This is a genomic window from Pedobacter suwonensis, from assembly GCF_044762335.1.
Taxonomy (GTDB): domain Bacteria; phylum Bacteroidota; class Bacteroidia; order Sphingobacteriales; family Sphingobacteriaceae; genus Pedobacter.
This window is the reverse complement of the sequence record NZ_JBIWEB010000001.1, coordinates 746,603-804,273: the sequence shown is the minus strand read 5'-3', so window position 1 is coordinate 804,273 and position 57,671 is coordinate 746,603. Positions and strand designations below refer to the sequence as shown.

The window sequence follows — 57,671 nt, the reverse complement described above, 5'->3', positions numbered from 1 at the left end:
TCAGAAAGTAGAAAAAGGTGATATCTTCCGCATGTGCCAAACTAAGGATGCGCCGATCCAGGATTGGGTAAAATTAGCCGTAAACAGGGCGCGTTTGTCAGAAACGCCGGCAGTTTTCTGGTTAGATGAGCAAAGAGCACACGACAGAGAGATTATCGCTAAAGTAAATACTTATTTAAAAGATCACGATACCACAGGTTTAGATATCCGCATTTTAGCTCCTATCGAAGCTACCAAATTTACTTTGGAGCGTATCCGCAAAGGTTTAGATACTATTTCGGTTACTGGTAACGTACTGCGTGATTATCTGACAGATTTATTCCCGATTTTAGAATTAGGAACGTCTGCTAAAATGTTATCTATCGTTCCGTTGATGAACGGTGGCGGTTTGTTCGAAACCGGTGCCGGTGGTTCTGCGCCAAAACATATTGAGCAGTTTATTGAGGAAGGTTATTTGCGTTGGGATTCGTTAGGTGAGTTCCTGGCGCTTCAGGCTTCTTTAGAGCATTTATCGCAAACCCAAAATAACGCAAAAGCGCAGGTTTTAGCCGATGCTTTAGATGAGGCTAATGCTAAATTTTTGGCAACTGATAAATCACCTGGTAGAAAATTAGGTACAATCGATAACCGTGGTTCACATTTCTATTTGGCATTATATTGGGCCGAAGCTCTGGCGGCACAAAGTAAAGATGCTGATTTACAAGCTAGATTTGCCCCACTGGCAAAAGCTTTGTTAGAAAATGAAGCAAAAATTAATGAAGAATTGATCGGTGCACAGGGTAAACCTCAAAACATAGGCGGTTACTATAACCCTGATGATGAATTAGCCAGCAAAGCCATGCGTCCAAGTGAAACATTAAATGCGTCTTTAGCTAGTTTATAAGCTAAGTGGTTCACTTTAATGTGCTTCTTTAATTGAGAGTTGACAACTCCTGAAATATTTAGCGTCCTGATGTAAAAAATCGGGACGCTTTTTTTATGATGTATAATTTCGAATTTTATTCATTTCGCTGGAATTTTATGATTCTTATTCATTTGGAAAGCAGTGGCAGAAGCATTTGGGTTACAGTAGTCCCGCTCCCGCTTCTGCTCCCGATGAAGGATCGGTAGCATCCCGCTTTGATCGGGTTTAGGTGGATGGGACAGCGATACTATTTACGTAGATGTAGACCGAAATGAAAATCATTTACCATCAACAGGCCAGAAATAAATGGCAAAAAAGAAAATGGAAGCGGCAATGGAGAGAAAGAAGATTAGAAATGAAATGTTACCGGCATTTTCAGTGTTATCATAAATGATTAATCCATCTGCGTTGATCTGTTGGACTTTAAAATCATCAAACACAAGATTTTTCTTTAGCAAAATATTGAGATTTTTGGAAGTTTTTAAACCGTCATTCACCGCGTCCAATTCTTTTCTACTATCGTGGATTTGTTCTAGTCTTTGCTTAACTTCAAATAATTGCTTATCGTTTTTTAGTTTAAACCTTAAAACGGCTACTTTGTTGGTATCAGCTGTGTAAGAACGGCTTCTTTGAACGATTACTGTTTCAATATCTACCATTGAATGATCGAGGACACCTTTAGTTTCTTTCAGTAATCTTTTGGAAAAAAGAACATCAGCCAAAAGATAGATGGCCAAAATTAAACTAATGAAACCTAAGATTAAAGCTTTGAGATTTTTCAATATTTTAGGGTATTCATTTTAATATTTTACCGTAAATCTAATAGAATATTCTGCCTTTAAAAAATAGAATTTTAGACGCTTTGCCTGCGTGAGGGATAGCAGCGGAAAGCCCACAGCCCGATTTTTCATCGGGCGAGGACTTGTAGTGTATAGCCCGACCTTTGCGCAGCTTGGGGCACGCTCAAATAATAACAGAATTTACGGTTAAAGAAAAACCATATCTATACCGCTTTGTTATAACAATATAAATTAAAGGAAACTTATATCATGGAAATTAACGAAAATAAAGGATCGCAGGATAAAATACATAGCACCACAGAAAATAGCGAAATCAATAAAGAAAATCTTGCTTATGATGAAACTAAGCAGAGTTACGAACTCGATGTAAAGGGAACAGATAAAGAATACGATCATCCGATGGGATATGAGACTGTTGCAGCAGGTGCTAGAGATGATGATTCTACCTATGATGAGGCTAACCCTTATGTTGGCGATGAGTATGCGCGAAATGAGGAAATTGCTGAAGATAATTTAGAGGAACTCGGCATGCACGTAGATAATGGCGAAAGTGTAAAACTTAGTCCTGAAGATGAAATTCTTGCCCGTACACCAGAAGATAACCGTGACGATTTAGATGAAGAAGGTTATCCGGTTAATGATGCTGAACAATAATTAACAGTAAACAGTTTTCAGTGGGCATCTTAAGGTTCCGGTTATCTAAAAACTGCCCACTGTAAACTGAAAATTGCCAACTGTAAACTGACCTAAGGGTTAATGTCTAAATTAAATCTCCGGCGTAATTCGTCCAGCTTAGGATTTTTGTTTACTAAATAATCATACTTCTCTCGATTACCATAAAGCCTGTTTTCTATTTTACGTTCTACCAGTTTATAGGTAACCTCTATACCAAAGTTACGGAGTTCGTTCCGTAAAAAATTTAAAAGCTCAACAGATTCCTGTTGCACAAGATGCTCCTGCGTTTTACTCTCTACCGAGATCTCGATCAGTTCGGGGTTTAGCAGTGTAGGGGCAAAATTGTTTAAAATGGTAAAAAGGTTAATTTTATCAGCAGCTTTAAGTTTTTGTGTATATATGCTCCAGATTTCCAGTAGGCGGTCATAGCTAAAAACCTCGCGGGCTTCACCGGTTGCTTTTTTTGGTCCTTTATCTTCTTCCTCCTGCGCAATGCGGTCGAAATCGTTTAAAGACGGAATTAACATGCCCGTTGCTTTAGCCTTTGGGATATTGATGCTGATGGAAGTGGTGGATGGTGGTGGAGTAGTAGTCACTCGCGGACTTTCTTTCGCTTTTTCTTCTACCGGGATACTGGGCTGTACAGCGACATTAGCAGAAGGTGCCGATACAGGAATATGCTTTTCGCTTTCAGCTGTCAGCTTGGAATTTTCTGACTGATCGGCTACGACATTAGTTTTTTTTTTATCCTGATCTGCGTCAGTTGCTGTGTTACTAGTGTTTAAAGGCTGTTGTGCTAAATTGACGACCGATCGGATATGGCACATTTTAATGAGTGCCAACTCTACCTGTAAACGCTGATTTTTAGAGTTCTTATAATTTAAATCGCAGGTATTGGCTAAATTCAATGCGGTTAACAGGAATGATAATTCGGTTTGCCTGCACTGCTCAAGATATTTTTGTTTAATATTTTCGCTAACTTCTAACAATTTAATGGTAGCGGCATCTTTACCTACTAATAAATTACGGAAGTGGCTGGCCAAACCATTGATGAAGTTGTTGCCATCAAAACCATTGTTCAGAATTTCGTCAAACAAGAGCAGGGTCTGACTCACTTCTGCTGCGGTTAAATAGGAGGTAAGCTTGAAAAAATAGTCGTAATCTAAAATGTTGAGGTTATCAATTACGGCTTTATAAGTAATGTTCTTGTTTGCATAACTTGCAATCTGATCGAACATCGAAAGCGCATCGCGCAATCCGCCATCCGCTTTTTGTGCAATAATATGTAAACCGTCACTTTCGAAAGCAATATTTTCGCGTTGGGCTATTCTTGACAGGTGATTGGCGATATCTTCTACCTGGATGCGGTTAAAATCAAAAATCTGGCAACGTGATAAAATGGTTGGCAGAATTTTATGTTTCTCGGTAGTAGCCAGGATAAAAATAGCGTAGGATGGTGGTTCTTCCAGTGTTTTCAGAAAGGCATTAAATGCACTTTGAGATAACATATGAACCTCATCAATGATATAGATCTTATATTTTCCTGCTTGTGGTGGTATTCTAACCTGCTCAATCAAACTGCGGATATCATCAACAGAGTTATTTGAAGCCGCATCTAATTCATGTACATTAAAAGAATGTCCATTCTGGAAAGATAAACAATTGTCGCATTGGCCGCAGGCTTCCATATCCGCTGTAGGATTAGTACAGTTGATGGTTTTGGCCAGGATACGTGCGCAGGTAGTTTTACCCACTCCACGCGGCCCGCAAAATAGAAATGCCTGGGCAAGCTGATTGTTTTTAATGGCATTTTTTAACGTGCCGGTAATATGCTGCTGACCAACAACGGTTTCGAAGGTGGCTGGGCGGTATTTACGGGCAGAAACGATAAAATTTTCCATCGGCACGAAAATAGGAAAAATTTAGATGTTGTGAGATTGAAAAGTTGGAATGTGGAAAAGTTGAAATATTGCAATCTGTTACAAAAGATGAAGTATCATTTGATAAGAAAATTAATCTAACTGTAAACTTTTATATATGAGAATATTAATTTTCATCAGCATCATTTTATTTTCGTTTACAGGTACTTCGATGGCGCAGGTTGATACAATAAATGCCCGAACCATAAATTACTGATAAATAATCTGAAAGAAGAAAAAAACACCTACGTGGTTTATATGACCGATTCTCTTGAAACAAAGCGCACTGTTGGAGATATTTGGGAAAGAACAAGCGCTTTTAAAAAAGAGATCAAACTGAGGTTGTAGAATTTGGATGGAATTGGCTCCATAACGATTCCTTTATCGCGCAAATAACGAATATATGCGACCGAAAAACAATGTCTCCAATTTATCATTATGCCAATTAATGCAGGAGTATTTTTGCCTACGATTTTAAAAATGGACTGATGCAGCCATCTGATACGGTTAAAAATAATGATGCCATCAAAAAAGGTCCGGTTAAATTGGATATTCCGGTCATTTCATGGGAACAGGACCTAGAAACCTATGCCTTATTACCAATTAAAAATCGGCAACCTACCATCGTTATGAAGTGATTGGTAAAGATGAACTGAAATTAAATGCAGATCTCACCACTACATGCTGGCTGTTGAAAATTAATTACAGCCAGGACAGTTATGCCATTTTCTGGCTAACCGCGAAATCAAAAGAGGTGATTAAAATGAAAGAATATTATAAAGGTAGCTATCGTATAAAAGTAAAACAATATTAGTAGTTTAATGATGTAGGTTATAAAACTGTTTATAACTGGTTTCAAATGTATTAAAGCTACCGTAAGTAATTGCGATGGCTTTCTCAGTTTCATAACCCTGTACAGTTAACCTGATGATGTTTTTTAATGCGGTGGTGCTTTTGTTTTTAACGAAATAATAAATCATGCTATAGGCTGTATTGTAATTGTCATCTATATCATGGCCATAAAATGAACCGCTATATATTTTAAGAAAGTTTTTTAATCTTTCGCTGTTTTTAGCATCTATTCCCGCCTTTATGCTTTTAATTCTGGCACTTTGTGGATAGGCGTATAAATTTCCTTCGCTGTCAAAATCGAGGGTTTCAAAAAACTCTGCCAACCCCTCATTTAACCATTTTGGCGAATTCTTAAAATTGAACTGAAAAATACTGTAACTGGCTTCGTGGAGTGCAACGGAGATGAAATCACTGATCTTATATATAAAGGCTTCGTTAACTGCGGCTATATAAAATCCGGCACTGTTTATTGGCGCTTTATATATTTTCTGTGCCAGCCGATAATCTTTACTTTTTCCATAGAGGTTTAGTTTTACTGGTACAGTAATGTTTTCTTTTGTTTCAAAAATTTCGTTGCAGAACATGCGCTCGTAAGCAATCAGTTTTTCTATTTTCCTTTGCTCATTGTCGTTTACTTTGCAATTAACCAGATTGATCTCTACATATTGGGCGTAAGTTGAGTGACTGATAGAACTTGATATTAGAAATAATAATAATTTATTCATTCTTATGTTTAAAGTTGTTAATTAGGACAGGTAAATGTAAGCTATTGATTTTTTTTAAAATGTAATTTGGGTTTCTATATTTGCCTAATCTTAAATTTAACAATGAAACGCTTTTCCTTACTATTGCAGCTTCTACTGCCAATCATTTCTTTTGCCCAATCTAATTTTAAAAGAGGGTATATTGTTAATAATAATAAAGATACTATTTCCGGATTTATAGATTATCGAGAACAAATTAATAATCCGATTTCGATGACTTTTAAAAGGACTGTTAGCGATGATGCTAATGTTTTTGGGTTAAAGGATCTTTTAGGTTTTGAGGTTGAAGGTATGGTTAGCTTTAAAAAATATGTAGTGACAATAAGTTTAAGTAAAACAAACAAAGAAGATTTATCAATCGGAATAGATACATCTAATAAAATTGATGCAGTTTTTTTAAAGGTTTTGCAAAGCGGAGAAAATATTACCCTGTTTTCTTATCAGGATAATATTAAGCTTCGATATTATGTGTTAGAAAAAGGTAATGCAACACCTGTGGAGTTAATCAGAAATTTATATTACGATCCACATAATAATTCAGTAAGCCTAGTTCAGAACAAGTACATTAACCAGATACAAGAACTGTTGAGGAGATTTAATCTTACTAGGAGTGAAAGTGAATTAAAGTATCTTAAATTTTATAACAGCGATCTGATAAAAATGGCAACTTTTATCAATAATAATAAGGAAAGGCCTAAATTTTCATCAGCCCGTTTTTTTGTAGGTACGGGTGTAAGCATTAGTCAGGCTCGGTACAAAGGAACCAACGAACTTAACAGTGCAGATGCAAGAGGTAACACTTCAATAATGCCTATGGCAAGTGTAGGCGTTGATTTATTTTTCAACCCAGCTGTTAGAAAATTGATTTTTAGAACGGAATTGTCATTTCTAACTGGGAAGTATAATTTATCTGTCACTTCTGCAGAAGCAGCCAAGGCATTGATTACACATGAATTTAATCAGTCTGTAATTAATCTTACACCACAATTGGTTTATAATTTTTACAACACAGATAAGATCAAAGTTTTTGGTGGTATTGGTTTAGGGCTTAATCTAGCTTCTTACAATAAAAATCAAAGAACCCGTTTAAACACCTTAAATGGAGAAACATTCAGTATGGCGGAAGTTAAACTAGAAAAGTTTTACTTTTCTTTTCCAATTAATGCCGGTGTAGTACTAAATAAAAGAGTTGAGTTTCGTCTTGGAGCTTCTGTGCCAGAAGCAATCAGTGATTATCTTGGATTTAAGTTAGAGATTCAAAGGTATAAATTGGGCGTGCGGTATCTTTTTGGGAAAAATTAGTATTTTATAGAATAACATTGTTGTTTCATTTAGTTGAAAAATTGAAATACAATATCTTTTATTAATTGCACTCTATGATGCTTATTTCCTAATCGTAACCTTTTGTGAAAAAGAGCCAATAGATGGCGAATATTATCATTTTAAGAAAGATGGAAAAGCAGTTCAATGTTTTGACCAGATTCAGACAACACTTATAAAATCAATTCAGATACCAGATTTGAACTAAATATGGGCTTGTAAATCCATGTAGATTGATGAGTATTGATAAAAAATCTTTTGTTTTCGTTGTTGAAGGACCTACAAGATAAAGGGTTTACCATACTGAACATACTCATTACTTAAGCAAATAGGCTGTTATTTTATAATAGCCTTCAATTCATGTCTATATTCTGAAGCGCTTTTTCCTGTAAACTCCTTAAATAATTTATTAAAATGGCTAAAGTTATTGAAGCCGCTTTCGTAAGAAATATTGGCAATGCTGGTTTGTTTTTCGGCCAAAAGTTTATAGGCATGCACCACACGGTATTCGTTTACGAAATGGGTAAATGTTTTCTTCGTAATCTTTTTAAAATAACGGCAAAATGATGGAACGGTCATGCTCGACATTTCGGCAACATGCTGTAAACTGATCTGCTCCTGAAAATGATCTTTTACAAAATTAAAAATCATATTAATACGGTCGTTATCCTGCACCTGCATTTCCATCGAAAAACCATCGGCGTTTAATATTTTATAATCTCTGGTCAGTTCGAGTGCTTTTAAAACACGCAATAAGGTTAAAAGTCGATCGAAAGGTGATTGCTCGTCCATCATTTCTATCCGGTGGCCAACAGCCAGCATGGTTTCCCTGCCAAAGGCTATCCCTGCTTTTGCTTTATCAAACAGCTCCTGTATGCCTCTGATTTCCTGCAGCCCCAAAAAAATACTGCCCAAAAAATCGGGTTTCATCTGGATGACGGTTTCGTTTTTGTTTCCGGTATTGGTGTCGGTGAAGCCGCAATGGGGCAGGTTGCTGCCAATTAAAATCAGGTCGCCTTCGGTATAATAGGAAAGGTGACTGCCGATCTGTCTTTTTCCGGCACCGCCATTAACAAACACCATTTCAATTTCAGGATGGTAATGCCAGAGATGCGCCATATTATTAGCATTCTCCACATATTTTGAATAATAAAACGAACTTCCGAAAGAAGGTTCAACAACCTCAAAGCTTGGCTTCATGTTTTGCTGGATTACGTTTCTAAAATAAATAAAAAATATGCTTTATTATAGGTTTTGTTAAAATAACAGGTAATGGAGGGTAATATAGCATAGATATTGGAAAATATGCAATCACCTATCTTTCAGCTGCCTCCGTACCTTAGTGGTGTAATATAATGATTAACTCTTTAAAAATATTGGTTATGAAAAAGTTCTTAAAAATCGGTTTAATAGCAGCGTTAATTTTTACTGCTACGGGTGTACACGCTAACGATGGTGATTTTACATTGAAGATAAAAGGTGAAAAGGAAAAATTCATCCGTTTTTCTGTAGATAAAGCAGAAAATATCAATTTATCACTAATTGATGCATACGATGAGGTTTTGTTTGAAGAAAGTATCCATGCTCCGGCGGCATCCAGCAAAATCTATGACCTGAATGAACTTCCTGATGGAAAGTATACGTTAAAGGCAGAATCGGATGTAAAGGTTGCTAAATATAATATTGTGATTAAAAATGGTGAAGCAATTGTTTCTGAGCCAAAGATATCTAACGTATTCAAACCTGTTTATACAAAAAAAGATCAGGTCATCACGCTTAATCTTGAAAACCTGGAAAACAATCCGGTAGAAGTTAGCGTGTATAACGAATACAATGATGTGGTTTATAATGAGGTGTTCAAGGATAAATCGCAACTGGTAAAAAAATTCAATATCAGCAAAACTGATTCTAAAGAATTAACCTTTGTGGTTAAATACAATGATGACAGTTTTGTGAAAACGATAGAAACGTACTAAAATCTCTACAGCTAATTGATCCAGGGAGATTGTCGGATAGACGAACTCCCTTTTTTATGTAAGATGGGATATGTAAGATGGATGATGTTGTATGATCGCTTTCGTTAGATAAAAATCTGATTACCTTTTATGTAAGATGGGGTATGTAAAAAGGATGATGTTGCAAGACTGCTTTCGATAGATAAAATCTGATTACCTTTTATGTAAGATGGGATATATAAGATGGATGATGTTATGCGACTTTCTTATTTCCATTTTCTTCTATCACTTTCGCTTTCCATCTTCCATTTTCCGTCTTCCCTTAACCATTTTCCTTCATCCATTTTCTTTCATCCGTTTTACCTCAATGTTTTTCAGGATATAAAATCCAATTAATCATTTGATTTTAAGAAATATATTATTACTTTTGCATCCCCGTAATATAGCTCGGGATTAAAAAATTAAAAACATAATTATAACAATGAATCAGTACGAAACTGTTATCGTTCTAACCCCGTTGTTATCTGAAGAGGCTGCGAAAGAGGCATTAGCTAAATTCAAAGCAGTTCTAACTGATAACGGAGCCGAAATTATCCAGGAAGATAATTGGGGTTTGAGAAAATTAGCGTATCCAATTGCAAAAAAATCAAATGGATTCTTCAACTTAACTGAATACAAAGCTTCAGGAGATTTGATCGCAAAATTAGAGCTTGAATTAAAACGTGATGAGCGTGTGTTACGTTTCTTAACTATCCGTTTAGACAAACACGCTGTTGCTTACAATGAGAAAAAGCGTAGTGGTGCTTTTAACAAAAAAACTAAGGAGGTTGCAGCGTAATGGCAAGAGAACAAATACAATACGTAACTGCCCCTAAAGTAGAGGATAACCGTAAAAAATATTGCCGTTTCAAGAAAAACGGAATTAAATACATCGATTACAAGGATGCAAACTTCCTGTTGAAATTTATTAACGATCAAGGTAAATTGTTACCACGCCGTTTAACCGGTACTTCGTTAAAATTCCAACGTAAAGTGGCTCAGGCTGTTAAACGTGCCCGTCATATCGGTTTGTTACCTTTCGTTGCTGATCAATTAAAATAGGAGGCTAGAGATATGGAAATTATTTTAAAACAAGATATTAAAGGCCTTGGTGAGAAAGATGATGTAGTTACAGTAAAGCCAGGTTTTGGCCGTAACTATTTAATCCCTCAAGGATTTGCTGCATTAGCTACTTCTTCTGCTAAAAAAGTATTGGCAGAAAACTTAAAGCAAGCTGCTTTTAAACAAGATAAAATTAAGAAAGATGCTGAAGGTGTTGCTGAGCGTTTAGCTGAAGTTAAACTTTCAATCGGTGCCAAAGCAGGCGAAAGCGGAAAAATCTTCGGAGCGGTTAACACCATCCAGATTGCTGAAGCATTAAAAGCCCAAGGCTTTGATGTAGATCGTCGCCGTATTACTTTCGAAACTGAACCTAAGTTTGTTGGCGAATATGTTGCTAACCTAAACTTACACAAAGAAGTTAAAGTTCAGGTTCCTTTTGAAGTAATCGCTGAATAAGCATTCTTTAATCAATAAGAAAGGCCTCTTGATCAAATCGAGAGGCCTTTCTTATTGGATGTAAGAGGTAAGAATGTAAGATGGTGAAGATTAAGTGAGCAATAATTACTAATCTATTAAGTTTTATTCAATAAATTGTTTAAACTTAACTACATCTTCCATCACATATCATCTTTCCTTTTATCCTTTCGGTGTAGTAGGTCTGATTTCCACCTTGCTCGGCAGTGTTCTTGCCGGCATGGCCAATAAATCAACAATCAGTTTGCCCATATCCTCTGGCTGGATTTTCCAGGCATCGTTTTCACTGTCAGGCTGATGATCATTGAAATGACTCGCTACCGATCCAGGCATAATGGTACTTACCTTAACACCATACTTTCTTAAATCAAGCATCACTGATTGGGTAAAGCCTGTTAAGCCGAATTTACTGGCATTATAAGCAGATCCTCCGGCAAAAAAGTTCGTGCCTGCCAGGCTCGAAATGGTAAATATATGACCCCTGGTCTTTTTAAGCTCTTCAACTGAAGCTTTGATACTATAGAAAACACCCGTTAAATTAGTATCAATCGTCTCTTTCCACAAATTAATGTCTAATTCGTCAATCGGTGCAAAATGACCAATACCAGCATTGGCAATCAGTACATCTAATTGTCCCCATTTTTCGAGTATCAGATTTACAGCATCCTGCTGAGATTTAAAATCTACAACATCTGCTTCAATAGCCAATACATCTCCGTGTGTTACCAATTGAGATGCAGCCTGATTTGCGCTGGCAATCGTTCTGCTTGTAATGGCTACCTTATAGCCTTCTTTTAAAAGAGATTCGGCAATGCCGAAACCAATTCCTTTGCTTCCGCCTGTAATTAATGCAACTTTCATGTTGTTGTAACGTATGATATTGAAAAATGTTTACTTAGATTTTTTCATATTGTGGTGAGGAAGTTCCATGATCTGGATATCTTTAAAATCGACAGGCTGACCTTCGCTTTGTAAAGCAATAAAACCAGATTGAAGTGCTTTGCCATCTATTTTAATTTTGGGGTCGTAACGGTTAGCCACGTCTCCACCAATTTGGGGTTTGCTATATTGTAACACCGTATCGCCATTGATAATGTGCGTAACCAGCGAATCGCCAAGCACAATCAATTCTGCAGATACCCACTGGTCGCCATCGTATGTTTTTGATTTAGAATCCAGGCAATGGCCATCATACAATTTACCTTTATAAAAAATATCGGTACCTGGCGAACACATATTTCCAGTCGGGCGCGGCCTACCATCGCTCAAACCACCTAAAAACTGCATTTCAATCGAAATCGGCCAGTCTTGTTCCTTAGGCATTGTTTTCGGATCCTGCGAATGGAACATTACACCGCTGTTGCGTAGCGTATAACTCGGTGCACCTTTTTGCAACTCTCCTACGAAACGGTATTTTAACTTTAAATGATAATAAGAAAACGGTGTTTTATAATAGAGATGTCCGAACTGATCATTAAAATCGCCATATTGATCATACCGCACTTGAATAATGCCATCTTCAACCCTAAAAGTATTACCGTAATTTACATTGTAATCGTGGTGGTGGATTTTAACATTCCAGTCTTTGATGTCTTTTCCATTAAAAAGTGTTATCCACTTTTCAGGTTTATTATTGGTGTTTTTAATGGTGCTGCAGCCCCAAAAACAAAGGGCAAGTAATAGGTAGCTGAGTATTTTCATTTATTTAGTTATTGGTGGTTCTGCTATCTGGTTTTTGCGGTTTAGTGAATCGAGAATGGTTAATTCACAGTCACGGACTAAAATACATAAACAAACTTATTTATCGGCTATAAGTTACATCTGGTATAAAATAATTGCTGTCATGTACGTTTGCTGATGATTAATACCGGCGTAATTAAGGCCATTATTAGCGATGTCATTTCCGTCTCTTTAGTTACCTTTGCACCCATGGCAAAAACACGGGCAACCAAGACCAAAGGCAAAGCAAAACATCCGCTGCTTAAGAGGATTACTAACGTGGCTACAAAAGTATTTATATATTTTTTATTGGTTTCTGTATTTTGGGTCATTGCCCTTCGCTTCATCAACCCGCCTATTACCCTTTTAATGGTACTGCGGAATATTGAGCGTAAAGCAGATGGAAAACCTTTTAAAACAGAAAAAAAATGGGTAAAATTTGATGATATTTCTGATAACATGAAAAGGGCTGCCGTTTCTGCAGAAGATCAGCTTTTTTTAACCCATATCGGTTTTGATATGAAAGCCATTGAAAAAGCTTTTGCCAGTAATGCCAAAGGAAAAAAAATAAAAGGCGGAAGTACCATTTCGCAGCAAACTGCTAAGAATGTTTTTCTTTGGCCTGGCCGGTCGTGGATCAGAAAAGGTTTTGAAGCTTATTTTACTTTATTGATAGAATTGTTCTGGAGCAAAGAGAGAATATTAGAAGTTTACCTGAACGTCATTGAAATGGGCGACGGGATTTATGGTGCCGAAGCTGCCGCCCGGGAGTATTATGGCAAATCGTGCACAAAATTAACCAAAAAACAAGCTGCTTTAATTGCTTCCTGTTTTCCAAACCCCAGAAGGTGGACGCCTAAAAATGCAACTCCATACATCAGGCACCGTCAATACCTGATTTTAAGAAATATGAACAGGTTGGGACCACTTGATTTTTAGTCTGAAGTCTGAAGTCTGAGGTCCAGAGTCCTCAGTCCATTTTTCGACTTAGGACTTTGGACTTCAGACTTGGGACTAACACTAGTCATGATCCTTATTCCATCTGATTTTTATTCCGCCTTTTTCGTCGTCAATGGCTTTCAGGTGCAATACGATGCCACGCATACGGGCTTCTCTTCTTTCTGATCTGGTTAGGTTTTCATCTCCCTTTGGATTTCTTAGTGGAATGTCCATCTGAACATTTGTACCGGTACCCAAAGCATAAATACCCTTCACATTAAAGTTTAAAGCACTGGAGTTGATCTGCATCGGACTGATTTCTACCTTATCGCCACGGATATTAAGGGTTCCATCAAGATTTTTGATCTCCACGTTTGATAGGTTCCTGTTGGCAAAAGCAAATTTACCTACCTTAACCATCGGCTCGAAATTAACCAGGGCAGCATTGTTAAGGTTAAATACCACTTTACCATTGATTGATCGCGGAAGAATTTTTCCTGCGTGCGATATCCTTCCCGAAATGTTAACCAACGATGATAAGTAACCTTTTAAATTTTTATTGGTAATGGTATTTTGACCGAAGTTATCAAACGAATAGAAAAAATCTTTCACGCTTACATGGCTGATCTTTGAGCTGATCTTAAAACTATTTGATGCCGCTTCCTGCATAATATTTCCATTTAAGGATAACTGACCTCCTGCATGCATCACACTGATTTTGTTAAAGAATATGCCTCCGCCACGTAGCGAAATGTTGGCGTCAAGATTTTTAGCCAGAAAATGATCATAAATGGCTTTATCTACCGTTAAGCGGATATCCATTTTAGAAAGTTCCAGCACATTGCTTAGTTCTTTCGAAACAACCTGTTTATTGCTGCCCGATTTTTTCTTAGCCGTTCTCGGACCTAAAAAAGGTAAAAACTCTTTTAAGTAAAGCTGCGGGCTCGACATTTTTAAGTTCACCAATATTTTTTCAGGTGCGGTATAATACAGGTTGGCAAAATTGGCGATGCTACAGCTCACGTTCAACTCACTTTTGCCCAGTTGAAAATGCCCGTTTTGTATGGATAAATCATTTTGGTTAAAATCGATATTTAATGCGCTCTTTACTAAATGAAGTTTTCTTGGGATATAAACGATATCGGCGTCGGCAATTCGTATTTTACCGGAAACCACCGGTTTGGTGAACCTGAAATTATCAATATCGGCCTTGCAATAAAGCCTTAAGTCGGCTGTTCCGCTTTTAAAATCGAAGTCGTTGGTACCCAATGAATGGTTTAAGTTCGTTAGTGGAAATTGCGAGGTAACCAATCCGGTTGCAATAGGGCGGGATAGATTGTTAACCGTAAAGGTATCGATCTTAAGCGGTGCATTAAAATATTTTGCTGTAAGCCTGTGAAATTTGATAGACGAGTTTTCATCGCCAATAATGCCGCCAACGGTATCACGATTAGTAAAGGATCCATCAAAATTACAGGCTGTTAATTTGCCTGCCGGAATAGAAACCACATTATCCCTCACGATTATGCCAACATTAATCAAAGGATCTCCATATTTTCCTGATCCGTCATCAATAATATTTCCACGGATATTGATCGGTTTTTCAATTCCAAATTTTAGCAGTTTGGAAGAAATGTTGGGTGATAAGAGTAAAGCAACATCTCTGAACAGGATGTCATCAACAGTAATGCTAATGGAAAAAGCAGATTTAGCGAGTTCTATTTTAGCGCCAATATTAAAAGGGTGACCACCAATGTTAAGGATTTCGGGATTCAGGATTATCGCATCCAGATCTCTGCTATAATGTGCTTTTAAAGTGCCTTCCAGGGTTTTATCTTTCAAAAAGCTACCTTTTCGGGTATTAAAGGCAAAACTGTTTACTTTGGTTATTAACTTAATGTTACCCGTCCAGCCGCTATCCGGATATTCCATCCTGCCCTTAATCTGATCAATATTAAAATTAAATAGCTTAAATCTTTTCTTATTATCTAAAACCAAACTCACCTTGTTAAAATCAATTTTTTTCACCTCAAGTGCTGAAGATTTCGGTGATGATTTTTTATCGGTTTTAGGCTTGCTTTTAAAAATGCTGGTGTTGCTGTAGCCTGTAGAGTCGGTATAGATATAAATGGAAGCATTATTAATGGCAATTTGTTTAATATTGATATTACCCACAATAAGGGAGAGTATATTTAATGATACGTCAATATCCTGTGCTTTTAACAGATCGTGTTTGTGCTGCGCCCATAGGCTATCTCTTAACAAAACGCCATTTAATGAAACAGAAACACCCGGAAAGCTTTTCAAAAGCGTAGGCTCCATGCTGGTGGCGGTAATCTGTCCGTTTAAGTTTTTATTTAATTGCGAGAGGATAGAAGCCAATACTTCTTTTTTATTTCTGCTGATGTAAAAAGCACCCGCCAGCCAGGTTAATATAATCAGTACAACTAAAACCGATACAATTTTTAAAGAGATTTTAAGCCAGCGCTTCATACACATCATTTGATTAAACCAATATAATGTTTTTTGCCAGCTAATTGTTTGGCTCACAATAAAAAATAGCTGCAATATAAAAATCTCCGGTAAATCAGTTAGCCTAAAAGCGATTCCAGATCTGGGTGGTATTGTGAAGTGAGGAAATGCGTAATCTTGAAATCGGCTAAACGGTGTTTATAAAAGGGATCTTCCATCAGGATTTTCTTTAATTCAGCCTCATCTTTGGCAAGTGCCAAAATGATTCCACCGGTTCGTGGAACCTTTCTGCCCGAGGCCACAAAAACGTTCTGTTTGTAATATTTTTTAAGGTATCGAACGTGTGCCTCCATATGCTCATCCAGTTCTTCTAAAGGAACAATATATTTCAGATCAACAATAAACATAATAGTTATAACAAGTGAGCAAAAACAGTAGAATGCCAGCTGTTTTTAAAGGGAACTTCCCATTTCGTCTCTAACTCGGTCAGGTTTTGTACCATATTGTTGAATACTGTGGTTTCTGGTGTAACCTGTTTAATATTTACCAAAGTTTCAAAGTCCTCTTTGCTGTTTACCACTACCTCTCCATTTACTTTATAGGCAATATTGAAACGGTTAAAAAGATCCACATGGTATTCCTGTTCAATTTCTTTCATTAAGCGAACAGAGCTATCAATAGAGCAGCCGGTAACGCCAGCCCTACTCTCATCAACGATCAGAATGATAAAAAAGCCATAGCGTATTTCTGCCTTGGCTAGCAACTCATTTCCATGTGCTTTCCACTGCTTAGTAAAGGAGGTTAGCTTGTTTAAGATCTCAGTTTCTTCGCCTGAAGTAAATTTGCGATCGCTTTGGTATATCCAAACTCTTGATTGTGGAGAAAAACTCATATACAAATTTACGATTTTAATTAAATTGCTGTGTTAAAAACGCTAGCCCGATGAAAAAGTTTACATGCTGCTTGAAAATATCCCTTATTTCGGCTTCTTGTCTGTTTTTATGCTCTTTTTCTGACCCCGAATCCATGGAACAATGTGCCAGCTATCTTCAAAAAACCTTTACCGACCACTACGATAGCAGCCAGGAAAGTGACAGGATAAAACGCTACGAATTAAATGTTACCAACAACGGCTTTTGCCGATACAAGCGATATTTTAATAACGGTAAAACGGAGTATTTCGCATTTAAGCTGTCGAAATTCAAAGATATGGACTATTATGGTACAACCACCGCAGGAAAATTATATATCCATACCAGGGGTGATGATGTGATTGTGCAGACTTATAAAGACAGGGGAGGTGATGTAGACTCGATGGCGACACAGCTTATTATTCCATTAAAGAATATCGAAGCCGAAGATTTAAACCTGATCCGCGATAACCTGAATAAAATCAATGCAGAGGTCTCGAATCTTCAGAAGCCATAGATAGAGAATTAATATTCGGGATATGGCAATTGCTTTGCAAGAATAAGCAAGAATTGCATGGTGATATAAAGATTTTGGTTGCTTTTGGAGCGCAGTGTCATTCGTTTTTTTTAGAGTTATTCCTGCGCTCCGCTTTATCGCTAATGAAGGATCGGGTGATGCCCGCTCCGATCAGGGCTAGAAACCCGGGCCTGGTGCCTGGAAAACCAGACTGGTAGCAGGAAATGACAAGCTAAACCTGACCGGACTGAGGCTGTTTTTTATGGCAGGAGGTTGCGCATGAAGATTTTAACCTGTTGAATACTGCAATTGCTTTCTGAAAAATAAGAAACGGTTTTATAGTGATGTTATTTTAGGCATACTGCTTCATTAAAATTCAGTTAAATTTAAAACAGAAAATTTCAAATAATAAGTTAAAAGACTTATATTCAGCTATATTTAAACCATCTCATCTTGAAGCGTAGAAATTTTATTTATTTAACCGGTGTAGGCGCTGCTGCGTCCATGCTCCCAGCCATTCCGGTTTTTGGGAAAGAGATTTCCCCCGAGCAGGCTTTAGAACATATTGATCCTGCGGCTAAAAAAATCATGTCGGATGTAGCCTTAAATGCGGCACGATCAAAAGGAGCAACTTATACCGATGTACGTATAGGCAGGTATCTGAACCAATATGTGGTTACACGTGAGGATAAAGTAGAGAATATTGTGAATACCGAATCATATGGCATCGGTATCAGGGTAATTTTGAACGGAAGCTGGGGATTTGCAGCAACGGATAAACTGGATAAAGACAGTATCGCCAAAGCTGCTGAACTTGCGGTAACTATTGCCAAAGAAAATGCCCGTTTGTTAAGGGAGCCTGTAAAGCTGGCACCGCAAAAAGGATACGGTGAGGTAAGCTGGAAAGCACCAATTGAGAAAAACACTTTTGAGGTACCTGTAAAGGAAAAGGTAGATTTATTGCTGGCGGTGAATGATGCGGCCCTGAAGGGCGGTGCAGACTACATTAACTCCATCTTATTTGCGGTAAACGAACAAAAATATTTTGCTTCCACTGATGGTTCTTATATCGATCAGGATATCCATCGCATCTGGCCTACTTTCTTTATCACTAAAATAGATAAGGAAAGTGGTAAGTTCGAAACCAGGAATGCCCTAAGTGCGCCTACAGGTAAAGGCTACGAATATTTAAATGCAAGGCCTGAGGATAAGATACAAACGGCTTCCGGTACACTGTATAAAGGCAGGTACGATATGCTTGAAGATGCTAAACAGGCTGCTCGGCAGGTAGGTGAAAAGATGAAGGCAAAATCGGTAGAGCCGGGTAAGTATGATCTGGTATTGGATCCTTCACATTTATGGCTAACCATTCACGAATCATGTGGTCACCCTACAGAGCTCGACCGTGTATTGGGCTATGAAGCCAATTATGCAGGAACCAGTTTCCTGACTTTGGATAAATGGGAATCTAAAAAATTTAATTACGGCAGTAAAGAAGTGAATATCACCGCAGATAAGACCGAAGTAGGCTCTTTAGGCGCTGTTGGTTATGATGATGAAGGGGTGAAATGTGGAAAATGGGATATCATTAAAGACGGTATCCTGGTGAATTACCAGGCGATCAGAGATCAGGCACATATATTAGGCTTAAATGCGTCGCAGGGATGTTGTTATGCCGATAACTGGAGCAGTGTTCAGTTTCAGCGTATGGCCAATATTTCATTACAACCAGGTAAGGTTAAATTGAGTATAGCCGATCAGATCAAAAATGTGGAAAAAGGTATTTACATTGTTGGCGACGGATCTTTTTCTATCGATCAGCAACGTTATAATTTTCAGTTCGGCGGTCAGCTTTATTACGAAATTAAAGCCGGCAAAATTGTTGGCATGCTTAAAGATGTGGCTTATCAGGCCAATACGCAGGAATTCTGGAATTCTTGTGTGGCCATTTGCGATCAGAGCGATTACCGCCTGGGCGGCTCGTTCTTTGATGGTAAGGGCCAGCCTGGACAGGTAAGTGCTGTATCTCACGGATCGGCAACCACGCGTTTTAATAAAGTTAATGTAATCAATACCGCAAGAAAAATCTGATAGAAATTATGCCAATCTTAACCAAAGCAGAAGCAAGGGCACTTTTGACCAAAGTACTTTCTTACTCTAAAGCAGAACAATGTGAAGTAAATTTAAATTGTTCAGATAGCGGCAACCTGAGGTATGCCAGAAACGCGGTTTCTACCAGTGGTGGTATTAGTGCCAATAGTTTGGTGGTGAGTGCAGCCTTCGGGAAAAAGCTGGGTACAGCAACCATCAACGAATTTGATGATGTTTCATTAGAAAAAGTAGTGCGCAGGGCGGAAGAACTTGCGCAGCTTGCACCGGAAAACCCTGAATTTATGCCTTTTCTCGGGCCTCAGGAATATGGTCCCGATTCACCCACATTTTCTCCTGCTACTGCGGCTGTTACGCCAAAGGATAGAGCCGATGCCGTACAGGCCAGTTTAAAACAGGCTATGGATAACAAACTGAATGCTGCAGGTTTTTTGTCGAACAGCGTGGGTTGCTCGGCAATAATGAACAGTAAGGGTTTATTTGCCTATAATACTTCAACTGACGTTGCTTTTAATATTACGGTGAGGACTGATGATGGCAAAGGCTCAGGTTATGCTACAAGGGGATATAACGATTTCAGTAAGCTGAATGCAAAGGCCGATACGGCTATAGCAGCAAAGAAAGCAATGTCGTCGGTAACAGCGAAAGCAATAGAACCAGGTAAGTATACTGTTATTTTAGAACCAACTGCTGTAGCGGTAATGTTAGAAGATTTATTCTACTCTTTGGATGCCCGGCAGGCAGATGAGGGTAGGAGTTTTATGAGTAAAACCGGTGGGAAAACAAAGTTAGGGGAACAGTTGGTGGATGAGCGGGTGAATATTTATTCAGATCCCTGGAACCCAGAGCTGCCAACATCTACATGGGCTGGAGACGGGCGGCCCCAGGAGAAAGTAAACTGGATAGAAAAAGGAGTAGTAAAAAATTTATACAGTTCGAGATACTGGGCACAGAAAACCGGAATTAAGTCCATACCAAGTCCAGGAGGTGTTATTATGCAAGGTGGAACAAAAACCTTGGAAGAATTGATCAAGGGAACAGAAAAAGGCATATTGGTTACGCGTTTATGGTATATCCGTACGGTAGATCCACAAACCTTGTTATTAACCGGGCTAACCAGAGATGGCACTTTTTATATCGAAAATGGAGAAATCAAGTTTCCGGTCAAGAATTTTCGTTTCAATGAAAGTCCGATTATTATGCTGAATAACCTGGATGAGATCGGAATAGCCGAAAGAACAGTAAGTGCTGAATCGGAAGCAAACTATCTGTTGCCGCCATTGAGGATACGGGATTTTACGTTCACTTCCTTATCTGATGCGGTATAGCAAATTATAACTGTAAGTTTATAAAAGAGGTTGTATCATTCATCTCGATTTGTTATCCAGATGGGGGATTTATGATATTGAAGATTAATATGGTTACAGGAGCATTCAACTATATTGATCTACTCAACAATCGTCATTGCGAGAAGGCTTTTTCAGCCTACGAAGCAATCTTTCATGCTGGCGATCCTTGCTGCAAAGATTGCTTCGTCGTTCCTTCTCGCAATGACGAAATTTCTAAGACATTTGTTATTGGTAGCTTATCGAAAGCGCTGTTTAGCTACAGATTAAAGCGTTTCGATACATTCGTCAAGCTCAGTACAGGCTTAGCTCAACCTGACAGATTGAAGCGCAAATAACGCTTATGATACCACTTTTATTAAGTGAGTTTAAAACGATCGTTACAGACCGTTTGCCCTTGCTGTAATCTCAGCAATATCAAGCACTTTAACTTCCTGTTCTTTATCTTTTAGTTTGATGCCATCGCTCAGCATTGTCATACAAAATGGGCAGCCTGCTGCAATAAATTGTGGATTGGTTTCTAAAGCCTCATCAATACGTTCTACGTTGATATCTTTATTTCCCTTTTCTGGTTCTTTAAACATCTGCGCGCCGCCGGCACCGCAACATAAGCCATTACTTTTGCAGCGTTTCATTTCTACAAGCTGCGCATCAAGTACCTCTAAAGCTTTTCTGGGCGCTTCGTAAATTCCATTCCCCCGGCCCAGGTAACATGGATCGTGGTAAGTAATTTTTTTGCCTTTGAAACTTTCACCACCTTCGGCTTTCAGTTTGCCCTCGTTAATTAAATCCTGTATCAATTGTGTATGGTGGATCACTTCGTAGCTGCCACCCAAACCTGGATATTCATTTTTAATGGTGTTAAAGCAGTGTGGGCAGCCGGTAACAATTTTTTTGATGTTATAAGCATTCAATACCTCAATATTTGCAATGGCCTGCATTTGGAAAAGAAATTCATTACCAGCCCTTTTCGCGGGATCACCGGTACAACTCTCTTCTGTTCCTAAAACCGCATATTTAATGCCTACATGATGCAAGATCTTGCAAATGTCGCGGGTAATTTTCTGCGCTCTTTCATCATAACTTCCGGCACAGCCTACCCAAAATAATATTTCTGGTTCTTCACCTGCGGCCATTAACTCGGCCATAGTAGGGACTTTAAATTCCATTTGTCTATTATCTAGTATCAAGTATGAAGTATCGGGTGTCAAGACTTCATGTAATTATTTAATTTATTGCCAACTGAAAACTGCTAATTCTCCTGCGCCCAGTTAAAACGATCGGTCGGAGAATATTTCCAAGGGGCCTGGTTATTTTCGATATTGCCCAGCATCGCATTAATACTGCCTGGTGCCTGCGATTCTTCCATCACGGCAAAACGGCGAAGCTCCATAATAATCTGTAAGGGATCGATATTTACCGGACAGGCTTCAACACAGGCATTGCAGCTGGTGCAGGCCCAGATTTCTTCCCTGCTGATGTAATCGTCCAATAAAGATTTTCCGTCCTGGTGTTCTGCGCCGTGTTTATCAATGTTCTGGCCCACTTCGGTGATCCGGTCGCGGGTATCCATCATAATTTTTCTTGGCGATAAAAGTTTGCCCGTAATATTTGCAGGGCATACCGAAGTACATCTTCCACATTCAGTGCAGGTATAAGCATTCATCAGGTTAACCCAACTTAAATCGGTTACGTCTTTTGCACCAAATTTACCTGCTTCTGTTTCTGCTGGTACAAAAGAAGGATCGAGCATTGCTTTTACCTCATTGGTAACCGAAGCCATATTGGTAAACTCCCCCTTAGGTTCCAGATTGGAAAAATAGGTGTTTGGAAAGGCAAAAAGAATATGGAAATGTTTTGAATAAGGCAGGTAATTTAGGAAGGCCAGGATACCTATAATGTGAAACCACCAACAGCTGCGTTCTATCATGACCAGGGCACTTTCTGATGCTGGCAAAATGTTCATCAAATACTGGCTTACCGGAAATGCACCAGCAGTAACATAATGGCTGGCGCCCATAAGCTGGAGTTTTGCGTCTGCTGCATTCATAAACAAAAAAGCACTCATTAACAAAATCTCAGTGATGAGGATATAGTTGGCATCAGACTTTGGCCAGCTTTTCATCTCTACACCACTAAAGCGTTTAAGTTTTAGAATGTTCCTTCGGACTAGGAAAATAGCACAGGAAACCCAAACCGTAAGGGCCAGGATTTCGAAAGAGCCGATCAGGAAGTTATACAAGCCGCCCAGGCCATTAAAAATACGGTGTGTGCCAAATAATCCATCAATCATGATTTCCAAAACTTCGATGTTGATAATGACAAAGCCGATGTAAACAAAAAAGTGGAGAAAGGCCGGGATAGGGCGAACAACCATTTTAGATTGCCCGAATGCCACCCGGATCATGGTCATTAATCTTTTTTGCGGTTGATCTTGTCGATTTACCGGTTTGCCTAAGCGGATATTGCGAATTATTTTACGCAGGTTAACTGTAAACAGCGCAATTGCTGCAAGTGTAAGTACTAGAAAAAGGATCTGTGCTACCATGCAATATTAGATTGTCATGCTAAAATAGGATATTAATCCAAATAAATTGCTATGCATGCATAAAAAAATAATAAAAAATATTTGTTTGTATTCATTCTAAGAAACGATGGTGAAGTGCTTTTTGAAAAATAAAAAATTAATTAATTGATAATCAGCGTTACAATGAAATAATCAAAAAAAAATTTTGCTTTTGAAAAAAGAACACTACATTTGCAAACCCAAACGGATGGTGCCATAGCTCAGTCGGTAGAGCAAAGGACTGAAAATCCTTGTGTCCCTGGTTCGAATCCAGGTGGCACCACTTCCAAAAGCCTTTCAGTAATGAGAGGCTTTTTTGGTTTTCAGGCTGTTTTTTAAAATGCTCGGTGTTTAGTGGAACCAGTAGGTGTCTTATACAAATAGTTTAAAAAAAAAAAATAATGGATCTTTCTGCTTATCAAAAAGTTGACAGGTTATCGCTGCATTGATAGAAAAAAAACTGAAATCCTTTTTTGGATTTGAGAAAAAGAACACTACATTTGCAAACCCAAACGGATGGTGCCATAGCTCAGTCGGTAGAGCAAAGGACTGAAAATCCTTGTGTCCCTGGTTCGAATCCAGGTGGCACCACTTCCAAAAGCCTTTCAGCAATGAAAGGCTTTTTTGGTTTAATAAGATTCTTAAGTCTTATGTTTCAGCATGTTATTTATTTTCGGCAATTTCTTTCACTTTAGCTAAAGCTTTGGGCCACGTTTCCTGAAAATATGCTGTCCATTCTTTAACGATATCCATATCAATCAGTAGTTCGGTTTCTCCGCCTTTTTCATTTAAGGTATAGTTTTCGAAGGATTCGCCCCATTTATGCAGTTCTTCTTGGCCATCTTTAATTTCGCCAATATGTTTGATGGACAGGTATTGACCGGGTATATTTTCGTGGATCACCGCAACCATGCCATTTCCTTTCCCATCACCAAAAATTGCCCTGCTTCCTTTTTTCCAGTCGGTTTCCACCTGCGATCCTTCAGCAAATACCGCAGTCCATTCAGGGTAAGTTTTTACACCAAAAAGCACATCCCAAACTTTCTCTCCTGGAGCGTTAATTGTAGTTTTAAATTTAATTTTTTCCATGAGGTTGAATTTAAGTTACCGTTATTCTTCACTAAAATTAATTAGGAACTATATTAATGTTGTTGATTATTAATTTGTTATAACAAATTTGCAAATGATCTGATTGATTAAAGCGGTGTAAAGGCGACAATTTATGGGGGCATAAGGGTTAACATCCGGATACTTTTTAAAATATCTTTTGAAATTTAATAAATATTACAATGAAAAGTAATTTAATCGGTAGATTTACGTACTTCATTATGCAGGCATAGGCATGCCATATTAGAATGTGATTGAGTTTAGAATAGATAAAACTTTATTTTCAAACAACTTTACCATTGCCTGATACGTATATTGAACATTATACTACAATAATTTCTATGAGAAATAAGAAATTCATTTACCTGGTAACACTGGGTTTTTTAAGTTTTGGGGCGATCAGCGGCTGCAAAAAGAGCAATACAGTACCTGAAACCGAAGTCCCGCCTGTTGTAACAACGCCCAGCGGAACGCGGGATGAACTGACCAAAGATTCTATTTTTTTATACGGAAAAGAGCTTTATTACTGGAATACTTCGCTGCCCACCTATGAAGTATTTAACCCAAGGAGATTTAGTTCGAATGAAGCAGAACTATACGCCATGACACAGTATTCCTTGGATCCGGCAACAGGAAAGCCATATGAATATGTGAGTACTTCTGGTGAACCTAAATATTCGTTCTTCGATTACACGGCAGCTACAACAGGAAAAACAGGGTCGCTTAAAGCCGATGTAAACGGTTCTGCCAATGATTATGGTTTTTCTGTTCAGTACTACTACAATAGTACCACAGATCTGATGGTGAAATATGTTTATCCAAACTCACCTGCCGCACTGCAGGGTTTAACGCGTGGCTGTAGAATAACCAGTGTGAACGGAAGAACCGATCTGACTTACCCTGGCGCAGTTAATTTTTTAAATAACGCAATTTTTGGTACAAATGCTACGGTTACTTTAGCTTTTAACGATCTTGCCGGTAACCCTAAAACAGCCGTTATATCTAGCGGCATATACACGGTTAACCCGATATTGTTTACAAATGTTTATACAGTTGGTACGAAAAAAGTGGGTTACATCGTATTTAATAGTTTTACCAATAATGCTTCTTCCGCAATAAGTGCAGTTTTTTCTAATTTTGCAACCCAGGGCGTTAGTGAAGTAGTTGTTGATTTACGCTATAATGGCGGGGGCTATGTTTCAACAGCTATTGAAATGATCAATCTGATGGCCCCGGCAGGAGAAAACGGTAATACGATGTTTACTTCTTATTACAACAATTACCTGCAAAACATTACTACTGCCCAACGTAAAACCTCTGTTTTGGCACACCAGCCCTTATTAGACGATGCGGGTAAATTACAGACTTTTACTACGGGCGTAAATGGAAAGTATGCTACTTATGTAGATTTAAATTATTCGCCAACAGCAGCCGATAATGTAGAGAAATTTGCAAAATCTGGCGGCTTAACATTAAACAGGGTTTATTTTATTGTAACGGGCGCAACTGCATCTGCCAGCGAGCTAACCATTAATAGCTTAAAACCGGTAATGGATGTCAAGTTAATTGGCAGAACAACGTATGGTAAGCCTGTGGGTTTCTTCCCCATCAGAATAGATAAGGTAGATATGTATATTCCTGAGTTTGAAACCAAAAACAAACTTGGTATTGGCGGTTATTATTCTGGCCTTACAGTTGATAAAGAATCGCCAGAGGATTTAAGCAAAACATGGGGCGATGAAACCGAGACCTTGCTGAATTACGCATTGACATATGCTAAGAATGGTAATTTTGTAACTACCGTGAAAAAAACATCCAGTTTGAGTACATCAACCACAGCAGTACCAAAATTATCTATAGCTCAATTAAGGGAGCTGGATGAAAAACTGGATCCCAATGGTTTTAAGGGAATGGTAATGACACCTCATAAGAGATTTTAATGAAGCTTTTTCATGAGCATAAGTGGGTTTTGTAAAATAAAATGTCACGTTGAGCCTGTCGAAACACTTTTGATAACATGATCGAAAGTCCTTCGACAAGCTAAGGATGACACTATTCTTATTACAATATTCTAATTTTTGTTATACTAATGCTTATTTATAACAGTATTTTACTGCTGATATCTTTATTAATCGTAATATAACCCGGATATTTAACAGGTGTATTGCCCAGCATAAAGGTTGGTTTTATTTTTATGGTCAATAACCCTAATTTTTCATCTTTTGATGATGATCCTTTTTTTGCCGCCTTGATAATATCATTAAAAACGTTACCATTAGAAATCAATCCGTAGATATTGCTCACTAACTGTACCGGAACTGTAACGGTTTGACCTTGTGCAATGCTTACAGGCTGATTGACAATACCTTCTGCCAGATCAGTGTTGTTAACCAATATTTTATATTCAAACTGGTTAATCGCTGCTAAATTGCTTGATGGGTTGGTGATTTCTAAATTCAGGTTTGCTTTTAAAGGGATATCTTTTCTTAACAGGCCTAACGCCACGCCGGGCAAGCTCGTTAAACTAAAGCTTTGCTGGTCCATTAATGTTTTAACATCAGTGCCTGCAATCGATATCTGTTTTACTCCGGTAATCTTATAGGTGCAGTCTTCCAGCGCTTTAATCTGCTGCGCCTGCCTATTTATGCCACAGCCAAAAATGCTTATGGTAAACAAAAAAAGCAATAGTTTCTTTTTCATATCATTCATAACGGCAAAATACTAAAACTATTTCAGCCACAATATGGGTTTAACCAAAATTAACTTAGGCGCTTGGGGTAATGGTTTCAATGTCATCGCGTTTTTCCTCATCGTCAGTTTTACTTTTTTCAACTGGTTTTTCCGTCATGTCTGCTTTTTCAGCCTGATCATCTGGTTTTGCTTTTTCGTCAACTTCATCTTCTCTGGTTTTTTGCTCGGATTCGTTTGGTTGAACTTTTTCCTTTTCAGTTGAAGGCGTAACGGTTTCTATTTCCAGTTGTACATCATCTGTTGGTTTGGGATGATCACTGTTTGGTGTCATTGCTTTTTCATTTTCCATGGTATAAATCTGTTTTATAGTTATAATGGAATTCAGTTGTATTTTGTTTGCTTTTATTTTAAAACAACTGGTCGTTTGTTAATTTTGCACAAAATGATAAGATATGGCCATAACCATTAGGAAGATAACACCGGCAGATGATATTGCTACAGCTTCAATGATCAGAACGGTGTTAAGGGAATTTAAAGTAGACAGGCCAGGTACTGTTTATACCGATCCGACAACCGACGATTTGTCGACACTTTTTGAGCAACCTAAATCGGCTTACTGGCTTGCGGAAGAAGACGGAGCTATTATTGGTGGCTGCGGTATTTATCCAACAGATGGCCTGCCGGATGGTTGTGTTGAACTCGTAAAATTTTATGCCCTTCCAGCTTCGCGTGGCAAAGGCATCGGTAGGATGCTGATGGAAAAGAGTATAGAATCTGCTCAGCAATTTGGTTATAATGAGATTTATCTGGAGTCTTTTCCGGAACTGGCCAAAGCCATCACCATGTACGAAAAGGCTGGGTTTAAAAAACTCGCAGGTCCGATGGGTAATTCTGGCCACTACGCCTGTAATATTTGGATGTTACTGGTTTTGTAGCTGGTTTACTGTTGGAAATGGTTAATCGGTTAACAGCACAAATGAATAAATTCACCTCCATTAACCGATTAACACTTTATCTTAATTTTTTAATTTTTGCCAACCCTGTTTTCTTCTTCGCTGGTTCCGGTTTGTCTTTTGCGGGCGGTTTTAATTTTCATATTTCCGAATCTATAAGTGAAACTTAGGTTCACCCTCCGACTTTCCCATTCATTTTGCCAGTAGGTTTTAATGTTGTTGTACTCCAGGTTTGCCCTGAATTTACTCGTATTAAAAATATCGTTTACTTTTAGTGCCAGTGTGGCATTTTTGTTCCAGAATAATTTTTTAACACCGATATTGAGCTGATAACTTTCTAAGTTACGAAAAAGACCATTAACCGATGGGGAATCGTAAAAGGCATAGGTGGTTAAGCTATAGTTTTTAGGTAAAGTAATGGTATTATCCATAACCACTGACCAGTTCCAGGAGAAAGCATTAAATCCGTTACCTTGTACAGCTGATTCGGTTCGGTTAAATCCTGCTGAAACTTCGGTACTGTTGTTCCACCATTTGGTTATATCGAAAGGATTCCCCGTTGCCATGTAAAAGTTTGTGGTACGGTTCAGGTTTTCTGGTCTGGAAATACTTTCTTTCGTAATATTGTTCTGATAAACCACCTCCGATATCGAACCATTGTTAACCGAATAACTTAAAGTCAATACCCTAAAGTTTTTAATAGAATAATTCAATTCGAAACTATTGGCGTAAGAGGGCTGTAGTAACGGATTCCCCTGTAGGGCAGTATAGGGATCTGAATAAAATGTAAACGGATTTAAGCTGCTGTATGATGGTCTGTTAATACTCTTACGGTATGCAGCTGTTATCAGGTTGTTTGAGTCGAGTTTTAGGGATACAAAAACTGTTGGAAAAAGCTTCCAGTATTTTCGGTTGATCAGGGTATTGGTACCGGAAGAACTGCCATTGCCTAAAGTCTGTTCAGCACGTAAACCCGCTTTGATCTGTAGGTTTTTAAAATTTTGATCAAGGGAAAGATAACCGGCATTAATGTTTTCGTTGTAAGAAAAGGCGTTGGTTCTGCGGGGATCGGTGATCCAGCCAGCGGTTTTGAGCGAATCGAAACGAACATCGCTCTGCGATTCTACCCAGCTGCTTTTCCAGCCGGTTTCCATTTTTAATGTTTTTGAAAAATTTAAGCTATAGTCAGCCTTAATCGAATATATAGAAACGTTTCCCATCCCTTTGTTACGCAAATCGATTGGATTGCCGATCAGCTGTTCGTTTGCATCAAGATAATTATTGGTAAAAGTTTCGTTTTTGCTGTTATCGAACCTCACGTAATCAGCATCAAAGCCCAATTCTCCGCCTAGTGTATCCGTTTTAAAACGGTAGTTCAGGTTAAATGCATGGTTTTTTTCGGTATTGCTTTGTGGGTTGAACATTAATGTACTGCCCATTTTTACACCTGCAGCATTATAATTTACCGAATTGCTATTAACCTTTGTTTCCTCAGGAGCCGTAAAGCCTTTTACCATTACCCCTAAGGTATGTTTCTCATTGATAAAATAATCGGCGCCTGTAGAATAATTTAAGCTGTTGGTTATCGGGTGCCAGAAATTAATTTGGTTATACTGCTCATCCCCAATGGTTCTATTTAAGGTTAATCTGTTATAGGAGTTATAATGTCCGGCGTCTAGGCGCAGATAAGTACTCACCTTACCGACATTGTAATTCAGGTTGGTACCTCCAAAAAATTTTTCATAACGGCCATAACCACCGCCCAGATTCATGTTTCCGTTAAATCCCTGCATTTTATTTCTTTTGAGTTTGATATTAATGATGCCTGCTGTACCTGCGGCATCAAAAGAAGATGGGGGATTAGAAATTAATTCTAATTTGCTTAATACCGATCCGGGCAATGATTTTAGGTAAGTGGTCAGTTCCAAGCCCGTCATATAACTCATCTTACCATCAATCATTATAATAATGCCTTTTTTACCTTTAAGTACGATGTTATCGTCTTTATCCAGTTTTACGCCTGGCGACCTGCTGATTACTTCCAATGCATTATCGCCAGCGGTATTCATCTGTTCTACATTTACAATCACCCGGTCTGCCTTTTGGTCAATTACAGGCATTTTTGATATAATATTTACTTCTTTCAGGTTTTGAGACTGATCTGCCAGTATAATTATTGGGACTTTTACAGCCATATCTTTTACTTCAAATGGTACAGACTGGTTTTTTTCAAACCCCATCATTAAGGCCTTAATGAGGTACCTGCCAGGTTTAACATTACTGAATTCGTATACACCTTGTTGATTGGTAACCTGTAAAGTAACCGAAGAAGAATCGGGTAAGTGGATTAAAGCTACTGAAGCATAATCAAGGGCTTTATTTCTTTTATCGGTAATGGTTCCTGATACCTTAATGTTTTGAGCAAGAGTAGTTTGAAAATTAAAAATAAGCAGGGCAAAAAGAATGGATTTAAATAAAGGATTCATCATCGTGTTGGTTTTTAATATTGACGATTCAAAGATGATGTGGTTGCGTCACCCTAAAAATTATATGATCCCAACCCTTTAAAATATTATCCCAATCCATTTTTAAAGTATAATTGGCGTTCATCCTTAAAATGTAGCGGTTGGGATAATTATTTGCCCGTTTGGAATAAGAAAATAGGCATTGAAAAAAGCTTTGTCTAGTTTTGGACTATGAAAACAATTAAAATCATTTCTATTCATATTCTTGGCTGGTTACTTGTTTTGGGCTATTTTTATGGCGGTCGTTTAATTGATGGCACAACCTTCAGACAATCTGCTTTTAACATTTCTATTAATTTTATACAGGTGATAGAATTCTACATTTGTTATGCATGGGTATATCCAAGATTTTTGAAAAGAAACAAATTACCCCAGTTAATCGGCGGTATTTTATTTACCATGGCCGTTTTTACATCACTCCGGTATTTAATAGAAGAGATCCTCTATAGAAAATGGTTTGGTTTTCATAATTATGATGATGGCGTAACGGCATGGAACTATATATCTGATAATATTTATTGGAGTTTAGCTTTTATTGTAGTACCAGCTGCGGCATATGGAATTGAACAGAGCTTTAAATCAGAACAGGCTAACCGTAAACTGAAGGAGGAAGTGGTTAAGGCCGAACTTTCATTTTTGAAATCGCAGATCAATCCACATTTCCTATATAATACTTTAAATTATGTTTATTCGCTGGCTATTCCCGTTTCAGATCAGTTGGCCAATGCTGTTTTGCGTTTGTCAGACCTGATGCGTTATACCTTGAACGATAGCCCGGATGGTAAAGTAAGTCTGAGTAAGGAAGTGGAATATTTAGAGAGTTATGTAGCACTTTTTAAAATGCGTTTTGAACCAAAGTTTTACGTCGATTTTATAACAGAGGGAATTGCTGATCAAAAAATAGCTTCGCTGGTATTAATCCCGTTTGTTGAAAATGCTTTTAAACATGGTGTGGTCAATGATGAAACTCAGCCAGTGCGCATTAAGCTGAAAGTGCAGAGTAAAAGATTAAGTTTCGAGGTGAGCAATAAGATCAGTCATGCACAGAAAGACCACTCCAGCGGTGTTGGTATGGTGAATATCTACCGAAGGTTAGAACTGATCTATCCTGAAAGACACGAGTTATTAATTTCCAACAACGGTAATACTTACAAAAGTACTTTGATCTTAAATCTCTGATGTATAATTTGTATCATTGAAAACTATTCTAATGTTAATTCATGCTAATCGCCAACCCCTAACCGCTAAACCCTAACCCATGATCCGTTGCCTTGCCGTTGATGATGAATCATATGCTTCAGATATTATTGCCAGCTTTATCAGCAAAACTCCATTTTTAGATTTGGTTGGAACCACTACCAATGCTTTTGAAGCACTTAATCTGGTTCAGGAGGGTAAGATAGACCTTGTTTTCTTAGATATACAGATGCCAGAGTTAACAGGGATCCAGTTTTTGAAGATCTGTGGTGGTAAATGCAAAGTGATTTTAACCACGGCCTACCCCGAGTACGCTTTAGAGGGGTTTGATCTTGATGTGGTAGATTATCTGCTTAAGCCTATTTCCTATGAACGTTTTTATAAGGCTGCTACGAAAGCACAACAGATTTTAATGCCCGTAGTGCCCGCTCAGCAGGAAGCTGCTTTAAAGCCGGTAACCCAGGGGAATGATTTTGTTTTTATCAAGGGGGATACTAAAAACAAGTTTATTAAGGTTAATTATGAAGATATTCTTTATATAGAGGGTTTAAAAAACTACGTTTCGGTTTATACCGCCACTCAAAGGGTTGTCACTTATCAGGCTCTGCGCGAGCTGGAAAACGAACTGCCTCAGCCACCCTTTTACCGTATCCATAAATCATATATTGTTTCCCTTGAAAAGATCAAGATGATAGACGGCAATACAGTTTATATCAACGATCAGGCTATCCCCATTGGTGAAACTTATAAAGAAGAATTTTTTAAAGTGGTGAGGGAAGGGAAGAAGTAGGGTAGTTTGGTTAATTGTATAAATCGGTTAACTGGTTAATTTAGGGATTTAAATATTGTTGAATTGTTAGATTGTTCAATTGCTGGGATTCATCTTTCAATTAACTAGTTTGAACAATTAACCAATTAACCATTCTGATCAGTTTTCAGTTGGCAATTCGCAGTTAATCGCTAAGCAATTCAACAATTGAACAATTTTTTGGCAATTCATAATTGCAGTTGTCCAATTTAAAAAGTTAGCCGGTTAACCGACCTGTGTATAAATTCTCCCCAATATTTCTTTCGTTTTTTTTAAGTTTGCTGCATAAAGATCAAATCAATCACCATCATGCAAGAAACCAATTCGCTAAATCAGGTTGCAGAATTTCACACTACGTTTAAACATCCCATTTTGGAAAATCCGATAATTCCTTCAAAGCAGCGGGCAAATTTGCGTATTTCGCTTTTAGCAGAAGAACTGAAAGAATTGCAGGAAGCGGTAGAAAATGACGATCTGGTAGAGGTTGCCGATGCCCTTTGCGATTTGCAATATGTTTTGGCAGGCGCCATCCACGAATTTGGTTTGGGTGGAAAATTTAAAACTTTGTTTGACGAAGTTCACCGTTCTAATATGAGCAAAGCTTGTAAAACAGTAGAAGAGGCTGAGCAAACCATCCGGTTTTATTTAGAAAAAGATGGGACCGAATCTTATTATAAAGAAGTAGACGGATTATTCCTGGTGTTCAGAAAATCTGATGACAAGACTTTGAAATCGATTAATTATTCGCCAGCTGATTTAAAATCACATTTGGTTTAAGTATAGATTAGTTACCGTTGAAAAGGCTAAAACAAATCGTAAGTGAGCTTAAACTAACACAAGCCCGGCCTGATGCTGCTTTAATGCGCGAATTTATTTTTTACTCGCCTAAAATGCCTTTACGTCTGCATCAGGAACAACTTATTGTCGAATCAAAACCATTTAGCCTTCCCGTTTTTGATACCTATTTCACCAAAGCCAACCTGATCATTAACTGTTTTAGCTGGGGAAATGGAAAACGCAAAGTGTTACTAACACATGGCTGGGCCTCAAAAGCCTTAGATTTTTATGAGCTGATTATTGAACTCCGAAAAATAGAAGACCTGGAAATTATTGCCTTTGATGCTCCTGGTAACGGGAGTTCAATTTCAGAGTTTTCCAACCTGATGTTATATGCAGATTCGGTAAAAGCGATTTCTTTAAACTATGTGCAGCCTGATGTTCTTATCGGGCATTCACTTGGTGGCATGGCCAATGTAATTGCTTTACAGGAATTAGAGATAACTCCTGAATTGCTCGTTAGCATTGCACCATTGATCAGGCTGAAAGAGAACTTTGAACAGAGCTTACATTCGGTAAGCGTAGTTGCAAAAGATCAGGAGATTTTTTTTAGCAACTTTGCGAAAGAATTTTCAGTTCCGGCTGAACACTTTAACCTAGCGGAACTTTATCAGCCAGGTACTGATTTAACACACTTTCTGGCTTATGATCCAGCCGATCATATTTCACCCCATCAGTTTCTTAAAGAATTCTTAGAAAAAAATCCTGCAGTAAACGCTAAATCATTTGAAGAGGTAGGACATTATAAAATCCTCAGATCGGTTGACGTGATTGAATCTATTGTGGAGAGAATTAATAAATAAACGTCATTTCGACTGAAGAGTAGCAGAATGGAGAAATATTTCAATGCCAAAACAATCATCTGCGCTGATCTTCTTCAATTTATTAATAACTATAACACCATTTTGGCCTGCAGATTTAAGTAATCAACGCAGACCAAAATCTTCATTTAATTGGAAAACGCACTAAGGTTAATTTTTTACTAACTATTGCTCCCAACCCCTGTCTTTGGACTTATCTAATTCCATCGTCCATCGTACATCTTCCATCATACATCTTCCATCATCATTATGCATCTTCCATCCGAAATATTATTTCTCATCCATAACAGTGCATAACAGTTAAAGTTGGTGTATCTACTATTTTTAGAGCAACCAAATATACAATCAACACATGCAGGCAATTTTAGGTGTAATTTTTCATTTTTTCGGCGGTTTTGCCTCCGGAAGTTTTTATATCCCTTACAAAAAAGTCAGAGGTTGGGCATGGGAGAGTTATTGGATTGTCGGCGGAATTTTCTCCTGGTTAATCGTTCCTCCATTGGCTGCTTTTTTAACCATCCCAAATTTTACGGCAATTATTGCTGATACCCATACAAACATTTTATGGCTGACCTATTTTTTTGGCGTGCTTTGGGGCATTGGTGGCCTGACCTATGGTTTAGGCGTTCGTTATCTTGGCGTGTCGTTGGGCAGTAGCATCATTCTTGGACTATGTATGGTCCTGGGCTCTATTTTACCTTCCATCTATTTTGATTTTTTTCCAGAGACAGGTAAAGATACTTTTACGATGTTTTTGCATACCGATTGGGGGCGGATGGTACTGTTAGGACTTTTAGTGTGCATAGTTGGAATCGTCATCTGCGGTAAAGCAGGTGTGATGAAAGAGAAAGAGATAAAATCTGTTGTTGCTGATCCGCATGGTATGGAGGTGAAAACCGAATATAAATTCGGGCTTGGCTTACTTGTAGGGATTGTTTCGGGTATTTTAAGTGCTTGCTTCAACTTTGGTATCGAAGCGGGAAAACCAATGGCTGATGCAGCCAACTCGATTTGGAAAGCGGCCAATCCTGCTGAAAACGGTAATTTTTTATTTCAGAATAATGTTACTTATGTGGTTGTGCTTTGGGGCGGTTTAACTACCAATTTTATCTGGTGTATGGTGCTTAACGCCAGGAATAAAACTTTTAGCGATTACACCAATGCAAAGAGTCCGCTGATTAAAAACTATGTTTTTTCCGCACTGGCAGGTACCACCTGGTTTTTGCAGTTTTTTTTCTATGGTATGGGCGAAAGTAAAATGGGTAATGGAGCCAGTTCATGGATATTGCATATGGCCTTTATTATTTTAATTGCAAATGTTTGGGGGCTGATATTAAAAGAGTGGAAAGGTGTATCTCGTAGAACACTGATAACGATTTTGGCTGGCATTTTAACCATCATCATTTCGGTGTTTATCGTGGGTTATGGTAATTCAATAAAAAATTAAAATTTAAACAAAAATATAAGAATGTCAATCAATACGAAAAGTTATAAACACGTAAGTTATCTGTGGGATGAAGAGGAAGCCGAGAAACTGGCTGGCGATGAAGTTGCCCTCTTGATATATCGCTCTAATTTATTGGGCGCAGATTTACGTCTAACCAACTATGGTGGCGGGAATACCTCATGTAAGCTATTGGAAAAGGATCCACTTACCGGTTTAGAAACAGAAGTAATGTGGGTTAAAGGTTCGGGAGGAGATTTAGGTACCTTAAAGAAAAACGGGCTTGCAGCATTATATGTTGATCGTTTACGTAGCCTGAAAAATATTTACCGTGGTGTAGAATATGAAGATGAAATGGTTGAACTATTTAACCACTGCATTTTCGATTTGAGTTCTAAAGCACCATCAATAGATACACCTTTGCATGGTTTTCTGCCATTTGCGCACATTGATCACCTGCATCCCGATGCGGCCATTGCTATTGCTGCTGCTAAAGATGGTAAACGCATTACTCAGGAATTGTTTAATGGTACGATTGGCTGGATAGAGTGGAAAAAACCGGGTTTTGAACTGGGCTTGCAGTTAAAGCAGTGTTTAGACGAGAATCCAGGTATCCGTGGTATTATGCTGGGATCGCATGGTTTGTTTACCTGGGGTGATACGGCTTACGAAAGTTACCTGAATACCCTGGAAGTAATCGAAATCTGTTCAGAATACCTCCATCAGAATTATGGCAAAAAAGGGCCTGTTTTCGGTGGACAGAAAATAGAAAGTGCCGAAGCCGGTAAACGAAAAAAACAAGCGGCTGCAATAGCACCTGTACTAAGGGGGCTGTGCTCTTCAAAACAGTACATGGTTGGTCATTTTACTGATGATACCCGTGTTTTAGAATTCATCAATTCTAATGATTTGGATCGTTTGGCACCAATGGGTACAAGCTGTCCTGATCACTTTTTACGTACTAAAATAAGTCCCCTGGTTTTAGATTTAGCCAGCGATGCCGATTTATCAGATATTAAGGCATTGAAAGTTAGCTTGACACCTACTTTTGAAGCTTACAGGGCGATGTACACTGATTATTATGAAACCTGTAAGCATCCAAACAGTCCGGCTATTCGCGATACCAACCCGGTGGTAATTTTATATCCGGGTATTGGGATGTTTACTTTCTCGAAGGATAAACAAACGGCGAGGGTTGCGGCAGAATTTTACATCAATGCCATAAACGTGATGAAAGGGGCTGAGGCCGTTTCAGCATACACTTCTTTGCCGCGCCAGGAAGCTTTTAATATCGAATACTGGCTGTTGGAAGAGGCAAAATTACAGCGTATGCCCAAACCTAAACCGCTTACCGGTAAAATTGCACTAATTACAGGTAGCGCCGGAGGTATTGGTAAAGCGATTGCTAAAAAGTTTGTGGCAGAAGGTGGCGTAGTGATTTTAAATGATATGAATGCCGAGCGTCTGGAAGAAGCAGGTAGGGAATTTGCGGGCTTATATGGTAAAGATTCGTACAGTACTGTTATTTTAAATGTAACCAGTGAAGCAGCTATTAAAAATGCATTTGATGCCGCTGCACTGGCATTTGGGGGGGTAGATATTGTGGTAAATAACGCAGGATTATCCATTTCTAAAACCATTGCCGATCACACTGAAAAAGATTGGGATTTATTATATGATGTTTTGGTAAAAGGTCAGTTTTTTGTAACCCAGGCTGCAACAAATACGATGCAAAAGCAGGATATTGGTGGTGATATCATTAATATTGTAAGTAAGAATGCTTTGGTAAGTGGACCAAATAATGCAGGTTATGGCAGTGCAAAAGCTGCACAGTTACATTTAAGCAGATTAAACGCGGCTGAACTAGGTGCCGATAATATCCGCGTAAATGTGGTTAACCCTGATGCCGTGATTAGCGATAGCAATATATGGGCTGGTGGCTGGGCCGAAGGCCGTGCAAAAGCTTACGGCGTTACGGTTGAAGAACTGCCGGCTTATTATGCAAAACGTACCTTGTTGAACCAGATTATATTACCAGATGATATTGCCAATGCCTGTTTCGCTTTTGTAGGTGGTTTGTTGCAAAAATCAACCGGAAATGTTTTAAATGTTGATGGCGGTGTGGCCATGGCATTTGTGCGGTAATATTTAATTGCCAGGTCTGTGTCCCTATAAACCTAAACTTAATAGATATTGTGATCTGTGAGGACACAGACCACGTCGGTAGAGACTATCGGTTGGTGTCTCACCCGATCGAAAAAGAAGTAATCCCTTTGTAAAAACGGGGATGAGCGAGAATGGCGATTGCATCGTCCCAAATAATTAACCTGATAAAACCAGATACCCTCATGAATATTGAGCAGAACCAAATAGAAAAACATAACGATTCTCTTTTAACGGCGCATCAACGCAAATTTGCTTTTTTAAAAGAAGAATGGGAGCATGCTGATCTCGAAAGCGTAATCCAAAAACTGGTCGATTTTCAGATTGCCATTCCAAGCTGGGCATTAGGTACAGGCGGAACACGCTTCGGCCGTTTTGCCATTGCCGGTGGTGAGCCGCGTAATATCGAAGAAAAAATTGAAGATGTGGGGCTGCTACATGCGCTAAATGGTTCAAGTGGCGCTATTTCACTTCATATTCCTTGGGATATTCCCCAAAATGCAGAACAATTAAGGCAACTGGCTTCGGGTTATGGCCTTAAGTTCGATGCCATGAATTCGAATACCTTTCAAGATCAGCCCGGTTCAGCACATAGTTACAAATTTGGTTCACTGCAAAATGTAAATAAAGATGTCCGTAAGCAGGCCATTGAACACAATATTGAAGTAATTAAGCACGGTATTGCGCTGGGTTCTGAAGCATTAACCGTATGGCTTGCAGATGGATCTTGTTTCCCTGGTCAGCTTAATTTTCGCAGGGCTTTTGAGAATACATTAGAGAGCCTGCAAGAAATTTATTCAGCTTTGCCTGAGGATTGGAAAATGTTTGTAGAGTACAAGGCTTTTGAGCCTAACTTTTATTCAACAACAGTTGGTGATTGGGGTCAATCGTTATTATATGCCAGCAAGCTGGGTAAAAAAGCTTACACACTGGTTGATTTGGGTCACCATTTGCCTAATGCCAACATTGAGCAGATTGTTGCTTTATTGTTGATGGAAGGAAAATTAGGTGGTTTCCATTTCAACGATTCTAAATATGGTGATGATGACCTGACTGCCGGGAGCATTAAACCTTACCAGTTGTTCTTGATTTTTAACGAACTGGTAGAAGGTATGGATGCAAAAGGCATGAACCATGCAAGAGATCTGGGATGGATGATCGATGCTTCACACAATGTGAAAGATCCATTAGAAGATTTATTGCAATCAGTTGAAGCCATTATGATTGCCTATGCACAAGCGCTATTGGTTGATAGAAAAGCATTAAGCGAAGCACAGCAAAATAACGATGTAGCCAAAGCACAGGAAATTTTGCAAAATACTTTCCGTAGCGATTTAAGGGCATTAGTGGCCGAAGCCAGGTTAAGAGCAGGTGCAGCTTTATCGCCAATCGATTTATACCGTTACTTGAATGTACGCAATACTTTGGTGAATCACCGTGGTAAAACTACTGCTACCGGTTTATAAAAAGAGATAGAAATGCCTAAATCTGTTATTGCGATATTTGACGTTGGGAAAACGAATAAAAAACTCTTTCTGATCGATGAAAATTACCAGATCGTTTACGAGCGTTCTGCACGTTTTGTAGAAACTGTTGATGAAGATGGAGAACCATGCGAGAATCTCGAGAGCCTGCGTTCTTCTGTTTATGATTCCTTGCATCAGGTTTTACAGTTAAAAGAGTTTGATGTTAGGGCTGTTAATTTTTCTACCTATGGGGCCAGTTTTGTGTATCTTGATGAAAATGGTGAACCGTTGACCCCACTTTATAACTACTTAAAATCGTACCCCGAAGCACTTAAAGATTCTTTCTATGTGAAATATGGAGGTGAAGAGAAGGTTTCGTTGGAAACCGCTTCGCCAGTTTTAGGTAGCTTAAATTCCGGTATGCAATTGTACCGATTGAAAAATGAAAAGCCCGAAATATTTAACAGAGTGAAGTGGGCTTTACACCTGCCTCAGTATTTAAGTTATTTGATTACAGGCAAGGCTGTAGCCGATATTACCAGCATTGGTTGCCATACCCAGCTTTGGGATTTCAATAAAAACCGATACCACGAGTGGATTTCTGCGGAAGAGATTGATAGTAAGTTCGGGACCTTTGCGCCTGCCGATTCGAGCCTGAAAACTGATTTTGAAGGAAAAAGTATTGAGGTTGGAGTAGGCCTGCACGACAGTTCTGCAGCATTGATCCCTTATCTGGCCAATTTTAACGCGCCATTTGTACTTATCTCAACCGGTACCTGGTGCATCAGTTTAAACCCTTTTAACCAGGAACCTTTAACTGCCGAAGAGCTTAAACAGGATTGCCTGTGTTACATGCACTTTAAAGGTAAGGCAATTAAGGCCTCGCGAATTTTTGCTGGTTACGAGCATGAGGTTCAGCTTAAGCGCATTGCAGGGCATTTCGATCGTGCGGCTTACTTGTTCAAACATTTGAAGTTTAATCCTGCCGTTATTTTGAGACTGGCCAATAAAATTGCTGAAAACTCAGTCGAACAGCAAGGGTTTTCGGCAAATTCCGCGTTTCCGGCTCGTGATCTCAGCCTCTTCCAAACTGCAGAGGAAGCCTATCACCAACTGATTTTCGACCTCATCAAACAGCAGGTTTATTCGTTAAAACTTGTTTTAAATGCTGGTGTGAAAAGAGTTTTTGTCGATGGCGGCTTCGGTAAAAATGCCATATATATGCATCTTCTGGCTATCGCTATCCCCGAAATTGAGGTTTATGCCTCTTCCGTTTCTCAAGCTACGGCAATAGGTACAGCTTTAGCAATAAATGATGCATGGAACAAAAATCCTGCTCCAACGGATATGATCCAGTTAAAATATTATTCGGCGATACAGCGTACGACACATGTTTAGGAATTTACTTATCTTAGAATTTGCAATATCCATACCGCCATTTTGAAGCCAGAAGATTTAATCCCATACCTTAATGTTGACGAATATTCGTCTACCCCAAAATATAAGCAATTAACCAATGCCATTTTTGCGGCCATTGAAAGTGGTAAATTGCTTAAAAATAGTTTGTTGCCCTCTATAAATGAATTGAGTTTTAGCCTGGAAATATCAAGAGATACTGCTGAAAAAGGCTACCGTAACCTGAAGAAACTTGGCGTAGTAGATTCTGTACCTGGCAAGGGTTATTTTATTGTCAATACCGATTTTTCCCGTAAATTAAAGGTTTGTCTGCTTTTTAATAAACTCAGCACACACAAAAAGATTATTTACGATTCTTTTACCAAAACCCTGGGTGAGCGTGCTGCCGTTGATTTTTATATCTACAACAATGATTTTGCGCTGTTTAAAAAAATGATCGTGGCCAAACGTGATGATTATTCACACTTCGTAATCATTCCGCATTTTTTGGAAGGCGGAGAAAATGCGCATGAAATTATCAATACCATACCAAAAGAAAAACTCATTATCCTTGATAAACTGCTACCTGGTATAACGGGCGATTATGCTGCGGCCTATGAAAATTTCGCTCTGGATATTTATGCCGCTTTAGAACAGGCTTTAGACCGCCTTTCGCATTACCGAACCTTGAAAATTATTTTTCCAAAAAACAGTTATTTCCCGCACGAAATACTCACCGGTTTTTACCGGTTTTGCCAGCAGTATGCTTTTGATCATAAGGTAATTCATAACATCAAAGACGAGGAAATTAGTCCAGGTGATGTATACATTAACCTAATGGAAGATGATCTGGTGACACTGATTGAACGCTTAATTGCACAGAAACTCAGAATCGGGAAAGATGTTGGGGTAATTTCCTATAATGAAACACCTTTAAAGAAGATCATACTGGATGGTATTACCACCATTTCGACCGATTTTAGCGAGCTCGGTGTTCAGGCTGCTGAGTTTGTATTAAGCGGTAAGACTGAAAAAGTAGAGGTTCCTTTCTATCTGAACCTACGCAAATCGTTGTAGCGAATACCAATCGACCATTTCGAGCATAATCAGGAATCTGTTAAATATGTTTTATAGATGCCCATTCCGCATTGCTACATCATTAGTAATCGGATCAAGGTGACGGTGCCAATACTTAACTTCAACAATATTAAATCTTTGATTGTGAATAAAAAGCTAAAAAGTGATTTTAGCTAAAGCTTGTTAATGATTACTTTTATCACCTTAGCTTTTGGTTTTAAATGAGTGAACAGGTAACAGCACATCCGGTAGCAGAACAAAATCCTTATGACTATATTTTAAAGGATTTCAATCTGAAAGATCTGAGCCAGATTGTGATCCTTAAACATTTAAGTGGAATAGTCCATACCGATGTTAAAGGATTTTATCAGGTTCATCCGGAACAGATTGAGATTGATTTTGCCGCCTTTAGTGATGAGGCTTCTGGACAACCTTTTCCGATTGTCCAGGTTCAGCAAAATGAAAATACTGTAAAACTCTCCTGCAGATGTACTACACCTAAGCATAAGCTCTGTGAGCACCAGGCGAGGGTTTTGTATAACATCCTTCAAAGGCAGGAGCTGCTCATTTTTTTCGACAGTAACCTGCGGCAACAAAAGCTTGCCAAAATTGCAATCGATTACGGACTAGAAAAAGAAGCGAATCTTGATCTCCTGTTCAATCTCCGTTATGAAAACTGTCAGGTTGCCATCAGGCCCAAAATGGACTCACTTCAGCCTTTCAACAAAGAAGTTCAGCAAAATCTACAGGAACTTTTATTGCCTGCAAGTAAATACAAGGCAAAAGTCCCAATCAAAAGCGATTCCGACAAAATGATTCTGGTTTTTGGTCAGCATCGCTATTATAATAATTTAATTGTAGAATTATTTGAAGCCAACACCACCAAAAGTGGTAAGGTCAAAAATCCTCTTAAAGGAATTAATCCGGCCGATTTGCTGTTCAAAACCAGCGATCTTGACCAGTTAAAGTTTTATAGTGGCATAACCACTTTTCAGCAGCATTATAATCAAGAACAAAGCGAGGTAGAAATTGAAGCTTTGAAATCGATTGTTAAAAATCCACTAAAGATTCCTTTTTATCTACAGAATGGTAAGCAGTCCGGGACGATTCAGGCCAATACCATCAGCGCAGTTGAGGCATATTTGCTAGAAGTGGATTTACATCTTTCGGTGAACCAACGTGATGATTATTACGAAATTACGGGCAGGTTAATTATTGAGGGAAAATCTTACGAGTTGGATAGCCTGGTATTGGTTCATCAGTATTTTGTAAAACTACACCATCAACTTTATTTAATTGGCAGACTAGATTTTTTGCGGGTAATCGGTTTTTTCAAAAAACAGAGTAACAGGCTTATCCTGCACAAAACAAAATATCTGGAGTTTCAAAAAATTATTCTGGTGCCTTTAGAAGGAAGTATCCGCGTGGATTATTCTTATTTAAAGCCCGCCACCAAAAATCAGATTGAAGAAAAAGGTTTTGATCTCGAAAACGAACAATTGATTTACCTTTCAGAATCTGAAGATTATATTCTCCTTACACCGGTAATGCGTTATGGAAACCTGGAAATTCCAGTACTCTCTAAAAAGCAGATTCAGGCACAGGATAAATTAGGCAATCTCTTTACCTTGCAACGTGATGAAGCGGCCGAGCTGCAGTTTATTGGGAACGTTTTGAAGCAGCATCCATATTTCTACGAGCAGGAAACCAATGATTCTTTTTATCTGCACCGCAAACGTTTTATGGAAGAAACCTGGTTCCTTAACGCTTTTGAAGAATGGAGGAATAAAGGTATTCATATTTTAGGGTTCAATCAACTCAAAAACAATAAACTGAGTGAATTTAAGGCTAAAATTAATATTGAGGTGTTAAGCGGAACAGATTGGTTCGAAACCAAAGTAAAAGTGAAGTTTGGCAAAAAACAGGTGGCACTTAAATACCTCCATAAATCGATCAGAAACAAAAGTAAGTTTGTAACACTTGATGACGGAACCCAAGGCATACTGCCACATGAATGGATAGAGAAATTTGCAGCTTATTTCAGCGCTGGTGAAGTAACGGAAGATGCCATTCTCACACCAAAAATTAAGTTTGCTTCAATAAATGAGCTTTACGAGGATGCCCTGTTGGATGGGGAAGTTAAAAATGAATTAATACTGTATAAGCAGAAATTTGAAGGAAGCAATTCCATCCAGGAGGTTGAGGTGCCAAAAGGTTTAACCGCAAGCTTACGTCATTACCAGAAAGATGGTTTAAACTGGCTCAACTTTTTAGATGACTTTAACTTTGGTGCCTGTTTGGCCGATGATATGGGATTGGGTAAAACCATTCAGGTTTTGGCTTTCATTTTATCACAGCGTGAAAAAGTTAAACACAATACCAATCTGGTGGTCGTACCCGCCTCTCTGATATTTAATTGGAAAGCAGAAGTAAAGAAGTTTGCACCATCAATAAAAGTGAAAATCATTTATGCTGGCGAAAGGACGAAAACCACGGAGACTTTTGATGATTATGAAATTATTTTAACCTCATACGGAACTTTGCTTTCTGATATCCGTTTCCTAAAGGATTATCGCTTTAATTATATCTTTTTGGATGAATCGCAACTGATTAAGAACCCGGATTCGCAGCGTTATAAAGCGGTTAGGATGTTGCAATCCCGTAATAAAGTGGTAATGACGGGAACGCCGATCGAGAATAATACCTTTGATTTATACGGGCAATTGTCATTTGCCTGCCCGGGTTTGTTTGGAAGTAAACAACAGTTTGCCGATTTATATTCTACCCCGATCGATCAGTTTAAAGATAGTAAAAGAGCAGAGGAACTCCAGAAAAAAATAAGGCCGTTTATTCTACGCAGAACGAAAGAACAGGTTGCGAAAGAGCTTCCGGATAAAACTGAAATTGTGCTGTATTGCGAAATGGGTGAAGAGCAGCGCGAAGTATATGAAGCCAATAAAAAGGAAATCCAGGATTACATTTTGGGTAAACAGGAAGATGAACTGCCTAAAAGTTCGATGCATGTATTGAAAAGCATCACCACCTTAAGGCAGATCTGCAATTCGGCAGCTTTACTGGCCGATGGAAAATCTTATGTGCAGGCTTCCTCAAAAATTGATGTGCTGATGGAGCAGATCGAAAGTAAGGCCGGAAGACATAAAATTCTTGTTTTTTCTCAGTTTGTAACCATGCTCGATCTGATTAAAAAGCAATTGGAAGATAAAGGAATCAGGTATGAATACCTTACCGGACAAACGCGAAAAAGAGCTGAAGCAGTTAGCTCTTTTCAGGAGAATGAAGACATTCCGGTTTTTCTGATCAGTTTAAAAGCCGGTGGTACCGGGCTAAATCTAACTGAAGCCGATTATGTTTATCTGGTTGACCCATGGTGGAACCCTGCAGTAGAAAACCAAGCTATCGATAGAGCATACCGGATAGGCCAGCATAAAAATGTTATGGCCGTCCGTTTAATCTGTCCTGATACTATTGAAGAAAAGATTATGAAACTTCAGGCGACTAAAAAGGATTTGGTTAAGAATCTGATCCAAACGGAGGGTAGTTTCTTTAAAAATTTAACTAAGAAAGAGCTTTTGGGCCTGTTGAGTTAATCATGGGATTCGTCATTGCGAGAAGGCCATTTCGGCCGACGAAGCAATCTTTACAGAGCATAGATCGCTAGCAGGACAGATTGCTTCGTCGTTCCTCCTCGCAATGACGTATAAACGTATTTTCAAATCCAAATTTCAAATTCATACCCCAAAAATTCAGGCACATTCAAACTCTCTACAATCTTCCAGTTTTTCTTTTCGGAAATAAATTCAGGGATAGCTAAGCCCGATGTTTTGGCCGCCTCCACATAGAAATCCATTTTTGCAGGATGGTTTGGAGAGCAGGCATTGTATGTTTGTCCGAATGCCTGTTTTTCCAAAAGTTTTACCGCAATGCCTGCAGCATCTGCCTGATGAATGAGGTTTACCGGAGCCAAACCATTCGGAACGTTGGTTTTTCCGGCAAAAAATCTACCTGGGTTACGGTCTGGGCCAATCAAACCCGCAAAGCGGATGATCGTGTGATTTTCCGGAAATTGTTCTTTAAATAACATTTCGGCAGCTAAAACAACCTTTCCTGAATCCGTATCCGGAATGGTTTCGCTGTTTTCATTTACTATTTTATTGTCATCAGCATAAACACTCGTTGAACTGATCAATACCACATGTTTTGATTTTTTTTCAGCTGCGGCCAGAATAGAATTGATCTTATTTGGATAGTCAAGTAGTTCAGCAGAGTTGCGCTTAGGCGGAATACAGATAAACAGCACATCAGCTTCAAAAAAAGTAGCATTGGCAACAACCGATTCTGCCGTAAAATTAACGATAAAGGGTTTTATCTGCTCCGCTTGAAGGATAGGTAGTTTATCCTGACTGGTGGTAGAACCTTTAACCGTATAATTTAATCCGATCAGTTTTTTGGCTAAAGCCAAGCCAAACCAACCGCAGCCCAAAATCGATACGGTTTTAATATTGCTACCCTTTATAATATCTTGAATCATTTGCGCTAAAGATAGGCAGTTAGCGTTATAATTAGCACCTACTTGCATTAATTCTGTTTCTTATACATCGTTTTTGATAGTTTTAAAATTCCATCATAATAAGGAGTAGGCTTAAAGTTGAACGCCTTTTCAAATCTGCTCGAATCAAAATGATAGTCATGTTTATACTGGTAGTACATTTCTACGGTACCGGCAACTACGCTTTTAAATAAACCGACCAGGCGTAGCATCAGTTTATTAATCCTTAGGTATTGAGGTTTGGTTTCATAAATCTTGGCAGCCATTTCTATAAAAGCTTTTCCTTTCATAGGAGCGGCAGTGGGCAGGTGCCAGATCTGATTGCCCGAATCGGGAGTTTGTCCCAACAGGAATAAAGCTTTTGCTGCATCTTCAATATAGGTAAAACTGTGTAGGGTATCTGGGTTTCCGATCCATTGCGCTTTTTCTTTTTTGGCAAACTTATCAAGTACCATCATATCGAAAAAGCTGTTCATGGAATCTGCTCCATAAAAATCTGCAGCACGGGCAATGGTGACGTTTATTTCTCCCATTCTAGCTGCGCTCATTAATTGTTCAGCTAACTTTGCCCTCACTTCTCCTTTTAAACTGCTTGGACGGTAAGGCGTATCTTCTGTCATAGGGCCATTTACCAGGCCATACATATAAACATTATCAAAAAAAATTAACCTTGCTCCGGTGTGTTTAGTTAAGTTAATTACATTTTTAATAATAACCGGCCATTGTTGTTGCCATATTTTAATGTCGTAAACCAGACCAGCACAGAGGTAGATTACCTTCGAACCTTCGGCTGCTGCGAGAAGTTCAGTTTCATTTAATAAATCAGCCTTAACCCAGCTTACTTTTGGGTTGTTTGTGGCTACTGGTTTTCGGCTAACTAATCTAATGGTTTCGTTAGCATGGATTAATTCTTTAGTAAGTGCGTTTGCTATTGGTCCGCCGGCGCCAAGTATCGTATGCATATCTTTGCTTTTTGATTGGTTCAAAGTTATGCGACATGGAACGATGAAAACGTTAACAAAAGATAAGGATTTTGGATTATTCAGCAATGAGAACTTCTATAGCTCATTTGCTAAAAAGTTGTACACGCTTTTATTGCAAAAGTGTTCTTTTACGGATACGGGAAAGTGAGACAGGCGTGATGCCTAAAAAGTTGGCAATAAAATGCTGTGGGATGCGCTGGAAGATGTCTTTCGCCGTTTTTTCGAGTATAATGTAACGCTCTTCAGGTGTTTGCGTAATAAAGGCGGTTACGCGGTCTTCGTAACAGCAGATGTAATATTCAGCAATTAAACGACCAAAACGCTCCATTTTTAAAGCCAATAGCGGGTGATTTAACATTTGCTGAAGATTTTGATAGGAGATCATGACCAATGCTGTTTCTTCAAGTGCCTGAATATAGTTGGTATTGTGCGTGCGTTTCAGGAAACTTTTATAAGCACTCATCCACTCATTTTCAAAGCTAAAATATCCGGTTATTTCCTGCCCATCTTTAATATGGTAGTAACGAACGGCGCCACGGGTAATAAAGCACATGTAGTCGCATACTTTTCCTTCAACTGCAAAATGTTCTTTTTTGCTTAAGCTGGAAAAACTAAGGTACTGAGTAAAAACTTCCCATTCTGTATCGTTAAACGTTACAAATTGGGCAATACCATTTCTAAATGCTTTCAGTTGAGCTTGTTTATCCATATCGGTAATTAACTGGCTTAAAGATACAGATTAATCAATTATGGCTAACCTTTGTCCAGATTATAACAGGCCCTGCAGCGTGGCTCGTAACTTTCCTTTTCGCCCAATAAAACTGTAGCTTCATCAGCAACTGTGCGGTAACTATATAGTGCAGGGTTACCACAGCAAACACAAACCGCGTTTACTTTGGTTACATGTTCGGCAATGGCCATTAAAGCTGGCATAGGACCAAAAGGCTTGCCTGTAAAATCCATATCTAAGCCAGCAACGATAACACGTATGCCTTTAAGGGCCAGTTTGTTGCACACCTCAGGCAATTCATCATCAAAAAACTGTGCTTCATCTATACCCACCACCTGGGTATTGGTGCCCAATAGTAGAATAGCAGAGGCACTATCTACAGGTGTAGAGTTGATCGAATTTAAATCGTGCGAAACCACAGCTGTTTCATGATAGCGGGTATCGGTACGGGGTTTAAAAATTTCGACATTGAGTTTAGCAATCTGTGCCCGCTTTAGCCTCCTGATCAGTTCTTCCGTTTTACCAGAAAACATAGAGCCACATACTACTTCTACACTTCCTGAAAATTCGCCCCTTCTCCTAAAATTTTGTTCGCTAAATAACATGCTGCTTTTTATTTCCCTTAGTCCGATCTATAATTTTAAACCGAACAAATATGAGAATTATGCATGATTTTTGGCTACTTAGTTACCAACATGATTGGTTAAAATTTTAATTGTTTCCGCAATAAAGATCTGAAATTCTTTTGGGTGAAGTTGGATTAAATTTTTAATAATGCTTTTTAAAGAAAAAGGAAATTATGATAAATGAAATAAGGGGTGTAGTAAGTATCCCCAATAGTATGGAGCCGCCAAAACCAAACCAGGTATCTCTTCCATGCCTACCCAATGCGTAGAAGATAGCGACAGTTATTAAAATAAGTTATACCCATAAGCCAAATATAATTATTTATCATTATGGTTAATCATTGGCAAACAATAAAGATATTGTTGGGTTTGTGATATATAATGACCTATTTTAGCAAAAAAGATGTTTATTAAAGGTGCTGAAACATCCCACTTAAGGATACCAGGTATAAAATAAATATGAAAATTATATCTTATTTTTGAACACATAGTTACCAACATAAATCGACTAAAAATTCGTTTTAATTTTATGATGAACCAACAAGATATTTTCAGAAAGATCGGCAATATTTTAACAGAGTTGAATGAGCAATACCAGTTTTTGGCTCAAAACCCTCAACAATTAAACGATTTGGAACTGGAGCTTTTTCTGGCCAATGCCCATTTCCTTTCTGATCATGTTAATATCGTCAAAAAATTAAATGCTGTAGTAGAACATAAACCAGCTGAAGCTGGAAACCATACTTTACTGGCCGAACAGAATACCATTATCTTGCCAGAAGCTGAAAAAAGTTATGCAGAAGATGATGATTGCTTCGATCCCCAGGAGCTGGAAGAAGTGGTAACTGCTCAGGAAGAGGAAGAACGTGTAGATGTAAAGCCAGAACAAGAAGTGCTTGATGATGAAATGATTGAAGAGGAAAAGGCTGCCTCACTTTTGAATAAGGATTTCTTTAAGCCTGACCAGGATGACCATACTTTCGAATTTGTGCTGAATACACATCATAAAAATGATCAGTTTGATTATGAGGCAAATCCGGTTGCGCATGGATCTGTTGACGAAATTTTTGATCGCCCACTAAGCAAGGAAGAAGCAGAAATTTTGGCACGTAAAAAGATTATTCATGATAAGGAAGCTACCTTAGGGGTTCAAGAGGAGCCATTGCAAACTGAAGAAGATGAAATTGGTCCTGAGCCTTTTTTGATCCCACATGAAGAAGCACCTGAAGTACCTGCTAAGGAAGAGCCTGTTTTGACCAAAGTTGAAGAACCTGTAATAGCAGCTAAGGAGGAAGAACCCTTAACTTTTGCTACTAATCAGCCTATTGACGCACTAAAGGATGTTAAACTGGATGATCCCATTATTTCGCCTCCGGTGGAAGAGGAGCGCCCCATATTCATACCTGAAGCTGTTCCTGTAAAACCTATTCCGCAACCTGGAGTGATTAAGCCAGCACCAAGTTTAAACGATTTGCTTGCCAAAACAAACGCAAAAAACAATGAACCTGTGAAAGCACCGATTGCGGATTTGAAACAAGCCATTAGTTTAAACGAGAAGTTGCTTTTTATTAAAGATCTTTTTAATGGTTATAATTTAGCCTATTCGGAAGTCATTGATATCATCAACAAAATGAGCAGTTTCGAAGCCGCAGATAGTTATCTGCAACATAATTATGCGGCCAAAAATAACTGGGCGAGTAAACAGGCTACCGTTGATCAGTTTTACGAGTTGTTGAATAGAAGATTCAGTAAGTAAGCGGAGGTTAGCGATAGGTGATAAGCAGTTTGGTGGATCAGATAACTTCCCGATGTGTTCAAACAAAAATATTTTTTTGGTCAGGAAGCGAACGTTCGGTGTTTCATGGATGCTGTAGTCCCGCCATCATTTCAATCTTTTTGAGAAAGCTGCTACATAATTTTAATGTTACTGCTCCAAAAAGGATTTCCATTTTTGTCGGGTTTATTTACTGCGGATAGTACTACTGTATGAGCCACTCAATAAAAGCGAACATGCATTAAAGCGTTTAGTAGGAGCAAACAAAAATTTGATCGCAGTTTTTGCTTTCCATAAAACAATCAATATCTCTAATTATGTTAGTGTAAAGACTAACAAATAACCGTTTAGCTTAATTTTCCGCTTTAAAATATAGACTTAGGACTCCAGACTTAGTACTTCCGACTCCTAAATAAATCCCATCCGGTTAGAATCCAGTTTCAAAAATATAAACAAGAGGATAGTAAAACTCCATAATGAGGAACCGCCATAGCTGATAAAAGGTAAGGGAATCCCGATTACGGGAATGATTCCGATGGTCATTCCGATGTTGATGAATACGTGGAAAAAAAGGATACAGGCAACGCTATAGCCGTAAACCCTTGAGAAAGTAGATCGCTGCCTTTCTGCCAGATTGATCAACCTGAGCAATAAAAACATATACAAGCCGATTACAACCGAACAACCCACAAAACCCCATTCCTCACCAATGGTAGAAAATATAAAGTCGGTACTCTGCGCAGGTACATAACCATATTTGGTTTGTGTACCCTGTAAAAAACCGCGTCCCGTTACCTGACCGGAGCCAATGGCAATCTGCGATTGGATGACGTTATAACCGGCACCCTTATTATCGGCTTTAAGGCCTAGCATAAGCTCAATCCTGCTACGCTGATGCGGTGCTAAAACCTTTTCATAAGCAATTTTAACTATAAATAAATAGGCGATGGCAATAATGGTGACCAATACGGTCGAAATAATGATCTTCTGTTTCCGCCTGTTATTATAGATAAAAAGTCCGCCGATTGTGGTTAAGATAAGAATTAAGATGTAAGTTGGTACCAGGAAGTCAGCTATAAATAGTACAATCATGCCAAGAAAGATCAACAGGAAATAACCCGATAACCCCTCTCGGTATAATGGGAACATAAAGGCGAGGAAAACCAGTGCAGACCCTGTATCAGGCTGTAGCATAATCAGTAAAAGCGGAGCCAAGACAATTAAACCGGCGATAACGATTGATTTTATATCCCTGAATTTTGGATTAAATGTGCTCACATACCTGGCTAAAAGTAAGGCTGTACCAAACTTGGCGAATTCAGAAGGCTGCAGCCTGAAAGAGCCTATGGGGATCCAGGCCTGGTTTCCACCTACATTTCTACCTACAAAAAGTACCACAACGAGTAAAAATAATGTGGCTCCGTAAATGAATGGTGCAAATACATTAAACAACCTGCCGTCAAACAATAAGATTGATAGACCTAATATTAAGCTGGTAATAACAAAAATTAACTGTTTCCCATAACTGCTTCCAAAATCGAAGCCCGTTGCTTTATCTGGATTGTAGATAGAAGCATAAACATTGATAAAACCAACTGCACACAAGGCAATATAGATTAAAACAGTAATCCAATCTACATTAAAAAAGAAACGGTTTCCCTGTTGTTGCATCTTATTTTGGGGTTACAGGTTTATGGTTTATATCGGGTTGATTTACCTTTAGCTTATTAGCAACGGTTTGTTTAAGTAAGGTCGGTTTTACTCTGAGGCTGTCTTTAACTTTTTTTAGTGAATCGGCCTTTTTAAGTTTTAAACTATCCAATCTGGTCGGTTTAAACTTTTTTGTCTTATCAATCAAAGCCGGTAAAAGATTGGTTTCTGCAAATGCTTTTACCGTATAGCCATTGGCACGTGGCTTAATGCTGTCGGTTAGATATTTTTCAACAATGAAACTTGATATCGGTGCCGCATAAGAGCCTCCATAGCCACCATTTTCTACAATTACTGCGATGGCAATTTTAGGATTGTTCATAGGCGCGAAACCAATAAAAACAGAATGGTTTTTGCCATGTGGGTTTTGCACGGTTCCGGTTTTACCGCACATCAGAATGTTGGGAATCTGCGATTCTTTTGCTGTTCCCCAAGGGCTGTTCACCGCATCCCGCATGCCATCAATTACGATAGGGAAGTATTTTTCATCTACACCCACATAATTTTTAACCACATACTCTTTTTTTACTACATTTTTATCGCCAATACCTTTAATCAAGTGGGGCTTAAAATAATAACCCCGGTTGGCGATAGCTGCCATTACATTGGCCATTTGTAATGGGGTAGAAGTAATCTCACCCTGACCAATGGCCTGCGAAATTACAGTGGTATATCCCCAGCGTTTGCCATAAATTTTATCGTAATGATCCGCCTGGTAAAATATACCTTTTTTTTCAAAGGGCATATCGATACCCAATTTCTGGCCAAAACCCCATTTGGAAATCTGCTCATGCCATTTCGCGTAGGTTTGACGCTGGTTTTTCATGCCGTTTTTAGTGATGATGCTCTGAAAAACATGGCAGAAATAGGTGTTGCAGGAGCGGGCAATACCACGTTGCATGTTAATGGTACCATCAACGTGTTCGCATTTTACTTTGTGGTTTCCGGCCATGTAATAACCCGGGCAGAAAAAAGTCGTATTTGGATCAATGGCGCCATCTTGCAGGGCAACCAGTGCGTCAACCGGTTTAAATGATGAGCCAGGAGAATACTGTCCGGCAATAGGCCTTACAATTTGCGGGCGGTAGGGGTTTGCAATCAGGCTCATGTAGTTTTTTCCCCAATCTTTACCCACTAACTGGTTAGGATCATAACCAGGGCTGCTTACAAATGCCAGAATTTCTCCTGTTGAAGGCTCAATGGCCACAATAGCCCCTACCTTATTTTTCATTAATTCTTCGCCAAGGCGTTGGATTCTGATGTCTAATGAAGAAATTAGACGGTCACCTGAAACAGCATTTATATCATATTTACCATTGGCATAACTGCCCTGAGCAACATTTTTAGCATCGTAAAGTGTATTGATTACGCCTTTCTCACCTCTCAAAAAATCTTCATATGAGCGCTCCAGTCCACTTTTTCCAATAAAATCGCCCGGTTTATAATAACCTTCTGATTTTTCAATATCATCCGGACTCACTTCTTTAACATAGCCAAAAAGCTGTCCGGCAATGCTATCAGGATAATGCCTGATGGTTCGATCCTGCGTTCTGAAGCCTGGAAAACGATACATGATTTCCTGTAAGCGGGCATAACTCTGTACCGAAATCTGCCTTTCAAAAAATGTAGACTGGTAAGGGGATTGCGCTTTTGCTTTTTTTAACTTTTTACGAACATCCTCTATTGTAATTTCTAAAGCGTTGGCCAGTCCGAGGGTATCAAAAGGTTTAACCTCGTTTGGGATCACCATTAAATCGTAAACAGGTTCATTCTGCACGATTACTTTCATGTTCCGATCAAGGATCGCACCGCGGGCAGGGTATTTATAAATTTTACGGAGTACGTTACTTTCGGCAGAACTAAAGGCTTTATCGCTAATAATCTGGATATAGAATAGCTTTCCCAATAAAATCAGGGCGACTACAATAAATAATCCCTGAACGATATATTTTCGATTAAATAACTGATCCATTTAGCGTGGTGTTCTTTTATAGAATATAAACTCTACCAGAAAAATAATAAGCAGTGTAAAGATACAACTTAAGCCGCATCTCATTAAGGTATAACCAATTTCGGTGAGCCTAAATGTTTCCAGAAAAAACAACACCAGGTGGTGTGCTGCAACGCAAAGAAAAGCATAAAGAGAAAACCACTGGAAACCCATATAACTTAATGATGGCTCAGGGTCGTCAATAGCATCGCGGTTTAAACTGATGGAAATAAAAGAAATCCTTACAAACGCCAAAACTACGCAAGCTGTGGCATGTACGCCCATAGTGTCGTAAAAGGCATCAAGTGCTAATCCGGTTGCAAAGGCCAGTAAGTACAATAAAATATTAGGGATGCCAAATGGAAGCAGAAGTAAAAACAGTACGTAGATGAAAGGAGTGGAGAGATCGTAAAAACCCATATTCTTGAGCAGAAAAATCTGCACAAAAAGCAGTAAAAACCACCTGATCACATTTACAATTATGATTCTACTATTCATTCGGTTTAGCCATGCTTTCTAAAGCTTTTTGCTCATCAGCTCTTTTATCTTTAACCACATATACATATTGCAACGTGCTAAAGTCAGTAAACAAATTTAATTCTGCCGATAAAAAATTATCATTTGTAGCCACATTCGCCTTGCTGATTTTTCCAACCAGGACCCCTGCAGGAAAGGAGCCATAACCGGAAGTAACAACAGTATCGCCAACATACATTTTAATATGGTTGGGTACCTCTTTTACAAATGCCTTTTTAATATCGAAATTCCCGTCGCCCCAAACCAATGATCCGAGTGCATGGTTCTTTTTGAGGGTTACACTGATCTTGGTATCTTTATGCAGTAAAGACTGAATGGTAGCCAAATGAGCGGAAACATCACGGATAAATCCAACTACTCCACGTTGAGGTGCAATAACGGCCATACCACTTTTAATTCCATCATCAGTGCCTTTGTTAATCGTCATGATGTTATTCCGCAAAGTAACCGAATTTTTTACCACTTTGGCTGCCAGATAAGTATATTGTTGATTGGTTACCGTATCCACCACTTTAACATCTTTGGCTGTATCTATGGTAGTTAATCCCAGTAACTGGCTTTTAAGTTTAGCGTTTTCTGCGGCCAGACTATCGTTAACCATTCCCAGGTTTAAATACCGTTTAAAAACATTTAACCTTTCATACGCGGTACCCACGATCTCATTGCTAGAGTTTAGGGTTACGCTCCGCTGATAAGCATTGTTTTTAACCGTGAGGTAGATGCCAACGAAGAAAAAAATGATAAACAAGAAAAATGCGTTGTATCTGCTGATGAAAATCCAAAGGTTACGCATTGCTCATGAGATATGAGATTTGAGATCTGAGATCTGAGTTTGGATAATTAGTCTCAAATCTCATATCTCACATCTCAAATCCAGGTTATTGCATTAAAAATTTATATCCGCCAATGTTTTTAAGGGCGATGCCGGTGCCGCGCACTACTGCACGAAGTGGATCTTCTGCAACGTGAACAGGTAATTTTGTTTTGGCAGCAACACGCTTATCCAAACCTCTAAGCAATGCACCACCACCGGTTAAATAAATACCTGTTTGGTAAATATCTGCTGAAAGTTCAGGAGGGGTAATTTCTAAAGCTTTTAAGATCGCTTCTTCAATTTTAGAAATGGATTTATCTAAGCAATGTGCAATTTCGGTATAAGATACAGTGATCTGTTTAGGTACACCCGTCATTAAATCGCGACCCTGAACTGCAAAATCAGCAGGAGCATCTTGTAATTCAGGTAGCGCTGCACCAACTTCAATTTTAATTTTTTCGGCAGTACGGTCACCAATCATAATATTGTGCTGACGGCGGATATAATTTACGATATCAGAGTCGAAGTTATCTCCGGCAACGCGAATTGATTGGTCGCAAACAATACCTGATAAAGCAATAACTGCAATTTCGGTAGTACCACCACCTATATCAATAATCATGTTACCCATTGGTTCTTCCACATCAATCCCGATACCTACAGCAGCGGCCATTGGTTCATGGATCAGGTAAACTTCTTTAGCACCGGCAATTTCGGCAGAATCGCGCACGGCACGTTTTTCTACTTCGGTAATTCCCGATGGAATACAGATTACCATACGCAAAGAAGGAAACATCCAGCCTTTACCGCCGTTAAGCATACGGATCATTCCCTTAATCATCGCTTCAGCAGCATTAAAATCGGCAATTACCCCATCTTTCAATGGGCGGACAGTTTTAATATTATCGTGGGTTTTTCCCTCCATTTGCATGGCCTGGCGGCCAATTGCAATAACTTTATTTGTAGTACGATCGAAAGCAACAATAGATGGCTCATCTACCACTACTTTGTCGTTATGTATAATCAGGGTATTCGCGGTGCCTAAATCAATGGCAACTTCTTGCGTAAACCAGTTAAATAATCCCATGTATAAGGTATGTTTTCTTTATTTGATCAAATCTATACTATTCCTAATGTAAAAATAGGATTTTTATTGTTTTAAGTTTTATTTTCCCCTGTTATTAAATTGTTTTTAAGGCAATTAAAATATTGGGAGAATAAAGCTCATCATTCTTAGTTCGGATTCTTGTGAAGGTAAGGTATGGATATATAACCTTTCGCCTTCAAAGCCTCAACCTTCTACCTTCCTTAGTGTTTAAAGTGTCTTACCCCTGTGGTTACCATGGCAATACCTTTCTCGTTAGCTTTTGCAACAGAATCGGCATCCTTGATTGATCCACCTGGTTGCAGCACAGCAGTAATTCCCGCGTCGGCAGCAATTTCAACACAGTCTGGAAAAGGAAAGAAAGCATCAGAAGCCATTGCAGCACCCTTAACGCTGAAACCGAAAGAAGCCGCTTTTTCAATCGCCTGTCTTAAGGCATCAACACGCGAAGTCTGGCCCACACCACTTGCAATTAGCACGTCATCCTTAACCAAAACAATGGTATTCGATTTGGTGTGTTTTACAATTTTGTTGGCAAAGAATAAGTCTTTTAGTTCTTGTTCGGTTGGTGCTTTATCGGTAACCGTTGTCATTTGCTCCGGACCTTCGATAATTAAATCTTTATCCTGCTCAATTACACCGTTTAATAATGTTTTAAATTGTTTTTTGCTCAATTCAACCTGGTTACGTTGTAAAATAACGCGGTTTTTCTTTTTGCTGAACAGCTCTACCGCCTCTGCCTGGTAAGAAGGCGCAATCAATACCTCAAAAAAGAGGTTATTGATTTCTTCTGCTGTTTCAAGATCAACTTCCACATTGGTAATCAGTACCCCACCGAAAGCCGAAACCGGGTCACAGGCTAAAGCGTCAATCCATGCTTGTTTAACCGTTGGACGTGAGGCAATGCCACAGGCATTGGTGTGTTTCAAAATGGCAAAAGTTGGGTCTTCAAATTCGTCGATTAAAGCAACAGCTGCATCTACATCAACCAGGTTGTTGTAAGAAAGT

The 57,671-nt window shown here is 38.7% G+C and carries 52 protein-coding genes and 2 tRNA genes (2 of these 54 running past the window's edge); 29 read left to right on the top strand and 25 right to left on the bottom strand.

The window, feature by feature from the left end; all coding sequences use genetic code 11:
- Positions 1-883, top strand: partial view of an NADP-dependent isocitrate dehydrogenase gene (locus ACIQXP_RS03450; RefSeq protein WP_387504035.1) — the 3' end only. The gene continues 1,337 nt to the left of window position 1, outside the view; only the last 883 of its 2,220 coding nucleotides appear in the window; its start codon lies beyond the left edge, outside the window; it ends in the stop codon at positions 881-883.
- A 299-nt stretch (positions 884-1,182) separates the two neighbouring features.
- On the opposite strand, the gene ACIQXP_RS03445 is transcribed toward ACIQXP_RS03450, so the two are convergent.
- On the bottom strand, positions 1,183-1,686 hold the full coding sequence (locus tag ACIQXP_RS03445; protein ID WP_387504036.1) for a hypothetical protein: 504 nt from the start codon (positions 1,684-1,686) through the stop codon (positions 1,183-1,185).
- A 267-nt stretch (positions 1,687-1,953) separates the two neighbouring features.
- On the opposite strand from ACIQXP_RS03445, the gene ACIQXP_RS03440 reads away from it, so the two are divergent.
- On the top strand, positions 1,954-2,358 hold the full coding sequence (locus ACIQXP_RS03440; protein ID WP_090982622.1) for a hypothetical protein: 405 nt from the start codon (positions 1,954-1,956) through the stop codon (positions 2,356-2,358).
- Between the two features lie 92 nt (positions 2,359-2,450).
- Here the strand turns inward: ACIQXP_RS03440 and ACIQXP_RS03435 are convergent, their stop codons facing one another.
- Positions 2,451-4,280, bottom strand: a complete 1,830-nt coding sequence (locus ACIQXP_RS03435) for a DNA polymerase III subunit gamma/tau (RefSeq protein ID WP_293741800.1) — start codon at positions 4,278-4,280, stop codon at positions 2,451-2,453.
- 506 nt (positions 4,281-4,786) lie between these two features.
- Between ACIQXP_RS03435 and ACIQXP_RS03430 the strand changes: the two genes are divergently transcribed.
- Complete coding sequence (locus tag ACIQXP_RS03430) at positions 4,787-4,936, top strand: hypothetical protein (protein WP_387504037.1); 150 nt, start codon at positions 4,787-4,789, stop codon at positions 4,934-4,936.
- A complete protein-coding gene (locus tag ACIQXP_RS03425; RefSeq protein WP_387504038.1) occupies positions 4,933-5,112 on the top strand; it encodes a hypothetical protein in 180 nt (59 codons plus the stop codon). Before ACIQXP_RS03430 ends, ACIQXP_RS03425 begins: the two co-directional genes overlap by 4 nt.
- A gap of 4 nt (positions 5,113-5,116) precedes the next feature.
- On the opposite strand, the gene ACIQXP_RS03420 is transcribed toward ACIQXP_RS03425, so the two are convergent.
- Positions 5,117-5,875: a DUF1570 domain-containing protein gene (locus ACIQXP_RS03420; RefSeq protein WP_387504039.1), complete on the bottom strand. Its 759-nt coding sequence runs from the start codon at positions 5,873-5,875 to the stop codon at positions 5,117-5,119.
- A 102-nt stretch (positions 5,876-5,977) separates the two neighbouring features.
- Here ACIQXP_RS03420 and ACIQXP_RS03415 point away from each other — a divergent pair, with 102 nt between their 5' ends.
- Positions 5,978-7,216 (top strand): outer membrane beta-barrel protein, encoded by a 1,239-nt coding sequence (locus tag ACIQXP_RS03415; RefSeq protein WP_387504040.1) that lies wholly within the window; start codon positions 5,978-5,980, stop codon positions 7,214-7,216.
- 354 nt (positions 7,217-7,570) lie between these two features.
- On the opposite strand, the gene ACIQXP_RS03410 is transcribed toward ACIQXP_RS03415, so the two are convergent.
- Complete coding sequence (locus tag ACIQXP_RS03410; RefSeq protein WP_387504041.1) at positions 7,571-8,434, bottom strand: AraC family transcriptional regulator; 864 nt, start codon at positions 8,432-8,434, stop codon at positions 7,571-7,573.
- Positions 8,435-8,616: 182 nt separating this feature from the next.
- Between ACIQXP_RS03410 and ACIQXP_RS03405 the strand changes: the two genes are divergently transcribed.
- From ACIQXP_RS03405 to rplI, 4 genes are all read left to right on the top strand, one after another.
- Positions 8,617-9,210: a hypothetical protein gene (locus ACIQXP_RS03405; RefSeq protein WP_145856283.1), complete on the top strand. Its 594-nt coding sequence runs from the start codon at positions 8,617-8,619 to the stop codon at positions 9,208-9,210.
- 460 nt (positions 9,211-9,670) lie between these two features.
- On the top strand, positions 9,671-10,027 hold the full coding sequence (gene rpsF / locus ACIQXP_RS03400) for a 30S ribosomal protein S6 (protein WP_090982636.1): 357 nt from the start codon (positions 9,671-9,673) through the stop codon (positions 10,025-10,027).
- On the top strand, positions 10,027-10,290 hold the full coding sequence (gene rpsR, locus ACIQXP_RS03395; RefSeq protein ID WP_010599582.1) for a 30S ribosomal protein S18: 264 nt from the start codon (positions 10,027-10,029) through the stop codon (positions 10,288-10,290). Before rpsF ends, rpsR begins: the two co-directional genes overlap by 1 nt.
- A gap of 12 nt (positions 10,291-10,302) precedes the next feature.
- Positions 10,303-10,746 (top strand): 50S ribosomal protein L9, encoded by a 444-nt coding sequence (rplI, locus tag ACIQXP_RS03390; protein WP_090982638.1) that lies wholly within the window; start codon positions 10,303-10,305, stop codon positions 10,744-10,746.
- A 180-nt stretch (positions 10,747-10,926) separates the two neighbouring features.
- Here rplI and ACIQXP_RS03385 read toward each other — a convergent pair whose 3' ends face one another.
- Positions 10,927-11,625, bottom strand: a complete 699-nt coding sequence (locus ACIQXP_RS03385) for an SDR family oxidoreductase (protein WP_293741796.1) — start codon at positions 11,623-11,625, stop codon at positions 10,927-10,929.
- Between the two features lie 30 nt (positions 11,626-11,655).
- Complete coding sequence (locus tag ACIQXP_RS03380; RefSeq protein ID WP_387504042.1) at positions 11,656-12,465, bottom strand: 3-keto-disaccharide hydrolase; 810 nt, start codon at positions 12,463-12,465, stop codon at positions 11,656-11,658.
- 228 nt (positions 12,466-12,693) lie between these two features.
- On the opposite strand from ACIQXP_RS03380, the gene mtgA reads away from it, so the two are divergent.
- Positions 12,694-13,422, top strand: a complete 729-nt coding sequence (gene mtgA, locus ACIQXP_RS03375) for a monofunctional biosynthetic peptidoglycan transglycosylase (RefSeq protein WP_387504512.1) — start codon at positions 12,694-12,696, stop codon at positions 13,420-13,422.
- Positions 13,423-13,503: 81 nt separating this feature from the next.
- Here mtgA and ACIQXP_RS03370 read toward each other — a convergent pair whose 3' ends face one another.
- From ACIQXP_RS03370 to ACIQXP_RS03360, 3 genes are all read right to left on the bottom strand, one after another.
- On the bottom strand, positions 13,504-15,915 hold the full coding sequence (locus tag ACIQXP_RS03370; protein ID WP_387504043.1) for an AsmA family protein: 2,412 nt from the start codon (positions 15,913-15,915) through the stop codon (positions 13,504-13,506).
- A gap of 98 nt (positions 15,916-16,013) precedes the next feature.
- Complete coding sequence (locus tag ACIQXP_RS03365; RefSeq protein ID WP_387504044.1) at positions 16,014-16,301, bottom strand: YciI family protein; 288 nt, start codon at positions 16,299-16,301, stop codon at positions 16,014-16,016.
- Positions 16,302-16,306: 5 nt separating this feature from the next.
- A complete protein-coding gene (locus ACIQXP_RS03360) occupies positions 16,307-16,786 on the bottom strand; it encodes an ABC transporter ATPase (protein ID WP_387504045.1) in 480 nt (159 codons plus the stop codon).
- Between the two features lie 50 nt (positions 16,787-16,836).
- Here ACIQXP_RS03360 and ACIQXP_RS03355 point away from each other — a divergent pair, with 50 nt between their 5' ends.
- From ACIQXP_RS03355 to ACIQXP_RS03340, 4 genes are all read left to right on the top strand, one after another.
- Positions 16,837-17,322, top strand: coding sequence for a hypothetical protein (locus ACIQXP_RS03355; RefSeq protein ID WP_387504046.1), 486 nt, complete (start codon positions 16,837-16,839; stop codon positions 17,320-17,322).
- A 453-nt stretch (positions 17,323-17,775) separates the two neighbouring features.
- Positions 17,776-19,413 carry a TldD/PmbA family protein gene (locus tag ACIQXP_RS03350; protein ID WP_387504047.1) on the top strand — a complete coding sequence of 546 codons (1,638 nt, stop codon included), beginning with the start codon at positions 17,776-17,778 and terminating at the stop codon, positions 19,411-19,413.
- Positions 19,414-19,421: 8 nt separating this feature from the next.
- Positions 19,422-20,759 (top strand): TldD/PmbA family protein, encoded by a 1,338-nt coding sequence (locus ACIQXP_RS03345; RefSeq protein ID WP_387504048.1) that lies wholly within the window; start codon positions 19,422-19,424, stop codon positions 20,757-20,759.
- An 89-nt stretch (positions 20,760-20,848) separates the two neighbouring features.
- Entirely contained in the window at positions 20,849-21,115 is a 267-nt protein-coding gene (locus tag ACIQXP_RS03340) for a hypothetical protein (protein ID WP_387504049.1), read from the top strand.
- A 42-nt stretch (positions 21,116-21,157) separates the two neighbouring features.
- Here the strand turns inward: ACIQXP_RS03340 and ACIQXP_RS03335 are convergent, their stop codons facing one another.
- Both ACIQXP_RS03335 and ACIQXP_RS03330 read right to left on the bottom strand, forming a co-directional pair.
- Positions 21,158-21,946 carry a (Fe-S)-binding protein gene (locus ACIQXP_RS03335; RefSeq protein WP_387504051.1) on the bottom strand — a complete coding sequence of 263 codons (789 nt, stop codon included), beginning with the start codon at positions 21,944-21,946 and terminating at the stop codon, positions 21,158-21,160.
- Between the two features lie 83 nt (positions 21,947-22,029).
- The gene (locus tag ACIQXP_RS03330; RefSeq protein ID WP_387504052.1) at positions 22,030-23,325 is read right to left on the bottom strand and encodes a 4Fe-4S dicluster domain-containing protein; all 1,296 of its coding nucleotides are present in this window, start codon (positions 23,323-23,325) and stop codon (positions 22,030-22,032) included.
- Between the two features lie 228 nt (positions 23,326-23,553).
- Between ACIQXP_RS03330 and ACIQXP_RS03325 the strand changes: the two genes are divergently transcribed.
- Together ACIQXP_RS03325 and ACIQXP_RS03320 are read left to right on the top strand one after the other, a co-directional pair.
- Positions 23,554-23,626 (top strand) — tRNA-Phe (locus ACIQXP_RS03325).
- Positions 23,627-23,861: 235 nt separating this feature from the next.
- Positions 23,862-23,934: transfer RNA gene (locus ACIQXP_RS03320), tRNA-Phe, on the top strand.
- A gap of 72 nt (positions 23,935-24,006) precedes the next feature.
- On the opposite strand, the gene ACIQXP_RS03315 is transcribed toward ACIQXP_RS03320, so the two are convergent.
- Positions 24,007-24,432, bottom strand: coding sequence for an SRPBCC domain-containing protein (locus ACIQXP_RS03315; RefSeq protein ID WP_387504053.1), 426 nt, complete (start codon positions 24,430-24,432; stop codon positions 24,007-24,009).
- Between the two features lie 359 nt (positions 24,433-24,791).
- Here ACIQXP_RS03315 and ACIQXP_RS03310 point away from each other — a divergent pair, with 359 nt between their 5' ends.
- A complete protein-coding gene (locus ACIQXP_RS03310) occupies positions 24,792-26,390 on the top strand; it encodes a S41 family peptidase (protein WP_387504054.1) in 1,599 nt (532 codons plus the stop codon).
- Between the two features lie 157 nt (positions 26,391-26,547).
- Here the strand turns inward: ACIQXP_RS03310 and ACIQXP_RS03305 are convergent, their stop codons facing one another.
- Together ACIQXP_RS03305 and ACIQXP_RS03300 are read right to left on the bottom strand one after the other, a co-directional pair.
- Positions 26,548-27,150 (bottom strand): hypothetical protein, encoded by a 603-nt coding sequence (locus ACIQXP_RS03305; RefSeq protein WP_387504055.1) that lies wholly within the window; start codon positions 27,148-27,150, stop codon positions 26,548-26,550.
- 64 nt (positions 27,151-27,214) lie between these two features.
- Positions 27,215-27,490 carry a hypothetical protein gene (locus tag ACIQXP_RS03300; protein WP_387504056.1) on the bottom strand — a complete coding sequence of 92 codons (276 nt, stop codon included), beginning with the start codon at positions 27,488-27,490 and terminating at the stop codon, positions 27,215-27,217.
- A gap of 103 nt (positions 27,491-27,593) precedes the next feature.
- On the opposite strand from ACIQXP_RS03300, the gene ACIQXP_RS03295 reads away from it, so the two are divergent.
- On the top strand, positions 27,594-28,076 hold the full coding sequence (locus tag ACIQXP_RS03295; RefSeq protein WP_387504057.1) for a GNAT family N-acetyltransferase: 483 nt from the start codon (positions 27,594-27,596) through the stop codon (positions 28,074-28,076).
- A gap of 89 nt (positions 28,077-28,165) precedes the next feature.
- Here the strand turns inward: ACIQXP_RS03295 and ACIQXP_RS03290 are convergent, their stop codons facing one another.
- Positions 28,166-30,583 (bottom strand): outer membrane beta-barrel family protein, encoded by a 2,418-nt coding sequence (locus ACIQXP_RS03290; protein WP_387504058.1) that lies wholly within the window; start codon positions 30,581-30,583, stop codon positions 28,166-28,168.
- A gap of 207 nt (positions 30,584-30,790) precedes the next feature.
- Between ACIQXP_RS03290 and ACIQXP_RS03285 the strand changes: the two genes are divergently transcribed.
- From ACIQXP_RS03285 to ACIQXP_RS03240, 10 genes are all read left to right on the top strand, one after another.
- Positions 30,791-31,798 carry a sensor histidine kinase gene (locus ACIQXP_RS03285; protein WP_387504059.1) on the top strand — a complete coding sequence of 336 codons (1,008 nt, stop codon included), beginning with the start codon at positions 30,791-30,793 and terminating at the stop codon, positions 31,796-31,798.
- A 79-nt stretch (positions 31,799-31,877) separates the two neighbouring features.
- Positions 31,878-32,606, top strand: a complete 729-nt coding sequence (locus ACIQXP_RS03280) for a LytR/AlgR family response regulator transcription factor (RefSeq protein ID WP_387504060.1) — start codon at positions 31,878-31,880, stop codon at positions 32,604-32,606.
- Between the two features lie 327 nt (positions 32,607-32,933).
- Positions 32,934-33,401: a pyrophosphohydrolase domain-containing protein gene (locus tag ACIQXP_RS03275; RefSeq protein WP_145856252.1), complete on the top strand. Its 468-nt coding sequence runs from the start codon at positions 32,934-32,936 to the stop codon at positions 33,399-33,401.
- 17 nt (positions 33,402-33,418) lie between these two features.
- The gene (locus tag ACIQXP_RS03270) at positions 33,419-34,264 is read left to right on the top strand and encodes an alpha/beta fold hydrolase (RefSeq protein ID WP_387504061.1); all 846 of its coding nucleotides are present in this window, start codon (positions 33,419-33,421) and stop codon (positions 34,262-34,264) included.
- Between the two features lie 370 nt (positions 34,265-34,634).
- The gene (gene rhaT, locus ACIQXP_RS03265; protein ID WP_387504062.1) at positions 34,635-35,729 is read left to right on the top strand and encodes an L-rhamnose/proton symporter RhaT; all 1,095 of its coding nucleotides are present in this window, start codon (positions 34,635-34,637) and stop codon (positions 35,727-35,729) included.
- Positions 35,730-35,750: 21 nt separating this feature from the next.
- Positions 35,751-37,871, top strand: a complete 2,121-nt coding sequence (locus ACIQXP_RS03260; protein WP_293741775.1) for a bifunctional aldolase/short-chain dehydrogenase — start codon at positions 35,751-35,753, stop codon at positions 37,869-37,871.
- A 203-nt stretch (positions 37,872-38,074) separates the two neighbouring features.
- Positions 38,075-39,355 carry a sugar isomerase gene (locus ACIQXP_RS03255; protein ID WP_293741774.1) on the top strand — a complete coding sequence of 427 codons (1,281 nt, stop codon included), beginning with the start codon at positions 38,075-38,077 and terminating at the stop codon, positions 39,353-39,355.
- Positions 39,356-39,367: 12 nt separating this feature from the next.
- Positions 39,368-40,753 carry an FGGY-family carbohydrate kinase gene (locus ACIQXP_RS03250; RefSeq protein WP_293741773.1) on the top strand — a complete coding sequence of 462 codons (1,386 nt, stop codon included), beginning with the start codon at positions 39,368-39,370 and terminating at the stop codon, positions 40,751-40,753.
- A gap of 42 nt (positions 40,754-40,795) precedes the next feature.
- Positions 40,796-41,827 (top strand): GntR family transcriptional regulator, encoded by a 1,032-nt coding sequence (locus tag ACIQXP_RS03245; RefSeq protein ID WP_387504063.1) that lies wholly within the window; start codon positions 40,796-40,798, stop codon positions 41,825-41,827.
- 221 nt (positions 41,828-42,048) lie between these two features.
- Positions 42,049-45,435, top strand: a complete 3,387-nt coding sequence (locus tag ACIQXP_RS03240; RefSeq protein ID WP_387504064.1) for a DEAD/DEAH box helicase — start codon at positions 42,049-42,051, stop codon at positions 45,433-45,435.
- Between the two features lie 122 nt (positions 45,436-45,557).
- Here the strand turns inward: ACIQXP_RS03240 and ACIQXP_RS03235 are convergent, their stop codons facing one another.
- From ACIQXP_RS03235 to ACIQXP_RS03220, 4 genes are all read right to left on the bottom strand, one after another.
- The gene (locus tag ACIQXP_RS03235) at positions 45,558-46,376 is read right to left on the bottom strand and encodes an NAD(P)-binding domain-containing protein (protein ID WP_387504065.1); all 819 of its coding nucleotides are present in this window, start codon (positions 46,374-46,376) and stop codon (positions 45,558-45,560) included.
- 47 nt (positions 46,377-46,423) lie between these two features.
- Positions 46,424-47,356, bottom strand: coding sequence for an NAD-dependent epimerase/dehydratase family protein (locus ACIQXP_RS03230; protein ID WP_387504066.1), 933 nt, complete (start codon positions 47,354-47,356; stop codon positions 46,424-46,426).
- Positions 47,357-47,486: 130 nt separating this feature from the next.
- The gene (locus ACIQXP_RS03225) at positions 47,487-48,086 is read right to left on the bottom strand and encodes a Crp/Fnr family transcriptional regulator (RefSeq protein ID WP_293741768.1); all 600 of its coding nucleotides are present in this window, start codon (positions 48,084-48,086) and stop codon (positions 47,487-47,489) included.
- Positions 48,087-48,130: 44 nt separating this feature from the next.
- Positions 48,131-48,712 carry a thymidine kinase gene (locus tag ACIQXP_RS03220; protein ID WP_293741767.1) on the bottom strand — a complete coding sequence of 194 codons (582 nt, stop codon included), beginning with the start codon at positions 48,710-48,712 and terminating at the stop codon, positions 48,131-48,133.
- 550 nt (positions 48,713-49,262) lie between these two features.
- On the opposite strand from ACIQXP_RS03220, the gene ACIQXP_RS03215 reads away from it, so the two are divergent.
- The gene (locus tag ACIQXP_RS03215; protein WP_293741766.1) at positions 49,263-50,489 is read left to right on the top strand and encodes a hypothetical protein; all 1,227 of its coding nucleotides are present in this window, start codon (positions 49,263-49,265) and stop codon (positions 50,487-50,489) included.
- 426 nt (positions 50,490-50,915) lie between these two features.
- On the opposite strand, the gene rodA is transcribed toward ACIQXP_RS03215, so the two are convergent.
- The 6 genes from rodA to purH all read right to left on the bottom strand — a co-directional run.
- The gene (gene rodA, locus ACIQXP_RS03210) at positions 50,916-52,178 is read right to left on the bottom strand and encodes a rod shape-determining protein RodA (protein WP_090982704.1); all 1,263 of its coding nucleotides are present in this window, start codon (positions 52,176-52,178) and stop codon (positions 50,916-50,918) included.
- Position 52,179: 1 nt separating this feature from the next.
- Positions 52,180-54,189, bottom strand: a complete 2,010-nt coding sequence (gene mrdA / locus ACIQXP_RS03205) for a penicillin-binding protein 2 (protein WP_293741765.1) — start codon at positions 54,187-54,189, stop codon at positions 52,180-52,182.
- Positions 54,190-54,705, bottom strand: a complete 516-nt coding sequence (locus tag ACIQXP_RS03200; RefSeq protein WP_293741764.1) for a rod shape-determining protein MreD — start codon at positions 54,703-54,705, stop codon at positions 54,190-54,192. It lies immediately after the preceding gene.
- Positions 54,698-55,537, bottom strand: coding sequence for a rod shape-determining protein MreC (gene mreC / locus ACIQXP_RS03195; RefSeq protein WP_293741763.1), 840 nt, complete (start codon positions 55,535-55,537; stop codon positions 54,698-54,700). Before mreC ends, ACIQXP_RS03200 begins: the two co-directional genes overlap by 8 nt.
- 85 nt (positions 55,538-55,622) lie before the next feature.
- Entirely contained in the window at positions 55,623-56,645 is a 1,023-nt protein-coding gene (locus ACIQXP_RS03190; RefSeq protein WP_010601761.1) for a rod shape-determining protein, read from the bottom strand.
- Between the two features lie 221 nt (positions 56,646-56,866).
- Positions 56,867-57,671, bottom strand: the 3' portion of a protein-coding gene (gene purH / locus ACIQXP_RS03185) for a bifunctional phosphoribosylaminoimidazolecarboxamide formyltransferase/IMP cyclohydrolase (RefSeq protein WP_387504068.1). Its footprint extends 722 nt past the window's final position; the window shows 805 of its 1,527 coding nt (coding positions 723-1,527); the start codon falls outside the window, past its right edge; the stop codon is at positions 56,867-56,869.

Bases quoted from the DNA above. Each gene is read 5' to 3' on its own strand.
- ACIQXP_RS03435 (WP_293741800.1), bottom strand. From the start codon at position 4,280: ATGGAAAATTTTATCGTTTCTGCCCGTAAATACCGCCCAGCCACCTTC.
- rpsR (WP_010599582.1), top strand. From the start codon at position 10,027: ATGGCAAGAGAACAAATACAATACGTAACTGCCCCTAAAGTAGAGGAT.
- ACIQXP_RS03215 (WP_293741766.1), top strand. From the start codon at position 49,263: ATGATGAACCAACAAGATATTTTCAGAAAGATCGGCAATATTTTAACA.
- ACIQXP_RS03430 (WP_387504037.1), top strand. From the start codon at position 4,787: ATGCAGCCATCTGATACGGTTAAAAATAATGATGCCATCAAAAAAGGT.
- ACIQXP_RS03225 (WP_293741768.1), bottom strand. From the start codon at position 48,086: ATGGATAAACAAGCTCAACTGAAAGCATTTAGAAATGGTATTGCCCAA.
- ACIQXP_RS03410 (WP_387504041.1), bottom strand. From the start codon at position 8,434: ATGAAGCCAAGCTTTGAGGTTGTTGAACCTTCTTTCGGAAGTTCGTTT.
- mreC (WP_293741763.1), bottom strand. From the start codon at position 55,537: ATGCGTAACCTTTGGATTTTCATCAGCAGATACAACGCATTTTTCTTG.
- ACIQXP_RS03370 (WP_387504043.1), bottom strand. From the start codon at position 15,915: ATGAAGCGCTGGCTTAAAATCTCTTTAAAAATTGTATCGGTTTTAGTT.
- ACIQXP_RS03345 (WP_387504048.1), top strand. From the start codon at position 19,422: ATGCCAATCTTAACCAAAGCAGAAGCAAGGGCACTTTTGACCAAAGTA.
- ACIQXP_RS03295 (WP_387504057.1), top strand. From the start codon at position 27,594: ATGGCCATAACCATTAGGAAGATAACACCGGCAGATGATATTGCTACA.
- ACIQXP_RS03300 (WP_387504056.1), bottom strand. From the start codon at position 27,490: ATGGAAAATGAAAAAGCAATGACACCAAACAGTGATCATCCCAAACCA.
- ACIQXP_RS03380 (WP_387504042.1), bottom strand. From the start codon at position 12,465: ATGAAAATACTCAGCTACCTATTACTTGCCCTTTGTTTTTGGGGCTGC.
- ACIQXP_RS03230 (WP_387504066.1), bottom strand. From the start codon at position 47,356: ATGCATACGATACTTGGCGCCGGCGGACCAATAGCAAACGCACTTACT.
- ACIQXP_RS03305 (WP_387504055.1), bottom strand. From the start codon at position 27,150: ATGAAAAAGAAACTATTGCTTTTTTTGTTTACCATAAGCATTTTTGGC.
- ACIQXP_RS03355 (WP_387504046.1), top strand. From the start codon at position 16,837: ATGAAAAAGTTTACATGCTGCTTGAAAATATCCCTTATTTCGGCTTCT.
- rplI (WP_090982638.1), top strand. From the start codon at position 10,303: ATGGAAATTATTTTAAAACAAGATATTAAAGGCCTTGGTGAGAAAGAT.
- ACIQXP_RS03365 (WP_387504044.1), bottom strand. From the start codon at position 16,301: ATGTTTATTGTTGATCTGAAATATATTGTTCCTTTAGAAGAACTGGAT.
- ACIQXP_RS03405 (WP_145856283.1), top strand. From the start codon at position 8,617: ATGAAAAAGTTCTTAAAAATCGGTTTAATAGCAGCGTTAATTTTTACT.
- ACIQXP_RS03190 (WP_010601761.1), bottom strand. From the start codon at position 56,645: ATGGGATTATTTAACTGGTTTACGCAAGAAGTTGCCATTGATTTAGGC.
- ACIQXP_RS03310 (WP_387504054.1), top strand. From the start codon at position 24,792: ATGAGAAATAAGAAATTCATTTACCTGGTAACACTGGGTTTTTTAAGT.
- rpsF (WP_090982636.1), top strand. From the start codon at position 9,671: ATGAATCAGTACGAAACTGTTATCGTTCTAACCCCGTTGTTATCTGAA.
- ACIQXP_RS03280 (WP_387504060.1), top strand. From the start codon at position 31,878: ATGATCCGTTGCCTTGCCGTTGATGATGAATCATATGCTTCAGATATT.
- rhaT (WP_387504062.1), top strand. From the start codon at position 34,635: ATGCAGGCAATTTTAGGTGTAATTTTTCATTTTTTCGGCGGTTTTGCC.
- ACIQXP_RS03335 (WP_387504051.1), bottom strand. From the start codon at position 21,946: ATGGAATTTAAAGTCCCTACTATGGCCGAGTTAATGGCCGCAGGTGAA.
- ACIQXP_RS03200 (WP_293741764.1), bottom strand. From the start codon at position 54,705: ATGAATAGTAGAATCATAATTGTAAATGTGATCAGGTGGTTTTTACTG.
- ACIQXP_RS03440 (WP_090982622.1), top strand. From the start codon at position 1,954: ATGGAAATTAACGAAAATAAAGGATCGCAGGATAAAATACATAGCACC.
- ACIQXP_RS03220 (WP_293741767.1), bottom strand. From the start codon at position 48,712: ATGTTATTTAGCGAACAAAATTTTAGGAGAAGGGGCGAATTTTCAGGA.
- ACIQXP_RS03285 (WP_387504059.1), top strand. From the start codon at position 30,791: ATGAAAACAATTAAAATCATTTCTATTCATATTCTTGGCTGGTTACTT.
- ACIQXP_RS03260 (WP_293741775.1), top strand. From the start codon at position 35,751: ATGTCAATCAATACGAAAAGTTATAAACACGTAAGTTATCTGTGGGAT.
- ACIQXP_RS03240 (WP_387504064.1), top strand. From the start codon at position 42,049: ATGAGTGAACAGGTAACAGCACATCCGGTAGCAGAACAAAATCCTTAT.
- ACIQXP_RS03420 (WP_387504039.1), bottom strand. From the start codon at position 5,875: ATGAATAAATTATTATTATTTCTAATATCAAGTTCTATCAGTCACTCA.
- ACIQXP_RS03290 (WP_387504058.1), bottom strand. From the start codon at position 30,583: ATGATGAATCCTTTATTTAAATCCATTCTTTTTGCCCTGCTTATTTTT.
- ACIQXP_RS03255 (WP_293741774.1), top strand. From the start codon at position 38,075: ATGAATATTGAGCAGAACCAAATAGAAAAACATAACGATTCTCTTTTA.
- ACIQXP_RS03315 (WP_387504053.1), bottom strand. From the start codon at position 24,432: ATGGAAAAAATTAAATTTAAAACTACAATTAACGCTCCAGGAGAGAAA.
- ACIQXP_RS03340 (WP_387504049.1), top strand. From the start codon at position 20,849: ATGGTTACAGGAGCATTCAACTATATTGATCTACTCAACAATCGTCAT.
- ACIQXP_RS03385 (WP_293741796.1), bottom strand. From the start codon at position 11,625: ATGAAAGTTGCATTAATTACAGGCGGAAGCAAAGGAATTGGTTTCGGC.
- mrdA (WP_293741765.1), bottom strand. From the start codon at position 54,189: ATGGATCAGTTATTTAATCGAAAATATATCGTTCAGGGATTATTTATT.
- ACIQXP_RS03250 (WP_293741773.1), top strand. From the start codon at position 39,368: ATGCCTAAATCTGTTATTGCGATATTTGACGTTGGGAAAACGAATAAA.
- ACIQXP_RS03235 (WP_387504065.1), bottom strand. From the start codon at position 46,376: ATGATTCAAGATATTATAAAGGGTAGCAATATTAAAACCGTATCGATT.
- ACIQXP_RS03275 (WP_145856252.1), top strand. From the start codon at position 32,934: ATGCAAGAAACCAATTCGCTAAATCAGGTTGCAGAATTTCACACTACG.
- ACIQXP_RS03360 (WP_387504045.1), bottom strand. From the start codon at position 16,786: ATGAGTTTTTCTCCACAATCAAGAGTTTGGATATACCAAAGCGATCGC.
- ACIQXP_RS03415 (WP_387504040.1), top strand. From the start codon at position 5,978: ATGAAACGCTTTTCCTTACTATTGCAGCTTCTACTGCCAATCATTTCT.
- ACIQXP_RS03330 (WP_387504052.1), bottom strand. From the start codon at position 23,325: ATGGTAGCACAGATCCTTTTTCTAGTACTTACACTTGCAGCAATTGCG.
- mtgA (WP_387504512.1), top strand. From the start codon at position 12,694: ATGGCAAAAACACGGGCAACCAAGACCAAAGGCAAAGCAAAACATCCG.
- rodA (WP_090982704.1), bottom strand. From the start codon at position 52,178: ATGCAACAACAGGGAAACCGTTTCTTTTTTAATGTAGATTGGATTACT.